Raw genomic sequence first — 56,360 nt, forward strand, 5'->3', positions numbered from 1 at the left:
CGACGAGATCCGCCCCGCCGACACCTCCGGCGACCTGCTGGAGCGGCTCGCGCACTCCGGCGCCGGGCTGCTGGTGGCGGTGCTCGACGCGATCGGCGCCGGCACCGCCCGCGCCGTGCCGCAGCCCGCCGACGGCGTCTCGCTCGCCCCGAAGCTGACGGTGGAGGACGCCCGGGTCCGCTGGGGCGACCCCGCGTTCGCGGTGGACCGGCGCATCCGCGCCTGCACGCCCGCGCCCGGCCCCTGGACCACGTTCCGCGACGACCGGGTCAAGCTCGGCCCGGTCACCCCCGTGGCCGACGGCCCGGAGCTGAAGCCCGGGGAGCTGCACGTGGCGAAGTCCGGTGTGCTCGTCGGCACCGCCACCACGCCGGTGCGCCTCGGCGAGGTGCGCGCCGCCGGCAAGAAGGCCATGCCCGCCGGAGACTGGGCGCGCGGCGCCCGGGTCACCGCCGGCGAGGTGTTCGCGTGACGGGGCCGTCGCGCCCGGACCGGCCCGCCGAGGGGGACCGTCCCCGCGGGTACGCGCGTGAGCGCGGCGACCGGCCCGGGGCGGACCGGCGTGGCGGTGACCGGTTCGGCGGCGACCGGCGGGGTCCGCGCCGTCCGGCCCGTCCGGCCGTGGACCTGCCCCGGCAGGTCGCGTACGAGGCGATCGCGGCGGTGCACCGCGACGACGCGTACGCCAACCTGGTGCTCCCGGCGATGCTGCGCGAGGCCGGGCTGAGCGGCCGGGACGCCGCGTTCGCCACCGAGCTGACATACGGCACGCTGCGGCACACCGGCACGCTCGACGCGATCGTCACCGACGCGGCCGGGCGGGACGTGCAGCGCATCGACCCGCCGGTGCGTGACGCGCTGCGGCTCGGGGCGTACCAGATCCTGCACACCCGGGTGCCCGCGCACGCCGCGGTGTCGTCCACTGTCGACCTGGTCCGGTCCGTCGGGCCGGGCGCCACCGGGTTCGCCAACGCGGTGCTGCGGGAGATCACCAGCCGGGACGCGGACGCCTGGGTGGCAAAGCTCGCCCCGGCCGAGGAGACCGACCCGGTCGGGCACCTTTCGCTGGCGTACAGCCATCCGCAGTGGATCGTGCGGTCGTTCGCCGAGGCGCTCGGCGGCGACATGGGGGAGACGGCCCGGCTGCTCATCGAGGACAACGAGCGCCCGCCGGTGCACCTGTGCGCCCGGCCGGGCCTGGTCGATCCGGTGGCGCTGGCCGACGAGGTGGGCGGCGCGCCCGGCGCGTTCTCGCCGTACGCGGTCTACCTGCCCGGCGGCGCGCCGGGTGACCTGCGGGCGGTGGCCGACGGCCGCGCGCACGTGCAGGACGAGGGGTCCCAGCTCGTGGCGGACGCGCTGGCGGCGGCCCCGCTGGACGGCCCGGACGGCCGCTGGCTGGATCTGTGCGCCGGTCCGGGCGGCAAGTCCGGCCTGCTCGGCGCGCTGGCCGCGACCCGGGGCGCGCGGCTCACAGCGGTCGAGGTGGCCGAGCACCGGGCGCGGCTGGTGGAGCAGGCCACCCGCGGGCTGCCGGTGACGGTGCTGCACACCGACGGGCGCGACGTGGGCAGCGACCCGAAGCTGCCGGAGGGGCACTTCGACCGGGTCCTGGTCGACGCGCCGTGCACCGGGCTGGGCGCGCTGCGCCGCCGGCCGGAGGCGCGCTGGCGCCGCCAGCCGTCGGACCTGCCGCCGCTGACCCGGTTGCAGCGTGAGCTGCTCACCGCCGCGTTGCGGGCGGCCCGGCCCGGCGGCCTGGTTGCGTACGTGACGTGCTCGCCGCACGTGGTGGAGACCCACGTGACGGTGACCGAGGCGGCCCGGCGCTGCGGCTTCGCCGTCGACTTCGTCGACGCGCGGCCGATGCTGCCGGCCGGCATGCCGGGTCTGGGCGACGGCCCCACGGTGCAGCTCTGGCCGCACCGCCACGGCACCGACGCCATGTTCCTGGCGCTCCTGCGCAGGAACTGACCCGCCGCCGAGGCAAGGGGAGGGGCGCGGGCGGCATCCCTGTGGGGGGAGGGGGTCGGTGGGATGTGACAGCCCGTTGACTGTGCGATCGATACATGTAACTGTTCCGATCACCGGTCCCGGCACCCCGCCCGCCGAACCCCCACGAGGAGTCTCCATGAGACGCAGAACGCCGACCACGAGCCTCGCGCTCGCCCTCGTCGCCACCCTGACGACGGCGAGCCTGGCCGGCACCGCCTCCGCCGCTCCCGCGCCGGCCGCCGCCCCCGCCCCGGCCGTCGCCGCGCTCGCCGCCCCCGACGTCTCCCTGAGCAACATCCAGGCCCACCTCACCCAGTTCAACTCCATCGCCACCAGCAACGGCGGCAACCGGCGCGCCGGCTCGGCCGGCTACACCGCGTCGGTCAACTACGTGAAGGGCAAGCTCCAGGCGGCCGGCTACACGGTCACCGAGCAGAACTGCTCCACCTGCACCTACCCGGGCAACAACCTGATCGCCGAGTGGCCGCAGGGCCCGTCGGACCAGGTCGTCATGTTCGGCGCGCACCTGGACGGCGTGGCCGCCGGGCCGGGCATCAACGACAACGCCTCCGGCTCGTCGGCGCTGCTGGAGAACGCGCTGGTGCTGGCCGCGCAGAACCCGACCATGACCAAGCGGGTCCGGTTCGCCTGGTGGAACGGCGAGGAGCAGGGCCTGCAGGGCTCCAAGCACTACGTCAACCAGCTCAGCTCCACCCAGCGGGGCTACATCAAGGGCTACTACAACTTCGACATGGTCGGCTCGCTCAACGGCGGCTACTTCATCAACCGGATCACCTCGGCCACCGCCGCGCCGCTGAAGGCGTACTGGGACTCGTTCGGCATCTCGCCGGAGGAGAACACCGAGGGCCAGGGCCGCTCCGACGACTACTCGTTCGCCAACGCCGGCATCCAGACCTCCGGCTACGCGGCGGGCGCCAGCTACACCAAGACCTCGGCGCAGGCCAGCAAGTGGGGCGGCACCGCGGGCGCGGCGTACGACGGCTGCTACCACCGTTCCTGCGACAACACCAGCAACATCAACACGACAATCCTCAACCGGGCCGCGGACGGCGTGGCGTACACGATCTGGGCGCTCGCGGTCGGCGGCGGCACCCCGGCCAACGACTTCTCCGTCTCGGTGAGCCCCACCTCCGGCAGCGTCGCCCGGGGCGGCTCCACCACCGCCACCGTCAGCACCGCCACCACCTCCGGGAGCGCGCAGACCGTGGCGCTGTCCGCCAGCGGCACCCCGAGCGGCGTCTCGGTGAGCTTCAGCCCGTCCTCGGTCACCTCGGGCGGCTCGTCCACGATGACCGTCACCGCCTCGTCGTCGGCCACCACCGGCACGTTCACGCTCACCGTGACCGGCACCGGCTCGGCCACCCGCACCGCCACCTACACGATCACCGTGAGCGGCGGGAGCGGCGGCTGCACCGGCGGGCAGCTCATCGGCAACAGCAGCTTCGAGTCCGGCACCACGCCGTGGACGGCCAGCTCCGGCGTGATCACCAACAGCTCCAGCCAGGCGGCCCGCACCGGGTCGTACAAGGCGTGGATGAACGGGTACGGCTCCTCGCGTACCGACACGCTGTCGCAGTCGGTCACGCTGCCGGCCGGGTGCAGCAGCTACACGTTCTCGTTCTGGCTGCACATCGACACGGCCGAGACGACCAGCTCGACCGCGTACGACAAGCTGACCGTGCAGGTCGGCTCGACCACGCTTGCCACGTACTCCAACCTGAACAAGGCCACCGGCTACACCCAGCGCACCTTCAACCTGGCCGCGTACGCCGGGCAGACTGTCACGCTGAAGTGGACCGGGGTCGAGGACTCCTCGCTGCAGACCAGCTTCGTCGTGGACGACGTGACGCTGCAGGTCGGCTGAGCGGACACGGGCGGGGTGGGCGAACGCCGCCCCGCCCGTGGCTCAGGTGATCGGCAGCGCCTTGGCGCCCGCGCCCTTCACCGAGCGGGTCAGCGCCCGCTCGGAGACCCAGAGAAAGCACTGCACGCCCCGGTCACCGTCGCGCCACTGCTCCTCGTACGGGTGGTAGATGATGGTGCCGGCCCGGTACTGCATGTTGCCGTCGTTGGGCAGCTTCGCGTACTTGGCGATGAGCCCGCGGCACGCCTTGTGCGTGCGCAGCGGCGTGCGCTCGAACTCGGCGTAGCTGATGTCCGGCGCCTGGTAGACGCCGACGAACTCGGCGTGGTGCTTCGCGGTGCAGGACACCGGCCGCATCGCCTGCACGTCGTTCTTGCTCATCTTCGGGTTGAAGCAGCCCAGCGTCAGCTTCGAGCCGGGCTTCAGGGCGCCCCGCAGGCTGCCGGTGCGCTCGGCCACGTCGCCCTGGTCCAGGTCGGTCACTTCGGCGACGTCGCAGCGGTACCAGCGGGCCCCGCCGGACCAGGCCAGCGCGGAGGGGAAGACCACGGACAGCCGCAGCCGTCCGGAGCGCCAGTCCCCGCCGAGGGCCCGGGTGACCTGCCGGGCGCAGTCGCCGTGCGCGACGCGCATCCCGGCCGAACCGGCCCGCGGCGGAGCGGAACGTTCCGCCTCCGGGCCGCTCATCGTGCCGACGTGCAGCGTCTCGGCGCGGTGCGTGGCGGCACAGTCGACCGGCTGGTAGCCGCTGAGGTAGCCGACATCGGCGACGGTGGGGTGACAGGCGCCGCTCTGCGGTACGAAGCCGACCGGCGCGGCGATCGCGGGCCAGTCGTCGGTCAGGTCGCGGTCCACCCCGGCCGGCGCGGCGCAGCCGCCGAGCGCCAGCGCCGCCACCGTTCCCACGGTGACCGCCACCCACCAACGCCGCATCGCGACCGACCTCCCCCGCGCGTCCGGAGCCGACCGGTACGCCTCGGCGGTGCAGCATACGGCAGTCGATCAGGTCACCGGGAGTCCCTCGGGACCGGCGCCGCGTACCGAGCGGTTGAGCTTGCGGTCGTCGCTCCACAGGAAACAGCGCACTCCCCGGTCGCCCTCCTCCCACTCCCGTTGCGAGGGCGGGTAGAAGATGGACCCGGCCCGGTACGGAAGCTCCGCGTTGTCCGGCACGTCGGCGAACGCGGCGATCAGCGTCATGCAGCGCCGGTGCGTGGCGGGCGCGCCCCGGGTGAACTCCGTCCAGCTCATGTCGCGTTCCTCGTACACGCCGACGAACTCCGCGCGGTGCTGTTCGGTGCAGAGCACCGGGGCCATGTAGTTGAGGTTCTGGCCGATCAGCTTCGGGTCGAAGCACCTGTGCACGAGCGGGTTGTCGCCGACCAGCGCGCCGCGCAGGCTGCCCACCCGGTTGACCGGGCGGGTGTTGTCGATGCTGTCGGTCTCGGCCAGGTCGCAGCGGAACCAGCGCGCGCCGGCGCCCCAGGCGGCGACGGTCGGCAGCGCGATGTTCAGCGTGAGCCGGGCGGCGTGCCAGTCCCCGCCGATCATCTCGCGGGCCCGCTGGTCGCACTCGGCGCGCGCGGTCCGCAGCGCCGGGGTGCCCGGCTCCGGGCGGGCGCCGAGCGCGGCCGGCCCGGTGAACGTGCCGACGTGCACCGTCTCGGCCAGGTGGCTGCCCGCGCAGTCGACCGTCTCGTACGTGGCGGCGGCCACCACTGTGGTGAGGCGGGGCAGGCACGCGTCGGTGGCCGGGACGAACAGTCGTGGCGCCGGCAGCGCCGCCCAGTCGTCGATCAGATCCCCGTCGGCCCGGTGCGCCTGCACACAGCCGGCGAGCACCGCCGTCGCGGCGCCGGCCAGCGCGAGCACGTGGAGCCACCGTCGCATCGTCCGCCCCTTCCGGGAGAGATGACAGCTGGTCGCCACAGGCCCGACCGGCGTCCCCCGCGCCCGGGCGTGCAGCATACGTGACCGTCCCTGTAGGAGTTTCGTCATCTTTCAATCGATCGGCCAGTCACCGACGACTATTCGTGCCGAATTTTGCTCCGGACGGCCGGATGATGCACCGGGGGTGACGGAAGGATCACCACTTGTCGTTCCGGGAGCCGTGCCGCGACCTCCGGATCACCGCGTTCGTACACTGGCCCGGTGACCGTACCGCCGCCGATCGTCGCGCCGAGCATCCTGGCCGCCGATTTCGCCCGCCTCGCCGACGAGGTCCGTGCCGTGGAGTCCGCCGCCGACTGGCTGCACGTCGACGTCATGGACAACCACTTCGTGCCCAACCTGACCATCGGGCTGCCGGTGGTGCAGAGCCTGCGCGCCGTGACCGAGATCCCGTTCGACGTGCACCTCATGATCACCGATCCGCGCCGCTGGGCGCCCGGGTACGCCGACGCCGGGGCGTACAACGTCACGTTCCACGCCGAGGCGTGCGACGACCCGGTGGCGCTCGCGAAGGATCTGCGCTCGGCCGGGGCGAAGGCGGGCCTGGCGATCGACCGGGACACCCCGATCGAGCCGTACCTGGAGCTGCTGCCGAGCTTCGACACGCTGCTGATCATGACGATCAAGGCCGGTTTCGGCGGCCAGCGTTTCCTGCCGCAGTTGCTCGACAAGGTGCGCGCCGCCCGCCGGCACGTCGACAGCGGCCACCTGGAGCTGCGTATCGAGGTCGACGGCGGCATCGCCGCGGACACCATCGAGCAGGCCGCCGCGGCCGGCGCCGACGCGTTCGTCGCCGGCACCGCCGTGTACGGCGCCGACGATCCCGCGGAGGCGGTACGCCGCCTGCGGGGCCTGGCGGAACGTGCGATGACCGGGGCCTGAGGTGGACGCGGCCGACGAGCGACCCGACGTCATCCTGGTCGTCGACGACGACGAGGACATCGCCCGCTTCGTCGAGTTCAACCTGCGCCTGCACGGTTTCGAGGTGCTGCACGCCAGCGACGGCCAGGAGGCGCTGGAGATCATCGAGCGGCAGCGGCCCGACCTCGCGGTGGTGGACCTGATGATGCCGCGCGTCGACGGCCTGGAGCTGACCCGGCGGCTGCGCGCCGACCCGATGACCTCCGCGCTGCCGGTGATCATGCTGACCGCCAAGGGGATGACCCAGGACAAGGTCAACGGACTGAGCGTCGGCGCCGACGACTACCTGGTCAAGCCGTTCGACACGCTGGAGCTGGTGGCCCGGGTCAACTCCACGCTGCGGCGCAACAAGGAGTTCCGGGAGGTCTCGCCGCTGACCGGCCTGCCCGGCAACAGCCGCATCCGGCGGGAGATCAGCGACCGGGTCCGCAACGGCGTCGACTACGCCGTCGGCTACATCGACATCGACCGGTTCAAGAGCGTCAACGACAGGTACGGCTTCGTGCGCGGCGACGAGTTCATCTCGGCGCTGGCCCGCAGCCTGCACCGGGCGGTGGTGTCGATCGGGCTGCCACCGGCCTTCCTGGGGCACGTCGGCGGCGACGACTTCGTCATCGTCTGCACCCCCAGCCAGGTGCGGCCCCTGACCAGCCGGGCCGTCGTCGACTTCGAGAAGGCCGCGGACGCCCTCTACGACGCCACCGACCGGGAACGCGGCTTCGTCGAGCTGAAGGACCGGCGCGGCAACATCCGCCGCGCCGCGCTGGTGACGCTCTCCATCGGCGTGTCGCTGTCCGATTCCGGCAAGCGCTTCACCGACCCGCTGGAGGCCATCGCGGTGGCCTCGGAGATGAAGACGGTGGCCAAGAGCCAGCCCGGGTCGTACGTGGCGGTGGACCGCCGCCGCGGCGTCACCTGAGCGCGCCTGTGAGGTAGCTCGCCTCTGTGGCGCGCACCCGGGCGGAACGTGTAAGACTTCCCGTGTACCCACCACGCGCTGGCGGGGCTCGGTGAAATTCCGAACCGGCGGTGATCCACGGTCCGACCGTGGTAAGCCCGCGACCCGGACGGCTTCGGCCGGACGGTGGACCTGGTGAGAATCCGGGGCCGACGGTTGGGGTGCGGCTCGTCCGCCCCCAGACAGTCCGGATGGGAGACAGCGCGCGGAACGGGGGAGGCCCCTGCCGGCCGCTGAGCACCCTCAGCCGCCGCGTGGGCTCCCCGGGGTCGGCGTCGCCGTCCCCGGGTTCTCCGCCGCCGCGTGTCCGCGGCTTTCGTGGCCGTTCCTCCCTGACCCGCCCGCGCGCGACCGGCGAGCGGGAGGACAGGCGGCCATGGCGAGCGTCTCCGTCGACGAGGCGATGCGTCGTGCCATCGAACTGGCCGTGCGCGGCCTCGGCGCCACGAGCCCCAACCCGGTCGTCGGCTGCGTGCTGCTCGACGCCGACGGCGAGGTCGTCGGCGAGGGTTTTCACGCGTACGCCGGCGGCCCGCACGCCGAGATCGTCGCGCTGGCCCAGGCCGGCACCCGCGCCCGCGGTGGCACCGCTGTCGTCACGCTCGAACCCTGCGACCACACCGGCCGCACCGGCCCCTGCAGCCACGCGCTCATCGCCGCCGGGGTGGCCCGCGTCGTGGTCGCCGTGCCCGACCCCAACCCGGTCGCCTCCGGCGGCGCGGCCACGCTGCGCGCCGCCGGGGTCCAGGTGACCCTCGGGGTACGCGCCCGGGAGGCCGAGGCCGGCAACGTCGCCTGGCTCACCTCGATGCGCCGCGGCTGGCCGTACCTGATCTGGAAGTACGCGGCCACGCTCGACGGGCGCTCCGCCGCCGCCGACGGGACCAGCATGTGGATCACCTCCGAGGCGGCCCGGATGGACGTGCACGCGCTGCGCGGCACCGTCGACGCGGTGCTCGCCGGGGTGGGCACCGTGCTCGCCGACGATCCCCGTCTCACCGCCCGCAACCTGCGCGACGGCACCATGGCCATCCGGCAGCCGCTGCGGGTCGTGGTGGACAGCTCGGGGCGTACCCCGGCCGACGCCCGGGTCCGCGACGGCGCCGCCCGCACGTGGGTGGCCACGGCCGCGGAGGTCGGCGCCGGGCCGGACGGCCGGGTCGATCTGGCGGCGCTGCTCGCGGAGCTGCACCACCGGGGCGTGCGGGCCGCGCTGCTGGAGGGCGGCCCCACGCTGGCCGGCGCGTTCCTCGCCGCCGGCCTGGTCGACCGGATCGTCGGGTACGTCGCGCCGAAGCTGCTCGGCGCCGGCCCGACCGCGCTGCGCGACGCCGGCGTGAGCACCATCGCCGACGCCATCGACCTGGAGATCACCGACGTTACGCGGGTCGGTCCCGACCTGCGGATCACCGCGCTGCCCCGGAAGAGGGAGGCCTGACATGTTCACCGGCATCGTCGAGGAGCTGGGCGAGATCGTCCGGAGCACCGAGACCGGCGACGACTCCGCCCTGGTCGCGATCCGCGGCCCGCTCGTCACCTCGGACGCCCGGCACGGCGACTCCATCGCGGTGAACGGCGTCTGCCTCACAGTGGTCGACGTCGACGGCGGTGTGTTCACCGCCGACGTGATGGGCGAGACGCTGCGCCGCACCGCGCTCGGGGCGCTGCGCCCCGGCGACCCGGTCAACCTGGAACGCGCCGCCGCGCTCAACAGCCGGCTCGGCGGGCACCTGGTGCAGGGCCACGTCGACGGCGTCGGCGAGGTCGTCGCCCGGGAGCCGGCCGCGCAGTGGGAGACCGTCCGGTTCCGCCTGCCCGCCGGCCTGGCCCGGTACGTGGTGGAGAAGGGCTCGATCACCGTCGACGGCGTGTCGCTGACCGTGGCGGAGGCCGGCGACGACTGGTTCTCCGTCGGGCTGATCCCCACCACGCTGAAGCTCACCGTGCTCGGCACGAAGCAGGTCGGCGACCCGGTCAACCTGGAGGTCGACGTGCTGGCCAAGTACGTCGAACGGCTGCTCGGCGACCGCGGCGCGGGGAGCGTGCGGTGATGGGCCCGCTCGGCTGGCTGCTCGACACCCAGGTGCACGTGGCCGGTTCGCCGGTGCTGGTCCGGGAGATCGTCGGCAACGGCTTCGGGCTCGCCTCGGCGCTGCTCGGGCTGCGCCGGGTGGTCTGGGCCTGGCCGGTCGGCATGATCGGCAACGCGCTGCTGCTCACCGTTTTCCTCGGCGGCGTCTTCGTCACCCCGCAGGCGCACGACCTCTACGGCCAGGCCGGCCGGCAGGTCTTCTTCTTCACCATCAGCGTGTACGGCTGGTGGCGCTGGTCACGCAACCGGCGCGCCGGTGACGGGGACGAGCCGGCCGTGGTGCCGCGCTGGGCCACCTGGCCGGAACGGCTCGGCCTGCTCGTCGCCGCCGTCGTCGGCACCGCCGCCGCGTACCCGGTGCTGGCCGCGCTGGGCTCGTGGGGCCCGCTGCCGGACGCCTGGATCCTGGTCGGCAGCCTGCTCGCCACCTACGGCATGGCCCGCGGGTGGGTCGAGTTCTGGCTGATCTGGATCGCCGTCGACGCGGTCGGCGTGCCGCTGCTGCTGCGTGGCGGCTTCTACCCGTCGGCCGCCATGTACCTGGTCTACGGCGCGTTCTGCGCCGCCGGCCTGTACAGCTGGTGGCGCACCTCCCGGGCCGTCGCGACCGCGCCCGCCCCGATCCCGGCGACGTACTCGGAGGCAGTGGCATGACCACTTTCGGTTCGATCGAGCAGGCGGTGGCGGACATCGCCGCCGGGCGTCCCGTGGTCGTGGTCGACGACGAGGACCGCGAGAACGAGGGCGACCTGATCTTCGCGGCCGAGCTGGCCACGCCGGAGCTGGTCGCGTTCATGGTCCGCTACACCTCCGGCTACATCTGCGTGCCGCTGACCGAGGACGAGTGCGACCGGCTGGACCTGCCGCCGATGCACCACACCAACCAGGACCGGCGCGGCACCGCGTACACGGTGACGGTGGACGCCCGGGAGGGCGTCAGCACCGGCATCTCCGCCGCCGACCGGTCGCACACCATCCGGCTGCTCGCCGATGCCGCCACCGGCCCGACCGACCTGGCCCGGCCCGGTCACGTGGTGCCGCTGCGCGCCCGCGCCGGCGGGGTGCTGCGCCGCCCCGGGCACACCGAGGCCGCGGTGGACCTGACCCGGCTGGCCGGGCTGCGCCCGGCCGGGGTGCTCTGCGAGCTGGTGAACGACGACGGCACCATGATGCGCCTGCCGGACCTGGAGAAGTTCTGCGCCGAGCACGGCCTGACGCTGGTCACCATCGCGGACCTGATCGCCTACCGGCGGCGCACCGAGAAGCAGGTCGAGCTGGCCGCCGAGGCCCGGATGCCCACCCCGTACGGCGTGTTCCGGGCGCTCGGCTACCGCGCCGAGCACGACCCGGCCGAGCACGTCGCGCTGGTCATGGGCGACCTCGGCGACGGGCGGGACGTGCTGGTGCGGGTGCACTCGGAGTGCCTCACCGGCGACGTGTTCGGCTCGCTGCGCTGCGACTGCGGTCCGCAGTTGCAGGCCGCGCTGGCCCGGGTCGCGCAGGAGGGCCGCGGCGTGGTCCTCTACGTGCGCGGTCACGAGGGCCGCGGCATCGGCCTGCTGCACAAGCTGCAGGCGTACCAGCTCCAGGACCAGGGCCGCGACACCGTGGACGCGAACCTCGACCTCGGGCTGCCGGCCGACGCCCGCGACTACGGCACCGGCGCGCAGATCCTCTACGACCTCGGTGTCCGCTCGATGCGGCTGCTGACCAACAACCCGGCCAAGCGGGCCGGGCTCGAGGGGTACGGCCTCACCGTGACCGGCCGGGAAGGGCTGCCCGTGCGGTCCAACCCGGAGAACGTGCGCTACCTGCGCACCAAGCGGGACCGGATGGGTCACCTGCTGGACGGACTGGACGAGGTGACCGAGGCGCCGATGGGCCGCCCGGTCGCCGGTGACGAGATCGGAGCGTAGGGCGATGGCGGGTTTCGGTGAGCCGGGCGTGACCGCGGTGGACGCCGCCGGGATGACTGTCGGCGTGGTGGCCGCCCGGTGGCACGGCGACCTGACCGACCACATGACCGAGCGGGCGGTGGCCGCCGCGCAGGCGTGCGGGGCGCGGGCCGTGGTGGCCCGGGTGGCCGGTTCGGTGGAGCTGCCGGTGGTGGCCCAGGCGATGGCGCGCCGCTTCGACGTGGTCGTCGCGCTCGGCGTGGTGGTACGCGGCGCGACAGCGCACTTCGACTACGTCTGCCAGTCGGTCACCGAGGGGCTGACCCGGGTGGCGCTGGACGAGGGCAAGCCGGTGGCGCACGGGGTGCTCACTGTCGACACCATCGAGCAGGCCCGGGACCGGGCCGGGCTGCCCGGCTCGGCCGAGGACAAGGGCTGGTCGGCGACCGTTGCGGCGCTGGACGCCGCGCTGGCCGTCCGCGCCCTGGACGCCCAGTCCGCCCACCGGGTCGGCTTCGCCTGACCCACCCGGCCCGTCACCGGCGGCGGCTGGAAGAATTGCCTTCCGTGAAGACGTTCGAGGAGTTGTTCGCCGAGCTGCAGGCCAAGGCCGCCGCCGGCACCCCGGGCTCGGGCACCGTCGAGGCGCTCGCCAAGGGCGTGCACTTCATCGGCAAGAAGGTCGTCGAGGAGGCGGCCGAGTCGTGGATGGCCGCCGAGCACGAGGGCCCGGAGCGGGCCGCTGAGGAGATCTCCCAGCTGCTCTACCAGGCGCAGGTGCTGATGCTCGCCACCGGTCTGGAACTGAAGGACGTCTACCGACATCTGTGAGTGCCCGTCCGCTGATCATCCGATCGAACGAAGGAGCACTCCCATGCTGCGTGTCGCAGTACCCAACAAGGGCGCCCTGGCCGAGTCGGCCGCCGGGATGCTGCGCGAGGCGGGTTACCGCCAGCGCACCGACCCGAAGGACCTGGTCTGCCGGGACGAGCAGAACGACATCGAGTTCTTCTACCTGCGCCCCAAGGACATCGCCACCTACGTCGGCTCCGGTGACCTGGACGTCGGCATCACCGGCCGCGACCTGCTGATCGACTCCGGCGCGCCGGCCGAGGAGATCGTGGACCTCAACTTCGGGCGGGCAACGTTCCGGTTCGCCGCCCGGCCCGACGACGTCGCCTCGGTCCAGCAGCTCGGCGGGCACCGCATCGCCACCGCGTACCCCGGTCTGGTCGAGCGGCACCTGGCCGAGCTGGGCGTCAAGGCCGACGTGATCCGCCTCGACGGCGCGGTGGAGAACGCCATCCGCCTCGGCGTGGCAGACGTGGTCGCCGACGTGGTGGAGACCGGCGCGACGCTGCGCCAGGCCGGCCTGGTGGTCTTCGGCGAGCCGCTGCTGCGCTCCTCGGCGGTGCTGGTGCGCCGCGCCGGCGCGCCCGCCGGCGCCCAGCAGGAGCAGCTGCAGCGCCGGCTGCACGGCGTCCTGGTGGCCCGGCGCTACGTGATGCTCGCCTACGACGTGCCGGCCGGCCTGCTCGACCGCGCCAGCTCGCTGACCCCCGGCATCGAGTCGCCCACCGTCTCGCCGCTGCACCGGGAGGGCTGGGTCGCGGTGCAGGCGATGGTGCTCCGCGACGACGTGCACCGGATCATGGACGAGCTGTACGAGCTGGGCGCCCGCGCGATCCTGGTCACAAACATCCACGCCTGCCGGCTGTGAGGCCGCTGCCGCTCCCGGCCGCGCTGGGCGTTGTCGTCCTGGGTGGCGTGGCCTCGGCCGCCCAGGGCGCCGTCAACGCCGAGCTGGGGGAGCGGACCGGCGATCCGGTTCTCGGCGCGGTGGTCAACAACCTCGGCGGCTGCCTGCTGGTGCTGGCCGGGACCGTGGCGCTGCCGTCGATGCGCGCCGGGCTGGCCGCGTTGCGCCGCTCCGGGCTGCCCTGGTGGACCTACCTGGGCGGGGTGGGCGGCGCGGTGATCGTGCTGGTCGCGCCGGTGGTGGTGCCGGTGCTCGGGGTGGCGGTGTTCACTATCGCCCAGGTGGCCGGCGGCAGCGTCGGCGGCCTCGCGGTGGACCGGGCCGGGCTGGCCGCCACCGGCCGGATGCCGCTCACTCTGCCCCGGGTCGGCGGGGCGGTGCTCGGCGTCGGCGCGGTGGCCCTCGCCCAGCTCGGCCGCCCGGTCGGTGACCTGGCGGTCGGGCTGGTGCTGCTCTGCGTCCTGGGCGGGCTGGCGGTGGCGACGCAGTCCGCGCTCAACGGCCGGGTCGCCGCCTCGGTCGGCCCGGCCGCCGGCCTCGCCGTCAACTTCGCGGTCAGCACCGTGGTGATCGGCGCGGTCGCGGCGCTGACCGGCGCGCTCGCCGCCGCGCCCGACTGGCCGGCGCAGTGGTGGCTCTACGTCGGCGGCCTGCTCGGCGTCGGCATCGTGCTCTCGCTGCTGGTCGGGGTACGTGCCGCCGGGGTGCTGCGCACCGGCCTGGCGCTGGTGGCCGGGCAGCTCGGCGGCGCGCTGCTGCTGGACCTGGTCCTGCCCGGCGGCCCCGGCGTCCGGCTGCCGGTGCTGGCCGGCGCCCTGCTCACGCTGCTCGCCGTGGTGGTCACCGGGCTGCGCCGGCGCGGCCCGGACCGTGTGGCGGCCGAAGGCGCGCGCGAACCGGATGGCAGACTGGTCGGGTGAGCGATTCCGTGGTGACCGTGCGACCCCGCCGCGTCCGGGTCGTCTGCTGGGTGTCGGCCGTCACGTTGTTCGTCGTGTTCAGCCTCGTCGCGACGTCGCTGACCGGCGCCACCGGCAACGGCTACGGCACGTTCCAGCGCGGCGACCAGTTCGCCATGATCGGCCTGGGCGTCTTCGGCGCGCTCGGCTTCCTGCTGTTCACCCGCCCCCGCGTGATCGCCGACGCCAAGGGCGTCCGGGTCCGCAACGTGATCAGCTCGTACGACCTGCCCTGGGAGGTGATCCGCGGGGTCCGGTTCGACAGGGGCGCCCCGTGGGCCAGCCTGGAGCTGCACGACGACGACCTGCTGCCGATGGTCGCGTTGCAGGCCGCCGACAAGGAGAGCGCGGTCGAGGCGGTCCGCGCGCTGCGCCGCCTGCACCAGGCGCACCTGGCGGCGCTGTCCGCCGGCCAGTCGGCACCCCGCTGACCAGCGAGCCCGGTTTGGGCGGGCCTGGGCCGAGGGTGTAGTGTTGCGGAGTCGACCAGACTGCCCCCGTCCCTGACGCGCGGGCGGTCTTGAAGCGGAGCGCCCGCTCCCACCCGAGTCGCCGCCACGGTGGCCGGGTCCGGTCCCCGGTTTCGGGCACGTCCCGACGCCGGATGCGCGATCCTGTGATCGTGCCGACCGGTCGAGTGGGCCCTGGCATGCGCCGGGGCCTTCTGCTTTCCGGGTCGGCTCCCGCCCGGGAGCCTGCGGAGTCGGCACGGAGAAGACTCGACTCGAGGAGGCCCCATCAGCGTCGAACCACGCGTGAACGAGCAGATCCGGGCACGTGAGGTCCGACTGGTCGGTCCTGAGGGTGAGCAGGTGGGCATCGTCCCGCTGGAGCGCGCCCTGCAGCTGGCCGCGGACGTCGACCTGGACCTGGTCGAGGTTGCGCCGATGGCGCGCCCGCCGGTGTGCAAGCTCATGGACTTCGGCAAGTTCAAGTACGAGAGCGCACTCAAGGCGCGCGAAGCGCGGCGTAACCAGCAGCAGACCGTCATCAAGGAGATGAAGCTTCGGCCGAAGATCGACCCGCACGACTACGAGACCAAGAAGGGTCACGTGGTGCGGTTCCTCAAGGCGGGCGACAAGGTCAAGGTGACGATCATGTTCCGCGGTCGGGAGCAGAGCCGCCCGGAGCTGGGTTACCGGCTCCTGCGCCGGCTCGAGTCCGAGATCACGGAACTGGGATACGTCGAGGCCGCGCCGAAGCAGGACGGCCGAAACATGATCATGGTTCTCGCTCCGCACCGGGCCGTGAAGGCCTCCGCGGTCGCCGCCACGGCGTCCCGCGTTGGACCGCGCGACCGGGCTGCGGAGGAATCGGGCGCTCCGGCGACCGGCGAGACCCCGGCGGGCGAGACCGCAGCAGCCGGCGAGACCGGCACGACCGCTGAGACCAGCGGCCAGTAACAGGGGAGAAGACGTTCCAATGCCGAAGATGAAGAGCCACACGGGTATGGGCAAGCGGGTCAAGGTGACCGGCAAGGGCAAGATCGTTGCCCAGCAGGCCGGCCTTCGCCACAACCTGGAGAAGAAGCCCAGCACCCAGACCCGTCGGCTGACCGGCACCGTCGAGCTGGCCAAGGCCGACATCAAGCGCATCAAGAAGCTGCTCGGCCGCTGACGCGAGCCACCTGAACCGAAGAAGGAGTTGAGATGGCACGCGTCAAGCGGGCTGTGAATGCCCAGAAGAAGCGTCGTACCCTGCTGGAGACCGCGAGCGGTTACCGCGGTCAGCGCTCCCGGCTCTACCGCAAGGCCAAGGAGCAGGTGCTGCACTCGATGCAGTACTCCTACCGGGACCGTCGCGACCGCAAGGGCGACTTCCGGCAGCTCTGGATCCAGCGGATCAACGCCGGCGCCCGGGCCAACGGCCTGACCTACAACCGGCTGATCCAGGGCCTGCGCCTGGCCGGCATCGAGGTCGACCGGAAGATCCTGGCCGACATGGCCGTCAACGACGCCGCCTCGTTCGCGGCGATCGTCGAGCTGGCCCGCGCCGCCGTGGCGGCCGAGGGCACCGGTGGCGCCGCGGCCCAGGCCGCCTGACCCACCCCGTACGGCAGATCGAGGCGTCTCCCATGCAGTCACAGTCGCAGGGGAGGCGCCTCGACGCCGTTCCCGGCCCGTTCACCACGCGTACCCCCAGGGTCGCGGCGGCCCGCCGGCTGCACCGCCGGCGCGACCGCGAGCAGGCCGGCCGGTTCCTCGCCGAAGGGCCGCAGGCGGTCCGGGAGGCGCTCGCCCGCGACGGCACCGTGGTCGAGCTGTTCGGCACCCCGGCGGCGCTCGACCGGTACGCCGACCTCGCCGCCACCGCCGCCCGGGCCGACGTGCCGGTCTCCGAGGTGACCGACGACGCGCTGGCGGCGCTCACCGAGACCGTCGCGCCGCAGGGCCTGGTAGCCCTCTGCCGGCACCTCGACGTGCCCCTGGAGCAGGCCGTGGCGCGCGGGCCGCGCCTGGTCGCTGTGCTCGCCGGGATCCGCGACCCGGGCAACGCCGGCACCGTGCTGCGCACCGCCGACGCGGCGGGCGCGGGCGCGGTGATCTTCGCGGGCGAGGCGGTCGACCCGTACAACGGCAAGTGCGTGCGGGCCTCCGCCGGCAGCCTCTTCCACGTCGACGTGGTGCGCGCCGCCGACCCGCTCGCCGCCGTCGAGGCGCTGCGGGCCGCCGGCCTGGAGATCTTCGCCACCACCGGGTACGGCGACAGCGACCTGGACGACCTCGCCGACGCCGGACGGCTGTCCGCCCCGACCGCCTGGCTGTTCGGCTCCGAGGCGCACGGCCTGCCCGACGAGCTGACGGCCGCCGCCGACGCCCGCGTCCGGGTGCCGCTGCACGGGCGCGCGGAGAGCCTGAACCTGGCTGCGGCGGCGGCCGTGTGCCTGTATTCTTCCGCCAGAGCACTGCGTGTCCCCCGGGGCACGCGAGACACAGCAGGGGAGTCCGCCTCGTCATGAACGCGCCACGGCGTTCGTTTAGCCAGCCCGCCGGTGTCGGCGGGCGGCGGGCCTGACCCTTCCCCCTGCGCGACTCCCACCGGCGGGCTGCGGCGAAGCCGCGCGTCCGTAGACTCGCCTAGCCACCCGTGAGGGTCGGCGCCGCCGTGAGGGAGTGCCCGTTCACCATGAGCTACCGCAACGATCCGTACGACCCGAAGCAGGTCGCCCTGCTCGACCCGGACGCCCTGGCCGGGGCCGTGGCCGACGCCGAGAAGGCGTTCGCCGAGGCCGCCGACCCGGACGCGCTGACCGCGCTGCGCCCCGCGCACCTCGGTGACCGGTCCCCGGTGTCGCTGGCCCGCCGGGAGATCGGCGCGCTGCCGCCGGCCGCGAAGGCCGACGCCGGCAAGCGGGTCAACGAGGCCCGCCGGGCGATCGAGTCCGCGTACGCCGCCCGGCAGGAGATCCTGGACCGGGAACGGGCCGCGCGGGTGCTGGTCGAGGAACGCGTCGACGTGACACTGCCCTACGACCGCCGGCCGCGCGGCGCCCGCCACCCGCTGAGCGTGCTGATGGAGCAGATCAGCGACCTGTTCATCGGCATGGGCTACGAGGTGGCCGAGGGCCCCGAGGTCGAGCTGGAGTGGACCAACTTCGACGCGCTCAACATCCCGGCCGACCACCCGGCGCGCGGCCTGATGGACACGTTCCACATCGCACCCGAGGGCAGTGGCCTGGTGCTGCGCACCCACACGTCGCCGGTGCAGGCGCGCACCATGCTCAGCCGCAAGCCGCCGATCTACGTGGTGGTGCCCGGCCGGGTCTACCGCACCGACGAACTGGACGCCACCCACGCGCCGGTGTTCCACCAGGTCGAGGGCCTGGTGGTGGACAAGGGCATCACCATGGCGCACCTGCGCGGCACGCTCGACCACTTCGCCCGGGCCATGTTCGGCGAGGGCGCGAAGACGCGCTGGCGGCCGCACTACTTCCCGTTCACCGAGCCGTCGGCCGAGTTCGACGTCTGGTTCCCGGAGCACCGGGACGGTCCGCAGTGGGTCGAGTGGGGCGGCTGCGGCATGGTCAACCCGCGGGTGCTGCGCGCCTGCGGCATCGACCCGGAGGTCTACTCCGGATTCGCGTTCGGCATGGGCATCGACCGGACCGTGATGGTCCGGCACGGCGTCAGCGACATGCGGGACATGGCCGAGGGCGACGTGCGGTTCACCCGCGCGTTCGGCGCCTGAGCTACGGGAACGGTGGTTTAACAGTCATGCGAGTTTCTGTCAGTTGGCTGCGGGAGTACGTGGACCTGCCGGCCGACCTGCCCACCGGCGACCTGGAGCAGGCGCTGGTCGACCTCGGCATCGAGGTCGAGTCCGTGGTGGACCTGCGCGAGTCGGTGAGCGGCCCGCTGGTAGTGGGTGAGGTCCTGGAGATCGAGGAGCTGACCGGCTTCAAGAAGCCGATCCGCTTCTGCCGGGTCGACGTCGGCGCCGCGAACGGCACCGGCGAGCCGCAGGAGATCGTCTGCGGGGCGCGCAACTTCGCGGTGGGCGACAAGGTCGTGGTGATCCTCCCCGGCGGGGTGCTGCCGGGCGGGTTCGCCATCGGCGCGCGCAAGACGTACGGGCGCAACTCCCACGGCATGATCTGCTCGGCGCAGGAGCTGGGGCTCGGCGACGACCACTCCGGCATCGTCGTGCTGCCCGAGGACGTCAAGGCCCAGCCCGGCGACGACGCCCGGCCCGTCGTCGGCCTGGACGACGTCGTGGTCGAGATGGAGATCACCCCGGACCGCGGGTACGCGCTGAGCGTGCGCGGCATCGCCCGGGAGCTGTCGCACGCGCTCGGCGTGCCGTTCCGCGACCCGGCCGACGCGCCCGCGCCCGGCGCGACCGCCGAGCCGGCGTACCCGGTGGAGGTCCGTGACCCGGTCGGCTGCGACCGGTTCGCGGCGCGGATGGTGCGCGGCGTCGACCCGACCGTCGCCACGCCGGGCTGGATGCGGCAGCGGCTCACCGCGGCCGGGGTGCGCAGCATCTCGCTCGCAGTCGACATCACCAACTACCTGATGCTCGAACTCGGCCAGCCGATGCACGCCTTCGACGCCGACCGGATCGCCGGGCCGCTCGTGGTGCGCCGCGCCGAGGCGGGGGAGAAGCTGACCACGCTGGACGGGGTGAGCCGTACCCTGTCCGCCGAGGACCTGGTCATCTGCGACGACACGGGTCCGATCTCGCTGGCGGCGGTGATGGGCGGCGAGACCAGCGAGGTGCTCGCCTCCACCACGAACGTGCTGTTCGAGGCGGCGCACTGGGACCCGGCCACGGTCGGGCGTACCGCGCGGCGGCACAAGCTGTTCAGCGAGGCAGCGAAGCGGTGGGAGCGGGGTGTGGACCCGGCGCTGCCGCTGGTCGCGCTGGACAAGGCGGTCCGGCTGCTCACCGGCCTGGCCGGTGGCACGGCCGGCGCGGAGGTGCTCGACATCGACCACGTCGCGCCGCGTACGCCTGTGACGCTGCCGGTGGACCTGCCCTCGCGGCGCGTCGGTGTGGCCTACCCGCCGGACCGGGTGGTCGAGCTGCTGGAGCAGGTCGGCTGCACCGTGACCCGTGGCGCGGACCGGCTCGCCGAGGACCCGGGCACCGTCGGCACGGCCGCCGGAGGCGGTGCGGTGCTGACCGTGACGCCGCCGAGCTGGCGGCCCGACCTGACCGACCCGGCCGACCTGGTGGAGGAGGTGGTACGCCTCGACGGCTACGACCGCGTGCCGTCGGTGCTGCCCACCGCGCCACCCGGCCGGGGCCTGACCTGGCAGCAGCAGCGCCGCCGGACCGTCGCCCGCTCCCTCGCGGAGCGCGGCTACGTCGAGGTGCTGGCGCAACCATTCGTCGCGCCGGAGCTGGTCGACCAGCTCGGCCTGCCCGCCGACGACCCCCGCCGCCCGGCGGTACGCCTGGCGAACCCGCTGTCGGAGGAGGAGCCGCTGCTGCGCACCACGCTGCTCGGCCCGCTGCTCGGCATCGTCAAGCGCAACGTCGGCCGCGGTCAGCGGGACGTGGCGATCTACGAGATCGGCACCGTCTTCCACCCGCGTCCCGGCGCGGGCGCGCCGCCCGCCATGGGCGTGGACCGGCGGCCCACCGACGAGGAGTTCGCCGCCGCCGACGCGGTGGTGCCCGCCCAGCCGCGGCACGTCGCGGTCGCGCTCACCGGCGAGATCGAGCCGGCCGGCTGGTGGGGCGCGGGCCGCACGGCCGGCTGGGCGGACGCGATCGAGGCGGGCCGGGCCGTGCTCGACGCCGCCGGCATCCCCGCCGACCGGGTGACGGTACGGGCCGGCGAGCGGGCGCCCTGGCATCCGGGCCGCTGCGCCGAGCTGGTGGTGGACGACGTGGTCGTCGGCCACGCCGGTGAGCTGCACCCGGCCGTGCTGGCCGCGCTGGAGCTGCCCCGGCGGACCAGCGCCATGGAGCTGGACCTGGACGCGCTGCCCGCCGCGCCGCTGGCCGCCGGGCCGACCATCTCCACGTTCCCGCCGGCCCTGATCGACGTGGCGCTGGTGGTGGACGACCCGGTGCCGGCCGCCGAGGTGCGGGCGGCGCTGGTCGAGGGCGCGGGCCCGCTGCTGGAGGACGTCCGGCTGTTCGACGTCTACACCTCCCAGCAGCTCGGCGAGGGGCGTAAGTCGCTGGCGTACAAGCTGACGTTCCGGGCCCCGGACCGGACCCTCGCGGGCGAGGAGGCGGTGGCCGCGCGGGACGCGGCGGTAGCTGTCGCCGCCGAGCGTTTCGGCGCCACCCTGCGCGGGGCCTGACCGGCCGCCGCCCGGAGGTAGCGGGCAACCGGCTCCCGGAGCTGGTTGCCCGCCGGCGCGGTCAGATCCAGCCGCGCAGAGCCGCTTCCACACCGGCCTGGAAGCGGCTCTCGGCGTCGAGGCGCTTCATGATGTCGGCGACCGTACGGCGCACGGTGCGCTCGGACAGGCCGAGCTGACGGCCGATCGCCTCGTCGGTACGCCCGCAGCGCAGCAGTCGCAGGATGGCGCTCGCCTGCTTGGTCAGCCCGTCGATGCTGCTGCCGGCCCACCGGGAGAACGGGACGCCCTTCTCCCACAACAGGTCGAACAACAGGCAGAGCGCGGAAACCAGGCGCACGCTGCGGATTTCCACCGCACCCCGGCCGGCGTGCGATTCGATCGGCAGGAGAGCGATTCTGCGATCCACGAGCGTCATCCGCACCGGGGACCCCGGCAGGACCCGGCTATCCTCCCCGCATTTGGCCATCTCCTCGGCATAGGCGCAGGAGGCCGGGTCCTGAAGAACGGTCTCCTGGTAGATGTGCCGGATGGTGATGCCGCGAGCCAGTGCCATCCGGCTCAGCGCCCCGCCACTTTCCCTGATCTGCGGCGGAATTGCCGGGCCACCGGTCAGCATCATGACGCTCTCGGTGGCGGTGCGGGCGTGCTCGGACAGCCGGTCCCGCAGCTCGTCGACCCCCTTCAGGCGGACGATCTCCTCCCGTTCGTTGTCGTCCCGGCTGGTCGCGCGGGCCAGCACCGAAGCGCGGGTCGCCTGGATCCTGGCCTGCTCGGCGACCGTCCGCCGCTCCGCCTGGTCGAGCAGGACGAGCAGGCCGAGCTGCGGGCTCACCGCGCGCAGGCTGCCCGGCCGGTTCGACGAGGGCAGGATCATCGCGTGGTCGGCAAGCGCGGCGAGGGCGTCGTGGACCGCGGTCTCCGGCATGTCCAGGCCGGTGACGAGGTCCTCGACATCCCATGTCGGATTGTCAACCATCGCCCAGTAGACGGCCTCGTCGGTGGCCGACAGCCCCAATCTCTCGATCACGTTCCCTCCCCCCGGATTCGATGGTCACACTAATGGAGGCCGAGCCTCGGGATAGATAACAGATTGATGTACGTGGCATTAACGCCAGTGACGGTCGCCATTAGACACGGGCATCTGCAGGCCGGACAGAAAATGCCGGATTTATGCGGCTGACTGCGCGGCGGAACCGGCCACGGCCGGTTCCGCCGGTGCGCGGGGACGTGACGCTCCGGTTGCCAGCTACCACTCTCGATGCAACACCCGCCGGCCGGCGGGGCGATGCGGAAGGGGCGGCGATGCGGACATGCCGACGATGGGCGACGTCGAGGCGCGAACCCGGGCGGTCCGGCTCACCGGAGGCTTGCCGTGCTGCTCACCCGGCTCGCGCTGCGGCCGCCGGATGACGACCGCGGCCTCTCCGCCGGCGAGCTGACGGACCTGTTGTGGCTCAACGCCACAGTGGCCGACGGCATCCGCCACATCCACGCCCGTGAGATCGCCGGACGGCTCGCCGTAGCGGTCTTCACCGTCGCCTCCGAACAGGCGATCTCCGACTACATCGTGCAGCGCGTCTGTGAGCGCGCGATCCGGAGCGTACCCGCGCTACGCGGGTGGACGGTCACCTGATCGGTGCTCCTCGGATGAACCCGAAGGGAGGATCACGGTGGAAGCGCAAGTGGCGAGTCCGCCCCGGTGTGATCCGGAGCCGGTGGCGTCCACGCCGGCCGTCGCCTTCCGCGTCCTCGGCCCGCTGACCCTGACCACGGACGCCGACGCTCTGGTGCTGCCGCCGTCGAAGGTGGCCTGTCTGCTGGCGGCGCTGCTGTTGCACCCCGACGAGGTGGTGTCCGTGGCCATGCTGCAGCAGGCGATCTGGGGCGACGACCCGCCGGTCTCGGCCCGGGCCGCGTTGCAGACCTGCGCGTTGCGGTTGCGTCAACTGTTCCAGCGGCACGGGCTGACGGCGAATGCGATAAGGACGGTGCCCGGCGGCTACCGGATCACCGCCGGCCCGCAGAGCGTCGACCTGATGCGGTTCCGTGAGCTGGTCGGCCGGACCCGCGCCGAGACGGACCCGGAGACGGAACTGGCGACGCTGGAGGAGGCGCTCGCCCTGTGGAGCGAGCCGATGCTGGCGAACGTGCCGTCGGAGGCGCTGCACCGCGACGTCGTACCCCGGCTGAACGAGGAACGCGTCCGGGTCATCGAACGACTCTGCGACCTCAAGATCGGGTTGGGTCGTGACCGGTCGGTGCTGGTGGACCTGTGGACCGCGACCCGCCTCTATCCGGCGAACGAGCGCTTCGCCGCGAGGCTCGTCGAGGTGCTGTACCGCACCGGCCGGCAGGCCGACGCGCTCACCGAGGTGCGCCGGATCAAGGAGCACCTCGACCACGAACTGGGCGTCGGCCCCGGCGTGGGGCTGCGGCGGCTGGAGCTGACCATCCTGCGCGGAGAGGCGCCGGCGCCGGTGGTCACGGTGACGCCCCGGCCCGTGCCGGCGGTATCCGTCCGTCCGCCCACCTCCGTCGCGGGTTTCGTCGGCCGGGCGGCGCTGTGCGGCACCCTCACCGACCGGCTGCGCGGGGGAACCCGCATCGTGGTGCTCAGCGGGCTGCCGGGCGTCGGCAAGACCGCCCTCGCCCAGCACGTCGCCGGCCTCGTCGCCGAGGACTTCCCCGGCGGCGTGCGGCAGGTGGAGCCGAACGACCCGGAAGCCGCCGCTCCCGCTGTCTCCTCCACCGGCCGCCGGCTCCTGCTGGCCGACGACGTCGCCGACGCGACGCTGGCCCGGCGGTTGCCGGAGGTGCTGGGGCCGGACGACGTGCTGCTGATGACCAGCCGGCCCAGCCTGTCCGCCCTGGTCGCCCGGCTCGGCGGCTGGCTGCACCGGGTCGAGCCGCTCGACCGGCAGGAGGCACTGGACCTGCTCGGGGTCGTGCTGGGAGCGGAACGGGTGCAGGCCGAGTCGTCGGCCGCGGCCGAGCTCGCCGCGCTCTGTGAACACCTGCCGCTGGCGCTGCGGATCGCCGCCACCCGCGTCCTGCTGCGTGCCCGGATGAGCCTCGACGAGGCCGTCGGGTGGCTGGGCGCTGATCCGATCGGACGGCTGAGCCTGCCCGGCGACCCGGAGATGTCCCTGGCCGGCCGCCTCGACGAGGCGCTGACCCGGGCCGGCGACGTGCTCGCCGACGTCTTCCTCCGGCTGGCCGAAGCGCCGGGGACGATCACCGTCCCCGCCGCCGCCGGGCTGCTCGACGTCGACCAGGTCCGCGCCGGTGAGCTGCTCGACGACCTCGTCGACCAGAGCCTGATGGAAGAGGCCGCGGACCAGTACCGGATCCGTGGCCTGCTGCGGCGGCACGCGCACGGCGTGGCCGGCCGGAGAACGACCCCCGATCGAGTGAAGAAGGGAACCCACGGATGAGCACTGCCTACGAGACGGTGGCTCAGACCCGGCCGCGGATGCGACACGACGTGCTGTTCACCCGCACCGAGGACGGAGTGCTGTTCCACAACGCCAGCAGCGGCTTCCGGCTGTCCTCCGGCACCGCCTACCGGTTGGCGGCGCTGCTCGTGCCGCACCTGAACGGGCGCAACCGGGTCGCCGACATCTGCCGACCGCTGCCGCCCGCGCAACGCGACATGATCGGCGAGCTGGTCGACGCGCTCTACGGGCGTGGCTTCGCCCGGGACGTACCGGTCGAGGAGGACCCGGAGACGGTGCTCGACCCGGCCGTGGCGGGGGCGTTCGCCGCCCAGGTCGCCTACGTCGACCACTACGTCGACCGGCCGGCGCACCGCTTCGCCGCCTTCCGCGACACCCGGGTGGCGGTGCTCGGCGACGGTCCCGTCGCCCGGTCCTGCGCCACCGCCCTGCTGCGCAACGGCTCCGCCGGGGTGACCGTGCGGGCCACTGTCGCGCCCGGCCTCGCCGACGAGCTGGCCGCGCTGACCGAGGCGGGATGTCCGGCCACCGTCGACGAACTGCCCGACGGCGACGTCGGCTGGGCCGACCTCGACGCCGACCTCGTGGTGGTGGCGGCCGGTGACGGCGCGCCCCGCGACACGCTGCGGCTGCTCGCGACGGGGATCCCGGCCGGCCGGCTGCTCCTGCCGGCCTGGGTCTGCGGGGAACGGATGTTCGTCGGCCCGGTGCAGGGCGCAGGACACCCGGGGTGCTGGTGCTGCGCGATGAACCGGCTCACCGACAACGACGACACCGGCGCGGCAGCTGCGGTGTGGCGGGCCGCCGCCCTGCCCGCCGGGTCCGCGCCGGTCGCCGCCGGACCGGACGGGCCGCTGGCCGCGATGGTCGGCAACCTGCTCGCGTACGAGGTCTTCCGGCTCACCACCGGCGCGCTGCCCGGGGAGACCGACGGCGCGGTGATCGTGCAGCACCTGGCCTCGCTCGACGTGCTGACCGAGCCGCTGCTCACCCACCCGCGGTGCGCCTTCTGCCGGCCGGAGTCGCCGGAGCCGTCCACTGTGGATCTAGCGCTGGACGAGCCGGCCGCCGACGCCGCCGACGAGTCGGCGCGGGCCGAGGCGGCCGTGGCGCGGCTCACCGCCCACCAGCCGCTGCTCCAGCCGCACGTGGGCGTGTTCCGTCGCTACGACGACGAACGCTGGGACCAGACCCCGATCAAGATCGGCGCGGTCGACCTCACCGATCCGGGCGGTCGTCGCCGTACCGTCCACGCGTTCGACGTGCACCACGTCGCCGCGGCCCGGCTGCGGGCGCTGCGGGCCGCCGCGGTGACTGTCACCGGTCAGGCGGCCGTCCTCCGGCCGCCCGCCGCCGACGCGCCGCGCCTGGACGCCGCCCGGCTCGGCCTCGACTCCGGCTGGGCCGAGCCGGACGGGGGCGGCTGGGCGGCGGCCCGGTCACTGCTGACCGGCGCGGCGGCGGCGGTGCCGGCCGCGGTGCTGGAGCCGTTCGGCGCGGCCAACCGTGCCCGCGGCGCGGAGCCGACCCGTGCCGGCGGCGGCGCCGGCGGTGACCTCGCCGAGGCGGTGCGGTGCGGTCTGGCCTCGGCACTGGCGTACCGCGCGTTGCGTGCGGTCGTCGAGGGCCGGTCCGCCGCGCGGCAGGTACGCCTGGACACCCGCGGAGCCGATCCGGAACTGGTCTTCCTGAGCAAGTCGGCGGCGAACCTGGGGATCGCCGTGGAACTGCTCGACCTCTCCGGCGCGGCGGAGGGCGGGCTGAGCGTGCTCCTGGCCCGCTACCCCGACCAGACCGACGGCCGTTGGCGGTACGCCCTGGCGGGTGACCCGGTCCACGCGGTCGCGGCCGGAGCGGCGCTGCGGGACGTGCTGGGCCAGGCGGCACTGCGCGCACAGGATCCGGCGATCACCCCGGACACCGGGGACCCGCTGCTGGACGAGTTCGACGCGGGCACCCTCGCGATGGGGGACCCGACGCCGGCGGACGGCGCCGCGCTGAGCTGGTCACAGGTGCGCCAGGGGTTGCGCGAGCGGGGACACGACCTGCTGGTGGCGTCGGTGGGCGGCGCGGACCTGGCCGCCGGCGGGCTGGTCGCGGTCAAGGTGCTGCTGACCGCCCAGGAGGGCCGGTGAGCCACATTGCCGAGACCGACGAGCTGGTCTGCGCCGGGCTGGCGCGGCTGCTGGCCGAGCGCGGCTGCCCCGCCGAGGTGGTCGCCCTGGGCGTACGCGACGAGCTGGCCGCGCCGGCAGGCCCGGCCGGTGGGCCCCGCCTGCTGGTCTACGGGCATGTGGTCCTGCTCGGCCCGGCGGCGTCCTCGGGTGCCTGCGCGACCTGCCTGGCGCGGCGCTGGCAGGCGGTGCGGCACAGTGACCTGCGGGACGCTGTCGAGTTGGGCGGTGACACCCGGGCGGCCGGCCCGTGGCCGTACGCGATCGCGCTCGTCGCGGACCTCCTGGCCGCCCTGGTCGCGGCCCGTCACGCCGACGCCCCGGCGGCGGGCGGCCCGGCCGTGGTGCTCCACGTCGACCTGCAGACCCTGCGGGTGCGCCGGGTTCCGTTGGTCGCGGACCCGGAGTGCCCGGCCTGCGGCGGCGCCGTCCCGGACACCCGCGATCTCGCCCCGATCGAGCTGGCGTCCACCGCCAAGAGCGACCCGGCCGGTTTCCGGGGCCGGAACCTCGACGACTACGCGCTGAACGTGGAGGCCTTCGCCAACCCGGTGTGCGGGGCGCTCGGCTCGACGCTGTGGCAGGACCTGACCTCGCTGTCCACCGCGCCAGCGATCGGCTCGTTCACCCTGCGCAGCGGCCGGTACCTGCGTGAGACGCTCTACGGTGGACACACCGACGGCTTCCGTCGCAGCGCCCGCGTCGCGGTGCTGGAGGGACTGGAACGCGCCGCCGGGCTGCGCCCGCGACGTAAGCGCACGGTGGTCACCGCGACCCTGCGGGAGCTGGGCGACGACGCCCTCGACCCGCGCGAGTGCGGCGTCTACACCGACGACTTCTACCGGGCCAACCCGTATGTGCACCGCTTCGACCCGGACCGGCCGATCAGCTGGGTCTGGGGTTGGTCGCTGCGCGACCAGCGGGCCGTGCTGGTGCCCGAGGTCCTGGTCTACTACCACGCCGCCAGCGTCGAGGAACGCTTCGTCCAGGAGACCTCGAACGGGTGCGCGTCGGGCGGCTCTCTGGTGGAGGCCGTCTACCACGGCCTGATGGAGGCGATCGAACGCGACGCGTTCCTGCTGGCCTGGTACGGCGGGCGGGCCCTGCCGGAGATCGACGCGGCCACCATCGACCGGCGGCAGACCCGGCTGATGATCGACCGGCTGGCCATGTACGGCTACCGGGCCCGGTTCTTCGACGCCCGGATGACCTTCGACATCCCGGTGGTGACAGCGGTCGCCGTGCGGGAGGACCGCGGCCTCGGCGCCCTCGCCTTCGGCGGCGGCGCGAGCCTCGACCCGCAGGCCGCCGTCACCGCGGCGCTGTGCGAGATCGCCACCGACTCGGTGATGGTGCGGCTGCGCGCGGGCGCCGACGAACCGCGGCTGCGGACCATGGTGAACGACTTCTCCCAGGTGCGCGGCCTGCACGACCATCCGCTGCTGTACGGGCTGCCGGAGATGCGACAGCACGCCGGGTTCCTGCTGGACAACGGCCGCCCGCCGGTCGCGATGAACGAACTGTACGGGCCGGACCGTCCCGCCCCGCCGGTCTCCGCCGACCTGCGGGACGACCTGGAGTACTGCCTCGAGGCGGTCACCGGGCACGGGTTCGACGTGATCGCCGTCGACCAGAGCACACCCGAGCAGCACGACCTGGGGCTGGCCACGGCGAGCGTGCTGGTGCCGGGCCTGCTGCCCATCGACTTCGGCTGGATGCGCCAGCGCGCGCCCCACGCGCCCCGGCTGCGTACCGCCTTCCGCGCCGCCGGACTCCTCGACCGCGACCTGCGCGACGACGAGATCCACTCCGTTCCCCACCCGTTCCCGTGAGGTGCGCCATGACGTCCGAACCCGCCGGCTACGCCCACGCGTACGCGACGGCGATCCTGCGCCGCGGCCGGGAGCCGATGCCCCCGGCCGACTTCATCCCCGACTGGGCGGACGCGCCCCGCCGTGGCAAGTACTACCCGGACGCGGCAGCCTTTCCGCTGCCGGAACCGGCGTCGGCGGACGCCCCGCTCGACGCGGCGCTACGGCCGGACGGCGCCGCCGACGAGCCGTTCACCACGCGCCTGCTCGCCGGCATGCTGCGCGACTCCTACGGGCTGCTCGGCCGGCGGCTGGGCGTGCAGGCCAACACCGACCTGGCCGGACTTCCCTCGTACGCGCACGCCAACTGGCACCGGGGCACCGCCTCGGGCGGCGGTCTCTACCCGTGCAGTGTCTACTGGATCGCCGGGCCGGGGGCGGGTGTCGTCCCCGGCGTCTACTACTACGCGCACGCCCGGCAGGCCATGCAACGGCTGCTGGCCGGGGACGTCACCGACCGGCTCAACGCCGCGATCGGCCGGCCGGAGCCGGCCACCCAGTTCCTGGTGATCGGTGTCAAGTTCTGGCAGAACGCGTTCAAGTACAACAACTTCTCGTACCACGCCGTGTCGATGGACGTGGGCACCCTGTTGCAGACCTGGCGGTTGTGGGCCGGGGGCCAGGGCCGGCGGATCCGGCCGGTCCTCTGGTTCGACCAGGCCGCCGTCGCCGACCTGCTCGGCCTGGACCCCGACGCCGAGGCGCTCTTCGCCGTCGTGCCGCTCACCTGGGCGGATCACGACCGTGCCGACCGGGTCGAGGAGGCGCCACCGGGCCCGGTCCGGGTCCGGCACACCGACCGGGAACGCTCGCGTACCCGGCTCGACTTCGACATCCTGCAACGGGTCAACCGCAGCACCGCCGCCGCGGCGGTGCGGCGACCGCCGGCCGGCGCGCTCGCCGACGCCGGCGCGCTTCCGGCGCCCACCCGCGCCGGACATCTCGCGCTGCCGCCCGCGGCGCCGATGGACATGCCGGTCGGCGCGGCCCTGGCCCGTCGGCGCAGCAGCTTCGGCCGGTTCCTGGCCGGCCGGCGAATCTCCGCCGGTCAGCTCGCCGCGCTTCTGAGCGCGACCGCCGCCACCACGGTGCCCAGTGAGATCGACGGCCCGGCGGACCGGCCGCTGGCGAAGCTCTACGCGTTCGTCAACCACGTCGACGGCGTGCCCGCCGGTGGCTACGAGTACGACCCGGGCAGCCACGCCCTGCTCCCGGTCTCCGACGGGCCACCCGGCCGGTTCCTGCAGCGCAACTACTTCCTGGCCAACTACAACCTGGAGCAGGCCGCTGTCGTCCTGGTGCCCACCGTCCGCACCCACGCGGTGCTGGACGCCACCGGCGACCGTGGCTACAACCTCGTAAACGCCACCGTCGGGGCGATCTCGCAGACCTTCTACACGACGGCCGCCGCGCTGCGCCTCGGCGCCGGGGTGGCGCTGGGCTTCGACAGCGTCTCCTACGTGGAGGAACTGGCGCTCGAGGACACCGGTGAGTTCCCGCTGCTGGTCATGCTGGCCGGGCACGACCGGCCAGGGCTCGGCGACTACCGCTACGAGCTGTCGTGACGGCGACCGTGCCCGCGCCGAGCGCGCGGACGTCCGCCGCGACCAGTGACTGGCGCACCGGCGACTGGTTCATCGCCCGGATAGCCGGGTTGCCGCTGTCCACAGTCGACGGCCTGCGGTGCCCCCGCGCGGCCGACTGGGCCGAGGAGGTCCTCGCGCTGCGGGACCGGCTGGCCGCCGACGGCGCCCGGGTCGGCGACCTGCTGCACGACCTGATCAAGGGCAACGACGACGAGGAGGCCCGCCGCCGGCTGCTGGGCCTGCGCCGGCAGGTGCACAACAACGTGCTGCCCGCCGACCCCGGGCCGGCTCTCGCCGTGGTCGAGCGCATCCGCCCCGGGTCCGCGTCGGACCTGCGGAGGTGGCTGGCCGGCCGGCAGCGGCTGGCCCAGCTGGAACACGACGGCACTGCCGTGTTCGCCGCCGACGTAGCCCGGTCCCGCCGGCGACTGTGGGAGCTGACCGACGAGCCCCGGCTGCGCGGCGGGCTCCAGCTCGCCTCTCCCACCCTGGACCAGCAGCTCGCCACCGGGGTCCCGGATCCGGCCCGCCCGGCGAACAAGCGTGCCCGCCGCGTCGAGCGCTCACTGCTGTCCTACCTCTATCGCACCGCCTGCAAGACCAGCCCGTTCAGCACCTTCACCGCTGTCGCGCTCGGCCGGTTCGACGACGACGCCGAGGGTCTCGGGCTGACGGTGGGGGAGCGGTGGCAGCGGCACGTGCGGCTCAACGTCGTGCTGGTCGGCCGGATCGCCGACCTGATCAGCGCCGACCCGGTGCGGCGCGGCGACCTGCCGGTGGCGCTGAGCCCGGGCTGGCGGCGTGACGCCGAGCGGATCCGCTACGTGCGGCACTGGGTGACCGCCGGCGACGACAGCGTCGCGGTCAGCTTCGACTCGGTCCGGGACGGGTTGTTCTTCCTGCGGCGCAGCGGGGTCCTCGACGAGCTGACCGCGCTGTTGCAGCGGCGGGGCACGATCCGCGGGGGCGAACTGGTCGACCGGCTGTGCGAGCTGACCGGCGCGGACCGGGCCGACGGGCAGGCGTACCTGTCCACCCTGCTGCGCCTGGGCATGCTGCGCCTGGTCGGCCTGGACGTCGACGTGCACCGCGCCGACCCGGTCCGGGCGCTGGCCGGCGTGCTGTCCGGCCTGGACCGTCCGTGGGCGGCCCGGACCGCCGCCCGTCTCACCGCGATCGGCGAGTTCGTGGACGCCTACCGGGACGGGGACCTGGCCCGGCGGCGGCAGGTGACGCACGAGCTGCGGGCGGCGGTGCGGGCGACCATGGTGGACCTCGGCGAACCGGACCCGCAGCTGCCGCAGACCCTGCTCTACGAGGACAGCCGGATCGGCGGCGCGCCGTTGCCGGTGAGCACGTCCGCCTGGCGGCGGCTGGCCGGCGACGGGCTGGCCGCGGTGGAGCGGGTGCTGCCCGCCTTCGACCAGAACCTGCCGCACCGGATCATGTTCCACGGCTTCTTCCTGGCCCGGTTCGGCGTCGGCGGCCGGTGCGACGACCTGCTGCGTCTGGTGGAGGACTTCCACGACGACCTCTACGACCAGTACGCCTCCTACGTCTCCGGCCGCCGGTCGTTCGCCGAGGACGGCAGCTACACGCCGGAGGAGAACTGGCTGGGCCGGCCCGAGATGACCGCGCTGGACGAGGCCCGGCAGGCGTTCGCCGACCGGCTGCGCCGGCTGGTCGCGGAGGATCCGGGACGGACCGAGCTGCCGCTGCCGGACGCGCTCCTCGACGAGGTGGGCGAACTGCTCGGTGGTGCCGCCGGCGGGTTCCGCCCGCAGGGGCACTTCGTGCAGGTGGCGGCGCGCGGATCGGAGCCGCTGCTGGTGCTCAACCAGTCCTTCGGCGGGCTGTCCTTCCCGTTCAGCCGGTTCACCCACTGTTTCGCCGGGGACGCGCCGAGTCTCGCCGAGCGGCTGCGCGCGCAGGCCCGGTCCGTCGCACCGCCGGGCGCGGTCTTCGCCGAGCTGACCGGCGGGGCGGCCACCACCAACCTCAACCTGCACGACCGGCTCACCGACCACGTCATCATCTGCCCGGGGGAGACCAGCGACGTCGAGCCGGATCGGCAGCTCACCCTCGACGACCTGCACCTGGTGCACGACCCCGACACGGACCGGGTGGTGCTGCGCTCCACCCGCCTCGACCGCGAGGTGATCCCGGTCTATCTCGGCTATCTGGTGCCGATGGCGCTGCCGCAGATCCCGCGTACCCTGCTGCTGCTCTCGCCGGCGTCGATGGTGCGGCTGGACCCGTGGCGGGGCGTGCCCGCCGGACCCGCCCGCGACGGCGTGACGACCCGGCCCCGGCTGCGCGCCGGCAACGTGGTGCTCAGCCGCCGCAGCTGGTCGGCGCGCGCCGGCGACCTGCCGCAGACCGACGACCCGGGCGCCGACGCCGAGGCGTTCCTGCGCTGGCGGCGGTGGCGGGCCGAGCACGACGTGCCGGCCCGGGTCTTCGCCACCGTCCACCCGGCCCGCGCGGCCCGCGCCGGGACCAACCCGAAACCGCAGTACGTGGACTTCGACAGCCCGCTGTCGCTGCAGGCGCTGCGGGCCTCGCTCGACGCCCCCGACGACCGGGTGGTGCTGCGCGAGATGCTGCCGGCCGCCGACGAGTTGACGGCCCGCGGCGAGCACGGCGGCCACGTCTGTGAGCTGGCCGTGGAGACCTTCCGCACCGACCCTGGGAGGATCCGATGACCGTGTCGGCCGCCGCGCCCACCGACCCCCGCGGGGACTGGCTGGCGCTGCACGTGTTCTACGCCGCCAACCCGCAGCCGCTGCTCGTCGAGTGTGTGGTGCCACTGATCCGCGAGCTCACCGACCGGAACCTGCTCGCCGGGCACTTCTTCATCAACTACTGGCTGGAGGGGCCGCACGTGCGGCTGCGCCTGCGGCCCCGTACCCCGTCGGACGAGCCGGCGGTGCGGGCGTTGGCCGAGGCGGCGATCCAGCGGTTCCTCACCACCCGCCCCGCCCTGTACGCCATGGGCACCGGCTATCTGCGCGAGCTCTACGACATCCTGTTCGCCCTGGAGTTCCCGGGCGGACGGCCGGCGGAACTGGTCGACGACAACGGCCAGATGCTGCTGCAACCCAACAACTCGTTCAGCTACCGGCCCTACGAGCCGGAGTACGGAAAGTACGGCGGGCCGGACGGCATCGAGGTCGCCGAGTGGCACTTCCGGCACTCCAGCGACGTCGTGCTGCGAGCCCTCGCGACGATGAACCTGCACCTGCGACCGGTGCTGCTGGGCACTGCCGCCCAGTTGATGACGGTGCTGGCCGGGACGTTCCTGCCGGACCGGGCGGAACTGGTCGACTTCCTCGACCGCTACCACCACTTCTGGCACCGGGCCTTCGCCGGCACCGAGCTGATCGGGGCCGAGGAGTATCGCCGGATGTACGACGGGGTCGCGCCGGAGCTGGGACCGCGGGTCGAACGCATCCTCGACCTCGTGGCACGGGGGGATGTCGCGCACCTGCCCGGCTTCCTGCGCGGTTGGGCCGAGCACGCCGGGGAGCTTCGGGAGCGGGTGCTCGGGCTGGCCGCGTCAGGACGGCTGACGCTCCGGTCGTGGGACGGCAGCGGGGAGCGGGTGGTCACCGACCCGGCCGAGGCGCTGGCCGCGCTGCTCTCGCCGTACCTGCACATGACGAACAACCGGCTGCACGCCACCATCCGCGACGAGGCGTACCTGTCGTACCTGCTCGCCCGGGTGCTGCGGGAGCCGGCGGTGGCGGCGTGACCAGCCCGGCGCTGCTCGGCAAGCGTCCCCGCCTCCGCGACGACCTGCTCTTCTCCCGCCCCTTGAACCGGGGCACGGCCACCGTCCATCTGGTCAAGGACCGTCGCAGCGGCCGGGCGTTCGAGCTGTCGGACAAGGAACGGTTCCTGGTGCGCCGGCTGGACGGGGTCCGTTCCCTGGCTGAGGTGGGCGACGAGTACGCGGCCGCGTACGGCCGCCGGCTCGGCGACGACCACTGGGTGCGGCTGTTGTGGCTGCTGCACCAGCGGGGCCTGCTCGTCGGCAGACCCGGTGAGCCGGAGGCGGCGCCGGTGGCGCGTCACGACCGGCTCGACAGGTGGGCCCGCCTGCTGGGCCGGCTGCTGAGCCCCGCGTCGGTCGCCGGGTGGGGCCTGCTGGTGGCGGCGCTGCTGGTGGCCGTCGCCTGGCACGCCGGACCGCTGTGGCAGGCGGCCCGACCGGCGTTCACGGACCCGCTCAGCCTGCTCCTGCTCGGGCTGCTCGCCTGGGCGGGCGCGGCCGTCCACGAGTTCGCGCACGCGCTGACCGCGGTCCGTCTCGGCGCCACCGTCAAGCGGATCAACCTGGTCACGCTCACCTGCCAGATCGAGGACTACGCCTTCCTGCCGAGGCGGCGGGACCAGGCGGTGATCGCCGCCGCCGGCGGGGTGGCGAACGGGATGGTGCTGCTGCTCGCCGGCGCGCTCCTCGCCGCCCTGCCGGGCGCTTTCGCCGACCGGCTGTTCAGCGCGTACGTGCTGGTCGCCGCCGTGCAGACCATCGTCAACTTCGTTCCGCTCCCACCGTTGGACGGCTACAAGATGGCCAGCCACCTCCTGGACACGCTGGACCTGGCGCCGGAGAGCCGCCGCTACCTGTACACCGCACTGGGCCGGTTGCCCCGCCGCGGCCGTGTCCGCTATCCGAGGCGGGCCGCCGTACGCCTCGGTCTGTACGGCCTGTGGTGGCTGTTCGCCGCCGCGTCGGTGGCCGCCTGTGTGATCTCCTTCGCCGGCGCGCTCCTGGAGTCCACACTGGGCGTGTTCGGACATGTCCTGCCCGCCGCGGTCGTCGCGCTGACGCTCGCCGGCTGGCTGGCCCGGCCCCGGCGTGCCGGCTCCGCGGGTCGCTCTCATCCGTCACACCAGCAGAACATCGAAGCCCACAAGCGAAAGGCGTGACCATGCCAGCCACCGACGATCCGGCCATCGTGCTGGACTCCGTGAGCAAGTCGTACGGCGAGGTGAGAGCGGTGGACGACGTCACCGTCTCGATCGGCCGCGGCGAGTTCTTCGGCATGCTCGGGCCCAACGGCGCGGGCAAGACGACTCTCATCGAGATGATCGAAGGTCTGCGGACCCCGGACCGCGGCACCGTGCGGGTGCTCGGCATGTCGCCGACGCCGCGCAACCTCGACCTGCTGCCGAAGATCGGCGTGCAGACCCAGCGGTCGGCGTTCTTCACCCGGCTGACCGCCCGGGAACATCTGGTGACCGTCGCCGCGCTCTACGGCCTGCCCGCCTCCGTCGCGGACCGGGCGCTGAAGCTGGTCGGGCTGACCGACTCGGCCGACATCCGGGTCACGAACGTCTCCGGTGGACAGCGCCAGCGCCTCGCCATCGCCTCGGCGATCGTGCACGACCCCCAGGTGATCTTCCTGGACGAGCCGACCGCCGCCCTGGACCCGCAGGCCCGTCGTGATCTCGGGCAGTTGCTGCGGGAGCTGAAGGCGGGCGGCAAGACCATCGTCTACACCACCCATCACCTGGACGAGGCGCAGGCGCTGTGCGACCGGGTCGCCATCCTCGCCGCCGGGCGAGTCCTGGCCCTGGACAGCCCACGGGAGCTGATCGCGCGATCCGGCGTCGGCACCCGTCTCGTCGTACCCGCCGGCCGGCTCAGCGCGGAGCAGGCCGGCCAGATCGACGGCGTCGACGGGATCGACTTCGAGGACGGCGCGGTCGTCCTGCGTACCACCCAGACGGCCCGGGTGCTGGCCGCCCTCGGCGCCGAGGGCGGCCTCGACGAGGTGGAGACCCGCCCGGCCACCCTGGAAGACGTCTACCTGCAACTGATGGGAGCGCCGCAGGCATGAGCGCATACACCGCACTGGCCCGGGCCAGCTACAAGGCGAGCGTCCGGGACGGCACGACGCTGTTCTTCACGTTCGCGTTCCCGCTGGTCTTCCTGGTCATCTTCGGACTGATCTTCCGCAACCAGGAGGTCGCCGAGACCGGCCACGGATACATCGACTTCATCGCGCCGGGCGTGCTGTCGTGGGGCCTGGCCAGCGCCGCGCTGTTCGGCGTGTCGTTCACCCTGATGCAGTGGCGCAACGACGACCTGCTGCGCATCATCCGGCTGTCGCCGACGAGCATCTGGTCCGTGGTCGGCTCCCGCTACGCGGTCGCGCTCGCCATCGGCGTCGCGCAGAGCCTGCTCTTCGTCGGCGTGGCCATGCTGCCCTTCCTGGGCATGCGTCCGGACGGGAAGTGGCCGCTGTCCCTGCCGATGATGCTGCTGGCGGTGACCACGTTCCTGGCGCTGGGCCTGATCGTCGGCTCGCGTGCGGACACCGCGGAGGCGGTGGCCGCGATCGCCAACTGCATCGTGGTGCCGATGGCCTTCCTGTCGGGGTCGTTCTATCCCCTGGAGCTGATGCCCGGGTGGTTGCAGGGCATCTCCCGGGCGCTGCCGCTGCGCTACGTCAACGACGGTATGGCGTACGCCTTCACCGGGTTCGGCTCCATGACCGACTATCTGGTGGCGTGCGGCGCGCTGGTCGGCTTCGCTGTCGTGTTCGCGGTCATCGGCGTGCGTACCTTCCGGTGGAGCCACAGCTCGTGACCGCACCCGCGGCGTCGGCGCCCTCGGTCCCGCTGTCCGCCGCCGCGGCCCGGCTCGACGCGCACCTGCGCCGGCGCTGGTCGGCGCGGCCGGTGGGCCCGGCGCCCCGGGTGGTCACGCTGGGCGCCGGCGACGCGCTGGCCGGGGCGGCGCCGCACCGGCGGCACGCCACTGTGCACCTGAGCGCGGACGCGGTGCTGGTCGGCCCGGTCGCCGGTGCCCCGCCGGGGGCCGCCTGCGGACACTGCCTGGCCATCCGATGGCAGCGGCTGCGCGGCCGCAGCGAACGCGACGCGCTGGAGACCGGTGGCGTTCCGACAGCTGTCGGGCCGTGGCCCAGGCTCACCGCCTACCAGCTCGACGCGGTGTGGGACCTGTACCGGGCGGTGCACGCCACGCCGGCCCGGCCCGCGCCGCCGACGTGGGACGACCCGGACCGGCGGCTGGCCCGGGTCAGCCGGCTGGAGCTGAACACGCTGCGGGTACGCACCCATCCGGTGCTGGCGGAGCCGCGGTGCCCGACGTGCTCGACGGCGCGTCCCGACTCGCCGGCCGAGGTGCCGGAGCTCGACCGGCCGGCGCCGAAACCGGCCGCCGACGCCTACCGGCTGCGCGCCCCGGGGGACTACCCGCTGCCCCGCGCCGCCCTGGTCAACCCGGTCTGCGGGGCGCTCGGCGCGGGCACCCAGCTCACCATCACCTCACCCACCACCGCCCCGGTCACCGGCAGCGTCTTCATCCGGGGCTACGGCGGGCTGCTCGACGTCTCCTTCAGCGGCCAGTCCACCGGCTACGACGCCAGCCACGCGCTGGCGTACCTGGAAGGGCTGGAGCGGCACGCGGGCACCCACCGGCGGCGCAACCTCGTCCCCGTCGTCGCCGCGTACGCGGACGTCGCCGAGCACGCCCTGCACCCGGACGAGTGCGGCAGCTATCCGGACGAGGTGTACGACCACGACCCGATCCTGCGCCGCTTCGACCCGGACCGGCCGATCCCCTGGGTGTGGGGCCGGGACCTGCGCACCGGCCGGCCGGTGCTGGTGCCCCGGCGGCTCTGCTTCTACAGCTCCCCGGCGGCCGGGGACACGTTCGTGCTCTCGTCCTCCAGTGGCTGCGCCACCGGCAGCTGCCTGGCCGAGGCGGCCCTGTTCGGGTTGCTGGAGCTGATCGAGCGGGACGCCTTCCTGCTCGGCTGGTACGGCAACCTGACGCTGCCGAGGATCGACCTGGCGAGCTGTTCGCCGGCGGTACGGGCGATGGCCGACCGTGCCGAGTTGCAGGGCTACGCGCTGCACGCCTTCGACAACCGGATCGACCTGGACGTGCCGGTGGTGACCAGCCTGGCGGTCCGCCACGACGGTGGGCCCGGACTGCTCTCCTTCGCGGCAGCCGCACACGTCGACCCGGAGCAGGCGGTGGCCGGCGCGGTCACCGAGGCGCTCACCTACATTCCGCACCAGCCGGCCACGGTGCGCCGGCGACGGGGCGAGCTGGAGCGGATGGCCGACGACTACGGCCTGGTCCGCCGGCTGCCGGACCACTCTGCCCTGTTCGGCCTGCCCCGGATGGCCCGGCACGCCGCGACGTACCTGCGCGACGCGGTGGCGCGGGACGTCGCGAGCGTCTTCGCCGGTCACCGGGAGGCCGGCGCCCGGGACCTCCTCGACGACCTGGGCCGGGTCCTGGACACCCTGCACCGGCGCGGCCACCGGGCGATCCTGGTCGACCAGACGAGCCCGGAGCAGGAGGCGGTCGGGCTGCGGTCGGTATGCGTGGTGGTGCCCGGCCTGCTGCCGATCGACTTCGGCTGGTTGCGTCAGCGGGCGCTGCACCTGCCGCGCCTGCGCACCGCTCCGTACGCGGCAGGGCTGGCCGGGGCGGTGCTCACCGACGACGACCTGCGCCGCGTTCCCCACCCGTTCCCCTGAGCCGACCGCCGCGCCGGCGGCCGGACACGCGCACGTAGGGCCGCCCCGCTACCGGGGCGGCCCTACGTCGTGACCGATCCGCTCAGGCGCTGCAGCTGGTGGTCGAGGTGGTGCTGCTGCAGGTCGAGGTGGTGCCCGACGAGGAGCAGGAGGCCAGGATCGCCTCGGAGGCGTCGGCGTAGTCGGAGATCGCGAAGGTCTCGGACTCCAGCTCGAGGATTTCCTCGGCGAGGGCGTTGAGGTCGGTTTCGGGCGCCATGATGACTCCAAGGGGTCGGCTCCGGCCGGTTCCTCCGGCCTGGGACAAGCAGACCGCACGGCGCTCACCGATCGCCGTCGTCCGGACCCCGGATCGCTGTCACCGGCGGTGAGCGGTGTGACAGCGGCTTGCGGTTGGCTCAGCGGCATGGTGTCACCCGGCCCGCTCGCGACCGCCCGCGCTCCGGGCCCGGCCCTCGACGCGGGCGTCCTGGCCCGGGCCGGCTCGCTCTACCGCGACCTGCACGCCCACCCGGAGCTGTCGGGGAGGGAGGAGCGCACCGCGGCCCGGTTCGCGGCCGCGCTGCGCGAGGCCGGCTGCGCGGTCACCACCGGCATCGGCGGGCACGGCGTCGTCGGTGTCCTGGCCAACGGCGTCGGTCCGGCGGTGATGCTCCGCGCCGAACTCGACGCGCTGCCGGTCGCGGAGCGGACCGGGTTGCCGTACGCGAGCACGGCCGGCGCCCTCGACGGCGAGGGGCGCCGGGTGCCGGTGATGCACGCCTGCGGGCACGATCTGCACCTGGCCGCGGCGGTGGGCGCCGCGGCTCACCTGGACCGCGTCCGGGACCGCTGGCGGGGGACGCTGCTCGTGCTCGGGCAGCCGGCCGAGGAGACGCTGACCGGCGCGGCGGCGCTGATCGAGGACGGGCTGTACGAGCGGTTCGGCCGGCCGGACCTCCTGCTGGCACAGCACGCGGCGCCGCTGCCCGCAGGCATGGTCGCGCACGGGTCCGGTCCGATGACGGCGGGCTGCGTCACCCTGGAGGTGACACTGACCGGCCGCGGTGGGCACGCCGCCACCCCGCACCTGTGTGTCGACCCGGTGGTGCTCGCCGCCACCGTCGTCGTCCAGTTGCAGACCATCGTGGCCCGGCAGGTGGGGCCGGCCGAGCAGGTGACCCTGACGGTGGGTTCGCTGCGGGCGGGCCACCATCCGGGGGTGATCCCGGAGGAGGCCACGCTGGGCGTCACGATCCGGGCGCTGTCCGACCGGGCGCTGGACGACGTGCGGGACCGGGTGGTCCGGACGGTGCGGGGTTGTTGCGAGGCCGCGGGGAGCCCGGTGGAGCCGGTGCTGCAGGTGGTGTCGCGGACCCCGGCCTACCGGGGCGATCCGGAGGTGGCCGCGCGGTTGCGCGCGGCCCACGAGCGGACGTTCGGCGCCGACCGGGTGGCCTGGTGGCCGTCGTCGCTGGCGGCCGAGGACTTCCCGCTGCTGGCCGACGGGATCCCCAGCGGATACTGGATGCTCGGTGTCGTCGGCCCGCGCCAGTGGCGGGCGGCGCCCGGTGGCAGCGCCGCCGAGAAGCTCGCCGCCCTGCCGGCCAACCACAGCCCGTCCTTCGCGCCGTACGCGGGGCTGGCGCTGCCGGCCGGGGTCGAGGCGCTCGCGTCCGGCGCGCTCACCGCACTGGCGCCGGAGTGACCGGCCGAAGCATCATGCAACGGACCGTATGAACTTGCATCCGGTCCGCGCTCGCTGGTAACCTCTCCGCATATTAATGCGGAGGTTTGTATGGGCATTCGAACAGCTGTGGCCGGGGCGAGCGGGTACGCCGGAGGCGAACTGCTGCGCCTGCTCGCCGGTCACCCCGAGTTCGAGCTGATCGCCGCCACCGCGCACAGCCAGGCCGGTCAGCCCGTGACTGCCGTACACCCGCAGCTCGCCGGCCTGGACATGGTGTTCGCCGCGACCGACCCGGCGACCCTCGCCGACGCGGACCTGGTCTTCCTGGCCCTGCCGCACGGGCAGTCCGCGGCGCTCGCCGCGGCGCTGCCCGAAACGGTCAAGGTGGTCGACCTGGGCGCGGACCACCGGCTGCGCGACGCCGCCGCCTGGTCCCGCTACTACGGTGGCGAGCACGCCGGCGCCTGGACCTACGGGCTGCCCGAGCTGCCCGGCCGGCGGGCCGGGATCGCCGCCGCGACGCGGGTGGCCAGCACCGGCTGCTACGCGGTGGCGACCACGCTGGCGCTGGCGCCGCTGATCGCGGCCGGCGCGGTACGCCCCGACGACGTGGTGGTGGTCGCCGCCTCCGGTACCTCCGGTGCGGGCCGGGCCGCCAAGACCCACCTGCTCGGCAGCGAGGTGATGGGCGACCTGTCGCCCTACAAGGTGGGCGCGCACCAGCACGTGCCGGAGATCAAGCAGGCCACCGGCGCGACGGGCCTCTCCTTCACGCCGGTGCTCGCGCCGATGCCCCGGGGCATCCTGGCCACCGTCACCGCCGTGCCGACCGGCGACGCCGACCCCCGCGCGGTGCTGGCCGCCGCGTACGCCGACGAGCCGTTCGTGCACGTGCTGCCCGAGGGGGCGTGGCCGCACACCGCAGCCACCGCCGGCTCGAACTCCTGTCACCTGCAGGCGACGGTGGACGTCGACTCGGGGCGGGTGATCGTGGTCAGCGCGATCGACAACCTGGGCAAGGGCGCGGCCGGCCAGGCCGTGCAGAACGCCAACCTGATGGTGGGTCTCCCCGAGACCACCGGTCTGTCCGTGTTTGGAGTGGCCCCATGAGCGTCACCGTCCCCCGTGGCTTCCGCGCCGCAGGCGTCGCCGCCGGACTGAAGTCCTCCGGCGCCGCCGATGTCGCCCTCGTGCTCAACGACGGCCCGGACGCCGGTGTCGCCGGTGTCTTCACCGCCAACCGGGTCAAGGCCGCGCCGGTGCTGTGGAGCCAGCAGGTCGTGCACGGCGGCGTCGTGCGCGCCGTGGTGCTCAACTCCGGCGGCGCGAACGCCTGCACCGGCCCGGCCGGTTTCCAGGACACCCACGCCACCGCCGAGCACACCGCCGCCGCGCTCACCGCGGCGAACGCCCGGCTCATCGTCGGCGCGGGCGAGGTCGCTGTCTGCTCGACCGGCCTGATCGGCGAGCGGCTGCCGATGGACAAGCTGCTTCCCGGCGTACGCGAGGCGGTGCGCGGCCTGTCCCGCGACGGCGGCCCGGCGGCCGCCGAGGCGATCATGACCACCGACACCCGGCCCAAGACGACTGTGGCGCCTGGTACGGGCTGGACCGTCGGCGGCATGGCCAAGGGCGCGGGCATGCTCGCCCCGGCCATGGCCACCATGCTCTGCGTGCTCACCACCGACGCGGTGGCCGGGCCGGACGCCCTGGACGCCGCGCTGCGCGCCGCGACCCGGGTCACGTTCGACCGGATCGACTCCGACGGCTGCATGTCCACGAACGACACCGTGCTGCTGCTGGCCAGCGGCGCGTCCGGCATCGAGCCGACCGCCGAGGAGCTGACCGCCGCGGTCACCGCCGCCTGCCACGACCTGGCCCAGCAGCTCCTGGCCGACGCGGAGGGCGCGACCAAGGAGGTCGCGATCGAGGTGGTCGGCGCGGCCAGCGAGGACGACGCGGTCGAGGTGGGCCGCGTGGTGGCCCGCAACAACCTGGTCAAGACCGCGCTGTTCGGCAACGACCCGAACTGGGGTCGCATCCTCGCCGCCGTGGGCACCACCGCCGCCGTGTTCGAGCCGGACGGCGTCGACGTCGCGGTGAACGGCATCTGGGTGTGCCGGGGCGGGGCCGCCGCCGAGGACCGCGCCAAGGTGGACCTCACCGGCCGCGGCGTCACCGTCCGGATCGACCTGCACGCAGGCGCCGACGCCGCGACCATCTGGACCAACGACCTGTCCCACGCGTACGTCCACGAGAACTCGGCCTACTCCACATGAATCTTTCTGCTGACCTCACCCGGGCCCAGACCAAGGCCGCCACGCTGATCGAGGCGCTGCCCTGGCTGGCCCGTTTTTCCGGCGCCACGGTCGTGGTCAAGTACGGCGGCAACGCGATGGTCGACCCGGAACTGCAGCGGGCGTTCGCCGCCGACATGGTGTTCCTGCGCTACGCCGGCCTGAAGCCGGTAGTGGTGCACGGCGGCGGCCCGCAGATCTCGGCGATGCTCGGCCGGCTCGGCATCGCCAGCGAGTTCCGGGGCGGCCTGCGGGTCACCACGCCGGAGGCGATGGACGTGGTCCGGATGGTCCTGGTCGGCCAGGTCGGCCGGGAGCTGGTCGGGCTGATCAACGCGCACGGCCCGTGCGCGGTCGGGCTCTCCGGCGAGGACGCCGGGCTGTTCACAGCGGTGCGCCGCTCCGCGTACGTCGACGGGGAAGCGGTCGACGTGGGGCAGGTCGGCGACGTGGAGTCGGTGAACGTCTCGGCGGTCACCGACCTGATCGCGGCGGGCCGGATCCCGGTCATCTCGACAGTCGCGCCGGACGCCGACGGGGTGCTGCACAACCTCAACGCGGACACCGCCGCCGCCGCGCTCGCCGTGGCGCTGGACGCCCGCAAGCTGGTCGTGCTGACCGACGTGCCGGGCCTGTACGCCGACTGGCCGGACACGTCCAGCCTGGTCAGCGAGATCACCGCGGACGACCTGGCGAAGCTGCTGCCGTCCCTGGAGTCGGGCATGGTCCCGAAGATGGAGGCCTGCCTGCGGGCGGTGCGCGGGGGAGTACCGGCCGCGCACGTCGTCGACGGCCGGGTCGCCCACTCCACGCTGCTGGAAGTGTTCACGTCGGAGGGCTTCGGAACCATGGTGATCGACTCATGAGCACGCTGGTGCAGCGGTGGAACGCCACCATGATGGACAACTACGGCACGCCGCCGCTGGCGCTCGTCTCCGGCTCCGGCGCCGTCGTGCTCGACGAGACCGGCCGGGAGTACGTCGACCTGCTCGGCGGCATCGCCGTCAACGCGCTCGGCCACGCCCACCCGGCAGTGGTGGCCGCCGTCAGCAAGCAGGTCGCGACGCTCGGGCACGTGTCCAACCTGTTCGTCGCCGAGCCGCCGGTGGCGCTGGCCGAGCTGCTGCTGGCGCTGGCCGGCCGGCCCGGCCGGGTGTTCTTCGCCAACTCCGGCGCGGAGGCCAACGAGGCCGCGTTCAAGCTGTCCCGGCTCACCGGCCGCCGGCACGTGGTCGCCACCCACGGCGGCTTCCACGGCCGGACCATGGGCGCGCTGGCGCTGACCGGGCAACCCGCGAAGGCAGACCCGTTCCGCCCGCTGCCCGGCGACGTGACCCACGTGCCGTTCGGCGACGCGGAGGCGCTGGCCGAGGCGGTCACCGACGACACCGCCATGCTGATCATCGAGCCGATCCAGGGTGAGAACGGCGTGGTCGTCCCGCCGCCCGGCTACCTGGCCGCGGCCCGGCGGATCACCGCCGCGCACGGCGCGCTGCTGGTGCTGGACGAGGTGCAGACCGGCGTCGGACGCACCGGGCACTGGTTCGCCCACCAGGCCGAGGGCGTCGAGCCGGACGTGATCACGCTCGCCAAGGGCCTCGGCGGCGGGCTGCCGCTGGGCGCCTGCCTGGCCTTCGGCCGGGCCGCCGACCTGCTCACCCCCGGCTCGCACGGCACCACGTTCGGCGGCAACCCGATCAGCTGCGCCGCCGCGCTCGCCGTCGTCTCCACGATCGCGCACGAGGGCCTGCTCGACCACGTCAAGCGGGTCGGCGAGCGGCTGCGGCGCGGCGTCGAAGCGCTCGGACACCCGTTGGTACGCGAGGTGCGCGGCGCCGGCCTGCTGCTCGGCATCGTGCTCGACCAGCCGGTCTCCGCCCCGGTCACGGCCGCGCTGCGCGAGGCGGGTTTCCTGGTGAACCCGGTGCAGCCGGACGTGGTCCGGCTCGCCCCGCCGCTGATCCTCACCGTGGCGCAGGCCGACGCCTTCGTCGCCGCCCTGCCCGCCGCGCTGTCCGCCGCCGCGCCCGCCACCACCCCGACGGAGGCTCCCGCATGATCCGCCACTTCCTGCGTGACGACGACCTGACGCCCGCCGAGCAGGCCGCCGTGCTCGACCTCGCCGCCCGGATGAAGACCGACCGGTACGGCCACCAGCCGCTGGCCGGGCCGAAGTCGGTGGCGGTGCTGTTCGACAAGCAGAGCCTGCGGACCCGGATCTCGTTCGACGTCGGCATCGCCGAGCTGGGCGGGCACCCGCTCGTGGTGGACACCCAGGTCACCCACTTCGGGCGGGGCGAGACGCTCGCCGACGCCGGGCGGGTGCTGTCCCGCTACGTCGCCGCGATCGTGCTGCGTACCCACGGCGACGACCGGATCGCCGAGGTCGCCGCGCACGCCACGGTGCCGGTCGTAAACGCGCTCACCGACACGTACCACCCCTGCCAGCTGCTGGCCGACCTGCTCACCGTCCGCGAGCGCTTTGGCGGCACCGCCGGGCGGACCCTCGCGTACGTGGGCGACGCGGCGAACAACATGGCCCACTCGTACCTGCTGGCCGGCACGACCGCCGGGATGCACGTGCGGACCGCCGGCCCGGCCGAGTTCCAGCCGGACCCGGAGATCGTGGCACGCGCGGAGAAGATCGCCACCACCACCGGCGGCTCGGTGAGGGTGCTCACCGACCCGGCCGAGGCGGTACGCGGCGCGCACGTCATCGCCACCGACACCTGGACGTCGATGGGGCAGGAGTCCGACGGGCTGGACCGGATCACGCCGTTCCTGCCGTACCAGGTCAACGCCGCGCTGCTCGGCCACGCCGACACCGACGTGATCGTGCTGCACTGCCTGCCCGCCCACCGGGGCGAGGAGATCACCGACGAGGCGCTCGACGGCCCGCACAGCGCGGTGTTCGACCAGGCGGAGAATCGGCTGCACGCCCAGAAGGCGCTGCTGACGTTTCTCCTGGAGGAATCCGCATGACCGCTCCGCTGACCCGCGCCGCGCGGCACGCCCGCATCGTCGAGCTGATCCGCGACACCCCGATCCACTCGCAGACCGAGCTGGCCGACCTGCTCTCCGGGGACGGCATCCAGGTCACCCAGGCCACGCTGTCGCGGGACCTGAAGGAACTGGGGGCGGTGACCGCGCGCGGCGGTGACGGGCGGGGCGTCTACCTGATCCCGGAGGACGGGCACCGGCCGCTGCGCGACGCCGAGGGCGCGCCGGCCCGGCTGGTCCGGCTGCTGCGCGAGCTGCTCAACGGCGTCGACTCCAGCGGCAACATCGCGGTGCTGCGCACCCCGCCGGGCGCGGCCCAGTACCTCGCCAGCGCGCTGGACCGGGCCGGACTGACCGAGATCGTCGGCACCATCGCCGGCGACGACACCATCCTCGTCGTGGCCCGCGAGGCCGACGGCGGGGCGGCGCTGGGTGAGCGGCTCGCCGCCTGGGCCCGCCGGGACGACAACGCAGAAGGGAGCACCACGTGACCGAGCGGGTCGTGCTGGCGTACTCCGGGGGCCTGGACACCTCGGTCGCCATTCCGTACCTGGCCGAGCAGACCGGCGCGGAGGTGATCGCTGTGGCTGTCGACGTCGGCCAGGGCGGCGAGGACATGGCCGTGATCCGGCAGCGCGCGCTCGACTGCGGCGCCGTCGAGTCCGAGGTGGTCGACGCGCGCGACGAGTTCGCCGCCGACTACTGCCTGCCGGCCATCCGGGCCAACGCCCTCTACATGGACCGATACCCGCTGGTCTCCGCGCTGTCCCGGCCGCTGATCGTCAAGCACCTGGTGGCCGCGGCCCGCGCCCACGGCGGCACGATCGTGTCGCACGGCTGCACCGGCAAGGGCAACGACCAGGTCCGCTTCGAGGTCGGCCTGGGCGCGCTCGCGCCCGACCTGAAGGTGATCGCCCCGGCCCGGGACTTCGCCTGGACCCGGGACAAGGCGATCGCCTTCGCCGAGGAGAAAGGGCTGCCGATCGACGTGTCGGCGAAGTCGCCGTACTCGATCGACCAGAACCTGTGGGGCCGCGCGGTGGAGACCGGGTTCCTGGAGGACATCTGGAACGCCCCGGTCGAGGACCTCTACGCGTACACCGTCGACCCGGCGTCGGAGCGCGACCCGGACGACGTGGTGATCACGTTCGACGCCGGCGTCCCGGTCGCGATCGACGGCGAGACGGTCACCCCGTACGAGGCGATCCGGGAACTGAACCGGCGCGCCGGGGCGCACGGCGTGGGCCGGCTCGACATGGTCGAGGACCGGCTGGTCGGCATCAAGAGCCGCGAGGTGTACGAGGCGCCCGGCGCGGTCGCCCTGATCGCCGCCCACCAGGAGCTGGAGGCGGTGACAGTCGAGCGGGACCTGGCCCGGTTCAAGCGCGGCGTCGACCAGCGCTGGGGTGAGCTGGTCTACGACGGGCTCTGGTTCTCGCCGCTGAAGCGGTCGCTGGACGCGTTCATCGACGACGCCCAGCGCCACGTCTGCGGCGAGGTGCGGCTGCGGCTGCACGGTGGCCGGGCGGTGGTGACCGGCCGGCGCTCGGAGGCGAGCCTCTACGACTTCGGCCTCGCCACGTACGACACCGGTGACACGTTCGACCAGTCACTGGCGAAGGGTTTCGTGCAGTTGTGGGGCCTGCCCAGCCGGATGGCCGCGGCGCGGGACGCCCGGATGGGAGGAGCCTGATGGGAGGCACCACAATGGGTGGGGTGGACGACAAGAGCCTGACCGAGAACAGCGCCCCCGCCAACCGGACGAGCCTCTGGGGCGGCCGGTTCGCCGGCGGCCCTTCAGAGGCGCTCGCGCGGCTGTCGGTGAGTGTCCAGTTCGACTGGCGTCTCGCCCCGTACGACATCGCCGGTTCCCGCGCGCACGCCCGGGTCCTCGCCGGCGCCGGCCTGCTCGACCCGGACGAACTGGGCCGGATGCTGGCCGCGCTGGACGACCTGGAGGCCGCGTGCGCCTCCGGCGCGTTCCGCCCGACGGTGGACGACGAGGACGTGCACACCGCGCTGGAGCGCGGCCTGCTGGAGCGGCTGGGCACCCTCGGCGGCAAGCTGCGCGCCGGCCGGTCCCGCAACGACCAGGTCGCCACCGACCTGCGGCTCTACCTGCGCGACCACGCCCGCGGCGTGGCGGCCCGGCTGGTCGAGCTGGCCGAGGCGCTGGTGGAGCAGGCGGAACGGCATGTGGACACCGCCGCGCCGGGCATGACGCACCTGCAGCACGCCCAGCCGGTGACGTTCGGGCACTGGCTGCTGGCTCACGTGCAGCCGCTGCTGCGCGACCTGGAGCGGATGCGCGACTGGGACGAGCGGACCGCGATCAGCCCGCTCGGCGCGGGCGCGCTGGCCGGCTCGGGGCTGCCGCTGGACCCGGTGGCGGTCGCCAAGGAGCTGGGTTTCCGCACCTCGTTCGCCAACTCGATGGACGCGGTCGCGGACCGCGACTTCGTCGCCGAGTTCCTGTTCGTCACCGCCATGATCGGCGTGCACCTGTCCCGCCTCGGCGAGGAGGTGGTGCTCTGGACGTCGCAGGAGTTCGGCTGGGTCGAGCTGGACGACGCCTTCGCCACCGGCTCGTCGATCATGCCGCAAAAGAAGAACGCGGACATCGCCGAGCTGGCCCGGGGCAAGTCCGGCCGCCTGGTCGGCGGCCTGATGAGCGTGCTCACCATGCTCAAGGGCCTGCCTATGACGTACGACCGGGACATGCAGGAGGACAAGGAGCCGGCGTTCGACGCGGTCGACACGCTGGAGCTGCTCCTGCCCGCGCTGGCCGGGATGATCTCCACGATGACGGTCCGGGTGGACCGCCTGGTCGCGAGTGCCCCGTCGGGCTTCTCGCTCGCCACCGAGGTCGCCGACTGGTTGGTCCGGCGCAACGTGCCGTTCCGCGACGCGCACGAGATCACCGGCAAGCTGGTGGCGCTCTGCGCGGTCCGTGACTGCGCGCTGGACGAGGTGTCCGACGCCGACCTGGCCGCGGTGAGCGAGCACCTGGACCCGTCGGTGCGCGACGTGCTGTCGGTGCGCTCGGCGCTGGCCGCGCGCATCACTCCCGGCTCCACCGGCCCCGGCCCGGTCGCCGACCAGCTCGCCGCCGCGGCGGACAAGCTGACCGGCTGGCGGGAGTGGGCCGCCGAGCGGGTCGTCCCCCGCTGACCTGCGGCTGATCCGGGGCAGGCGCTCGCCCGCCCCGGACCAGCCCAGCGCCCCTCCGCTGTCCCTCCGGCACCTGCGCCCGCCGCTCCGGCCCCGCCCCGCGCCCCGCGCCCCGCGCCGAGATCTTGGTACGAAATGGCCCCATAGGGGCGCTAAGCCTCCAAGATCTACAAGAGTCCTGCTTTGTGGAACGCGGATCCCGCTTGCCGGACGTTGGGCTGCGGTCTCGGACTTCGGGCTCCGTCGCTCGGGGCGGCTCCCGCCATTGCTCGGATTTGCCGCACAAGCGGCGGCGCCAGTCGGTCTGAGCGAGTTCGTTCGGTCAGCCTGTGGGGCGTTCGCGTTTCGGCAGCTTGGCCACCACCGCGTCGTACGACCCGTCGACCGCCTCGATCAGCTCGTCGTCGGGGATGCCGCCCGCGAGCCGCAGCGTGTTCCAGCCGGACCGGCCGATGTAGGGGGAGGGGCGCGCGTCGGCCGGGAACCGGTGCAGCCACTCGTCGGCCACCTCCCGGGACGCCCCGCACTTCACCCCGAGCCGCGCCTCACCCTCGGGCGAGCCGAGGAACGCGAAGATGCGGCTGCCCACCTTCACCACCTCGTCGCCCTCCCACGGCCGGTCCAGCCAGGCTCCCGGCTTGGCCAGGCAGTAGGCGAGCATCTCCTCGCGCGTCATCGCGTCCTCCCGTGCCGTCGTCCGGCACAGTCTGGCCCGCCGCTGTGACAATCCGCGGGCCCGGCGCCGGCGCGCCGGTCAGTCGCCGGTGCCGGTGCGGACGGTGAGCCGCTCGTAGCGCTGCCGGGCCGCCTGGGCGCTGCCCAGCCCCAGCCCGAAGGCGATCGCCTGCCAGGTCATGCCCCGCCCGCGGGCCACCTGCAGCAGCCCGGCCTCCAGCGCGTCCACCTCGGCCCGCACGTGCGGGATGAGCGTCAGTGCCGCCATCAGGTCGGCCTGGTCGACAGGCTCCTCGCCGTCGTCCAGCTCGGCGCCTCCGGCGAGCGCCATCACCAGCGTGGCCGCCTCGTAGGCGTCGGGCACGTCGGGGTGGGCGTAGCGCCGGCGGCGGGAGTTCGTGCCGGCGTGCCGCTCGGCGATCCGCAGCAGCGCCGCGTAGTTGCGGTGCGCCCGGGCCTGGGCAGCATCCGGAGCGGTGAACGGGTCGTTGTTCACGGTGACCATGACGTCCATCCCACACCCAAGAATGGCTTGTTGTCAACACTGTGTTGAAAGTCATTCGTGCAAGACGTCGTGCCGTCAGGACGTGGTGAGAGGACGGCGCGTCATGCACCACAGACGCGCCGTAGGGTGTTCCGGGTTGCCCGGAACGGTCGATTCAGGCCGGTGAGTTCCGCACCGAGGCGGCCGGAGCGGGCCGGCGGCGCGGGGTGTGTCGCCGGTACACGCTCACGCTCGGCTCGTCCGCCAGCCAGAACCGCCACGGCAGGTCGTGCGCGGCGGCGACCCCGACACGCGGCCCGGCGACGATCCGCGTGCGGTCGACCGGGCTCGCCGGTGGCGTCAGCAGCAGCGGACCGCTGCCGTCGACCGCCGAGGAGCCGTTGGCCTCCCGCCCGAGCCCGAGCGCGGTGACCAGCCGGGCCGGCCCGCGCGCCAGATCCCGGTCGGCGGCGCGTGGCCGCCGCTCGCGGGCGGTCTCGATGCCGTCGATCACCTCGCCCGCGCGCAGCAGCACCGCCGCCGCCTCGCCGTCACGCCCGCAGACGATGTTCGCGCACCAGTGCATGCCGAACACGAAGTACACGTACACGTGCCCGGCGGGCCCGAACATGACCTGGTTGCGCGGCGTGGGCCCGCGGTGGGCGTGCGACGCCGGATCCTCGCCGGTGCCCGCGTACGCTTCGACCTCGGTGAGGCGGACGGCGACGCCGCCGGCCGACACGGTCCAGCCGAGCAGCGTCCGTGCGGTGTCCGCGACCTGCGCGGCGGGCGCCTGGAGCCAGGGGTACGTCATCGCGGCAAGGGTAGTCGGTGGGTGGCGCGTGATCCGGGCCACGCCAGAGCGGGCGACCACCGGAATAGTTGACTCGTCAAATATGTTGTGAGGAGCGATCCCGGGCCGACCGGTCCGGACCCCACGCGAGGAGCTGGTCATGCAGTTCGGAGTCTTCACCGTCGGTGACGTCACCCTCGACCCGACAAACGGGCGACTGCCGTCCGAGCGTGAGCGGATCAAGGCCATGACCGCCATCGCGCTCAAGGCCGAGGAGGTCGGCCTGGACGTCTTCGCCACCGGCGAGCACCACAACCCGCCGTTCGTGCCGTCGTCGCCGACCACCATGCTCGGCTGGATCGCCGCGCGCACCGAACGGCTGCTGCTGTCGACCTCGACCACGCTGATCACCACCAACGACCCGGTGAAGATCGCCGAGGACTACGCGATGCTCCAGCACCTCGCCGACGGCCGGGTGGACCTGATGATGGGGCGCGGCAACACCGGGCCCGTCTACCCGTGGTTCGGCCAGGACATCCGCAACGGCATCCCGCTGGCCATCGAGAACTACGACCTGCTGCGCCGGCTCTGGCGCGAGGACGTCGTGGACTGGAAGGGCCGCTTCCGTACGCCGTTGCAGGCGTTCACGTCGACCCCGCGCCCGCTCGACGGCGTGCCGCCGTTCGTCTGGCACGGCTCGATCCGCAGCCCGGAGATCGCCGAACAGGCCGCGTACTACGGCGACGGCTTCTTCGCCAACCACATCTTCTGGCCCAAGGAGCACACCCAGCGGATGGTCGGCCTCTACCGGGAGCGTTTCGCGCACTACGGCCACGGCTCGCCCGACCAGGCCATCGTCGGCCTCGGCGGGCAGGTCTTCATGCGCCGCAACTCCCAGGACGCGGTACGCGAGTTCCGCCCCTACTTCGACAACGCCCCGGTCTACGGGCACGGCCCGTCGATGGAGGAGTTCACCCGCGAGACGCCGCTGACGGTGGGCAGCCCGCAGCAGGTCATCGACCGCACGCTGGGCTTCCGCGAGTACGTCGGCGACTACCAGCGGCAGCTCTTCCTGATCGACCACGCCGGCCTGCCGCTGAAGACGGTGCTGGAGCAGCTCGACCTGCTGGGCGAGGAGGTGGTCCCGGTGCTGCGCAAGGAGTTCGACTCGATGCGTCCCGCGCACGTGCCCGAGGCGCCCACCCACGCCAGCCTGCTGGCCGCCCGCGACGCCACGCCGGCCGACGGGGAGCAGCGATGACCAGCCGTACCGTGGCGGTCGTCTCGGCCGGGCTCGCCCAGCCGTCGTCCACCCGCCTGCTCGCCGACCAGCTCGCCGCGGCCGCCCGCGACGAGCTGGCCGGCCGCGGCGCGGCAGTCGAGCTGCGCGCCGTGGAGCTGCGCGAGCACGCCCACGACGTGGTGAACCACCTGCTCACCGGCTTTGCGCCGGCCGCGCTGCGGCAGACGCTCGACGCCGTGGCGGCCGCCGACGCGCTGATCGCGGTGACGCCGATCTTCAACGCGTCCTACAACGGGCTGTTCAAGTCGTTCTTCGACGTCATCGACCGGGACACCCTCGCGGGCAAGCCGGTGCTGATCGGGGCGACCGGCGGCACCGCCCGGCATTCCCTCGCGCTGGAGCACGCGGTCCGGCCGATGTTCACGTACCTGCGGGCGGCGACACTGCCCACGGCGGTGTTCGCCGCGCCCGAGGACTGGGCCGGCGACGACGGCGACAGCGCGCTGCGGTCCCGGATCCGCCGGGCCGCCGCCGAGCTGGCCGAGCAGGTGGACCGCCGGCCGCCCGCGACCGGCCCGGCCGACCCGTTCGCGCTCACCACCGACTTCGCCGACCTGCTCGCCGGCCGCGATCCGGCCTGACGCCGGGGCGGTTCGGCGCGGAGCCGACCGCTACCGGGCGTGACCGTCGCCGGCGAACCACGCCGGAAACCAGATATGACTGAGAGGCATAAATATGCCTCTCAGTCATATCGCTCGGAAGACATCCCTCGGGCCGGGCCGGCTCGGTGGACCGGAGCGGATCAGGCCACCCCGTGCGGCGCGTCAGTCGCCGGCCGGCTCCGGCCGGTGGGCGACGAGCACCGGGCAGTGGGAGTGCTGCACCATGGCCTGGCTGACCGAGCCGAGCAGCAGCCCGGCGAAGCCGCCCCGGCCCCGGGAGCCGACCACCACGAGTGACGCCTCGCCGCTGGCCTCCCGCAGTGCGGTCTCCGGCGAGGCGGCGGTGACGGACCGCTCCGTCACCCGCAGGCCCGGGTGCGCCGCCCGAACCCGGTCCGCGGCCTCGGCCAGCAGCCCTGCGGCCTCGGCCCGCTCGGCGGTGGACGCCTCCGCCGCGACCTCGGGCGCCACCGCGCCGCGTTCGGGCGACCGGACGTGCATCAGCACCAGCTCCGCGTCGCGCCGCTCGGCCTCGGCGGCGGCCAGCTCGATCGCGTACGCGGCCGAGTCGGAGCCGTCCACGCCGACCAGCACCGGCCCGTCCACCGGGATCGGCTGTTCCTCCGGGCGGACGATCAGCACCGGACAGTGCCCGTGCTGCGCGAGCTGCCCGCTGACCGAGCCGAGCAGCAGGCCGGCGAAGCCGCCCACGCCCCGGCTGCCCACCACCACCAGCTCGGCGCGGCGGGACTCCTCGACCATCGTCGCGCCCGGGCCGCCGGCCACCTGGCGCACCTGCACGCGCAGGCCCGGGTGCCGCTCGGCCAGGTCGGCGGCGACCGACTCCAGCATCTTCTCCGACTCCGCGGTGGGCGCCGGCACCCCCAGGTCGTACGGGTTGAGGGGCACGCCGTAGCCGAGCGGGTGCAGGTAGCCGTGCACCAGCACCAGCGGCCGGGAACGCGCCACGGCGGTCGCGGCGGCCAGGTCGGCGGCGGCCAGGCTGGACGGCGATCCGTCCACTCCCACCACGACGGGTCGGTTCATCAGGTCTGTTCCCTCCGGTCGGCTCAGGCCATTGTGGCGGTCCCGGCCGCGCCGGGACCGCCGAACCGGCTCAGCGGTCCCGGCCCCCGCGGTGCCGGACGATGGCCAGCGGGCTGTGGCAGTGGTGCAGCACGGCGTGGCTGACCGAGCCGAGCAGCAGCGAGCCGAGGCTACCCCGCCCGTGCGCGCCGACCACCGTCAGCTGCGCCCCGACGGACTCCTCGACCAGCACCCGGGCAGGCGTGGCGGCGGCGACCAGCTTCGGCCGCACCGTGACCTCCGGGTAGCGCTCGGTCCAGCCGGCGACCGCCTCGGCCAGCACCCGCTGCTCGTCGGCGCGCAACTGCTCCGGCTCGTACGCCAGCGGCAGGACGTCGCCGAACGCCTCGCGGTAGCTCACCGGCTGGGGGTAGAGCCAGGTGTGCACCACCACCAGTTCGGCGCCGCGCGCCGCGGCCTCGGCGAACGCGAAGCCGACCGCCTCGTCCGACAGCGCCGAGCCGTCAACGCCGACCACCACCGGGCCGTCGGCGCGGGCCTCGCCCCGGGCGACGAGCACCGGGCAGTCCGCGCGGGCGGAGAGCTGCACCGCCGCCGAGCCGACCAGAAGTTCGGCGAAGCCACCCAGGCCACGGTGGCCCAGCACGAGCAGCGCGGCGTCGCGGCTCTCCCGCAGCAGCACCGCCACCGGCCCGCCGTCGACCACCGCGCCGGTCACCGCCAGCTCCGCGCCGACCTTGCGGGCCTCGTCCACCGCCTCCTCGACCAGCTTCTCGGCCTCCTGGCGCAGCTCGATGTCGGGCAGCACCGGGGCGACCATGCCCAGCGGCGTGCCGACCAGCGGCCACAGGAAGGCGTTCACCACCCGCAGCGGCCGGTGCCGCAGCACCGCCTCGCGTGCGGCCAGCCGTACCGCGTCCAGCGCGGACGGGGAACCGTCCACGCCCACCACGACGGGGGCACCGGTCCTGTCGGTCATCGCGTCCTCCTCGGGTTCCCCCTCAGCCTGCGCCGACGGCTCCCACCTGGGCAGAGGCGATCCGCCCGCCCTGACCGGGACCATCGGCCCCTACCGGCCGGGCCGATCGCGAGGTGGAATGGAACGACTGCTCCCTCCTGCCGATCCTGGAGGCGCGATGACCCCGCTGGAGATGCTCCGCGTCCATCCGTTCCTGGCCGGGCTGCCCGACGAGTGGCTGCCCCGGCTCACCGGCTACGCGCGCCCGGTGGTCTGGCACCCCGGGCACCGGCTGTTCCGCGCCGGCCAGCCGGCCGACCGCTTCTGGCTGGTCCGCGGCGGCCAGGTGGCGCTGGACTTCCCGGTGCCCGGCCGCGGTGACGTGGGCATCGAGACGATCGGCCCGGGCGGGGTGCTCGGCTGGTCCTGGCTGTTCCCGCCGTACCGCTGGCAGTTCGGCGCGGTCGCCACCCAGCGCAGCACCGCCGTGGAACTCGACGCGGACGGGGTACGCCGGCTGATGGAGTCCGACGACACGCTCGGCCGCCAGCTCACCACCCGGTTCATGAGCGTGGTGGTGGACCGCCTCCAGGCGTCCCGGGTCCGGCTGCTCGACCTGTACGGCTATCCGACGGCGGCGGCGAGCTAGCGGTCGCGGACGACCAGCTCGTCCACCTCCAGCCGGCCGATGCGCAGCTCGCGGATCACCGCGCGGCGCACCGCCAGCCGGCCGATCACGAGTGAGCCCACCGCCACCGCGCCGAGCGCGAACGCGCCGAAGGCGATCGCGCCGACGGCCGTGGCGCCCAGCGCCCGCGCGCCGGTCGCGCCCGCGCCGGTGGCCTGCGCGCCGACGGCCCGCGCTCCGGTCGCCTGTGCGCCGGTCGCGACCAGGGCGCGGATACGTGCGGTCGGAAGCAGATTCGGCATGCCCCGATCGTAGTGTTCCGCGGGGGCGCCGGTCAGGTGACGGTGAGGCCGCGCGCGGTGAACTGGCCGCGTACCCGGGCCAGCAGGTCGGCGTCCGGCGGCTCGGTGTCAGCCAGCGGGAAGGTCAGCCCCAGCTCGGCGTACTTGTGCGCGCCGAGCCGGTGGAACGGCAGCACCTCCACGCGCTGCACGGTGGCCAGCCCGGCCGCGATGTCGGCCACCCGCTCCACCTCGTCGACCGCGTCGGTCAGCCCGGGCACCAGCACGTACCGGATCCACATCGGCGTACCCCGGTCGGCCAGCCGCTGCGCGAACCGCAGCGTCGGCGCGAGCCGGCCGGTGCCGGTGACCCGGCGGTACGTCTGCGGGTTGCCCGCCTTGACGTCGAGCAGTACCAGGTCGGTGGCGTCCAGCAGCGCGTCGTCGGCGCGTACGCCGAGGAAGCCGGAGGTGTCCAGCGCGGTGTGCAGGCCGAGGTCGTGGCAGCGGCGCAGCAGCTCGCCGGTGAACGCCGGTTGCAGCAGCGGCTCCCCGCCGCTCACAGTGACGCCGCCGCCCGCGACCTGGATGAACCGGCGGTACCGGGTGGCGAGCGTGACCATCTCGTCCACAGTGCGGCGCCGGCCGCTACGCCCGTA

Annotated in this window: 54 protein-coding genes and 1 riboswitch (2 of these 55 running past the window's edge); of the genes, 43 read left to right on the forward strand and 11 right to left on the reverse strand. The window is 73.9% G+C overall.

Annotated features, from left to right (window positions below):
- The 3 genes from fmt to FHU28_RS15025 form a co-directional block, all read left to right on the forward strand.
- A protein-coding gene (fmt, locus tag FHU28_RS15015) for a methionyl-tRNA formyltransferase (RefSeq protein WP_073827697.1) crosses the window boundary here: on the forward strand, positions 1-472 show its 3' portion. The gene continues 455 nt to the left of window position 1, outside the view; 472 of the gene's 927 nt are visible here — the last part of the coding sequence; its start codon lies beyond the left edge, outside the window; its stop codon occupies positions 470-472.
- Positions 469-1,974, forward strand: coding sequence for an RsmB/NOP family class I SAM-dependent RNA methyltransferase (locus tag FHU28_RS15020; RefSeq protein ID WP_184684654.1), 1,506 nt, complete (start codon positions 469-471; stop codon positions 1,972-1,974). Before fmt ends, FHU28_RS15020 begins: the two co-directional genes overlap by 4 nt.
- Positions 1,975-2,131: 157 nt before the next feature.
- Positions 2,132-3,880: a M28 family metallopeptidase gene (locus FHU28_RS15025; RefSeq protein ID WP_184684656.1), complete on the forward strand. Its 1,749-nt coding sequence runs from the start codon at positions 2,132-2,134 to the stop codon at positions 3,878-3,880.
- 42 nt (positions 3,881-3,922) lie between these two features.
- On the opposite strand, the gene FHU28_RS15030 is transcribed toward FHU28_RS15025, so the two are convergent.
- Together FHU28_RS15030 and FHU28_RS15035 are read right to left on the reverse strand one after the other, a co-directional pair.
- Positions 3,923-4,813, reverse strand: a complete 891-nt coding sequence (locus tag FHU28_RS15030) for a septum formation family protein (protein ID WP_184684658.1) — start codon at positions 4,811-4,813, stop codon at positions 3,923-3,925.
- Positions 4,814-4,882: 69 nt separating this feature from the next.
- Positions 4,883-5,770, reverse strand: coding sequence for a septum formation family protein (locus tag FHU28_RS15035; RefSeq protein ID WP_184684660.1), 888 nt, complete (start codon positions 5,768-5,770; stop codon positions 4,883-4,885).
- 261 nt (positions 5,771-6,031) lie between these two features.
- Between FHU28_RS15035 and rpe the strand changes: the two genes are divergently transcribed.
- The 17 genes from rpe (at position 6,032) to pheT (ending at position 21,175) form a co-directional block, all read left to right on the forward strand.
- Positions 6,032-6,712, forward strand: coding sequence for a ribulose-phosphate 3-epimerase (gene rpe / locus FHU28_RS15040; protein ID WP_184684662.1), 681 nt, complete (start codon positions 6,032-6,034; stop codon positions 6,710-6,712).
- Position 6,713: 1 nt separating this feature from the next.
- On the forward strand, positions 6,714-7,670 hold the full coding sequence (locus FHU28_RS15045; protein WP_073827702.1) for a response regulator: 957 nt from the start codon (positions 6,714-6,716) through the stop codon (positions 7,668-7,670).
- Positions 7,671-7,743: 73 nt separating this feature from the next.
- Positions 7,744-7,916, forward strand: a riboswitch (FMN riboswitch).
- Between the two features lie 169 nt (positions 7,917-8,085).
- A complete protein-coding gene (ribD, locus tag FHU28_RS15050; RefSeq protein ID WP_184684664.1) occupies positions 8,086-9,147 on the forward strand; it encodes a bifunctional diaminohydroxyphosphoribosylaminopyrimidine deaminase/5-amino-6-(5-phosphoribosylamino)uracil reductase RibD in 1,062 nt (353 codons plus the stop codon).
- Between the two features lies 1 nt (position 9,148).
- Positions 9,149-9,760: a riboflavin synthase gene (locus FHU28_RS15055; protein WP_073827704.1), complete on the forward strand. Its 612-nt coding sequence runs from the start codon at positions 9,149-9,151 to the stop codon at positions 9,758-9,760.
- Positions 9,760-10,455, forward strand: a complete 696-nt coding sequence (gene pnuC / locus FHU28_RS15060) for a nicotinamide riboside transporter PnuC (protein WP_184689549.1) — start codon at positions 9,760-9,762, stop codon at positions 10,453-10,455. The genes FHU28_RS15055 and pnuC overlap by 1 nt, the downstream gene beginning before the upstream one ends.
- Positions 10,452-11,717: a bifunctional 3,4-dihydroxy-2-butanone-4-phosphate synthase/GTP cyclohydrolase II gene (locus tag FHU28_RS15065; protein WP_184684666.1), complete on the forward strand. Its 1,266-nt coding sequence runs from the start codon at positions 10,452-10,454 to the stop codon at positions 11,715-11,717. The genes pnuC and FHU28_RS15065 overlap by 4 nt, the downstream gene beginning before the upstream one ends.
- Positions 11,718-11,721: 4 nt before the next feature.
- Positions 11,722-12,219, forward strand: coding sequence for a 6,7-dimethyl-8-ribityllumazine synthase (ribH, locus tag FHU28_RS15070; protein ID WP_091424378.1), 498 nt, complete (start codon positions 11,722-11,724; stop codon positions 12,217-12,219).
- Positions 12,220-12,263: 44 nt separating this feature from the next.
- Positions 12,264-12,527 (forward strand): phosphoribosyl-ATP diphosphatase, encoded by a 264-nt coding sequence (locus FHU28_RS15075; RefSeq protein WP_013285536.1) that lies wholly within the window; start codon positions 12,264-12,266, stop codon positions 12,525-12,527.
- Positions 12,528-12,570: 43 nt separating this feature from the next.
- Positions 12,571-13,416, forward strand: coding sequence for an ATP phosphoribosyltransferase (hisG, locus tag FHU28_RS15080; protein ID WP_073827708.1), 846 nt, complete (start codon positions 12,571-12,573; stop codon positions 13,414-13,416).
- A complete protein-coding gene (locus FHU28_RS15085; protein WP_184684668.1) occupies positions 13,413-14,375 on the forward strand; it encodes a DMT family transporter in 963 nt (320 codons plus the stop codon). Before hisG ends, FHU28_RS15085 begins: the two co-directional genes overlap by 4 nt.
- Positions 14,372-14,845 (forward strand): PH domain-containing protein, encoded by a 474-nt coding sequence (locus FHU28_RS15090; RefSeq protein WP_184684670.1) that lies wholly within the window; start codon positions 14,372-14,374, stop codon positions 14,843-14,845. Before FHU28_RS15085 ends, FHU28_RS15090 begins: the two co-directional genes overlap by 4 nt.
- 324 nt (positions 14,846-15,169) lie before the next feature.
- The gene (gene infC, locus FHU28_RS15095; RefSeq protein WP_184684672.1) at positions 15,170-15,817 is read left to right on the forward strand and encodes a translation initiation factor IF-3; all 648 of its coding nucleotides are present in this window, start codon (positions 15,170-15,172) and stop codon (positions 15,815-15,817) included.
- A gap of 19 nt (positions 15,818-15,836) precedes the next feature.
- Positions 15,837-16,031 carry a 50S ribosomal protein L35 gene (gene rpmI / locus FHU28_RS15100; protein WP_184684674.1) on the forward strand — a complete coding sequence of 65 codons (195 nt, stop codon included), beginning with the start codon at positions 15,837-15,839 and terminating at the stop codon, positions 16,029-16,031.
- Positions 16,032-16,063: 32 nt separating this feature from the next.
- Complete coding sequence (gene rplT, locus FHU28_RS15105) at positions 16,064-16,456, forward strand: 50S ribosomal protein L20 (protein WP_043324928.1); 393 nt, start codon at positions 16,064-16,066, stop codon at positions 16,454-16,456.
- A gap of 32 nt (positions 16,457-16,488) precedes the next feature.
- Positions 16,489-17,373: a TrmH family RNA methyltransferase gene (locus tag FHU28_RS15110; protein WP_184684676.1), complete on the forward strand. Its 885-nt coding sequence runs from the start codon at positions 16,489-16,491 to the stop codon at positions 17,371-17,373.
- 167 nt (positions 17,374-17,540) lie between these two features.
- Positions 17,541-18,602, forward strand: a complete 1,062-nt coding sequence (gene pheS, locus FHU28_RS15115; protein WP_013474913.1) for a phenylalanine--tRNA ligase subunit alpha — start codon at positions 17,541-17,543, stop codon at positions 18,600-18,602.
- 26 nt (positions 18,603-18,628) lie between these two features.
- Complete coding sequence (pheT, locus tag FHU28_RS15120) at positions 18,629-21,175, forward strand: phenylalanine--tRNA ligase subunit beta (protein ID WP_184684678.1); 2,547 nt, start codon at positions 18,629-18,631, stop codon at positions 21,173-21,175.
- A 61-nt stretch (positions 21,176-21,236) separates the two neighbouring features.
- Here pheT and FHU28_RS15125 read toward each other — a convergent pair whose 3' ends face one another.
- Positions 21,237-22,154, reverse strand: a complete 918-nt coding sequence (locus FHU28_RS15125) for a helix-turn-helix domain-containing protein (RefSeq protein ID WP_184689552.1) — start codon at positions 22,152-22,154, stop codon at positions 21,237-21,239.
- Between the two features lie 396 nt (positions 22,155-22,550).
- Between FHU28_RS15125 and FHU28_RS15130 the strand changes: the two genes are divergently transcribed.
- The 11 genes from FHU28_RS15130 to FHU28_RS15180 are packed head-to-tail and all read left to right on the forward strand — an operon-like array spanning position 22,551 to position 38,793.
- A complete protein-coding gene (locus FHU28_RS15130; protein WP_073827715.1) occupies positions 22,551-22,811 on the forward strand; it encodes a hypothetical protein in 261 nt (86 codons plus the stop codon).
- 49 nt (positions 22,812-22,860) lie between these two features.
- Complete coding sequence (locus tag FHU28_RS15135) at positions 22,861-24,612, forward strand: AfsR/SARP family transcriptional regulator (protein WP_184689554.1); 1,752 nt, start codon at positions 22,861-22,863, stop codon at positions 24,610-24,612.
- Positions 24,609-26,768: a TOMM precursor leader peptide-binding protein gene (locus tag FHU28_RS15140; RefSeq protein WP_184684687.1), complete on the forward strand. Its 2,160-nt coding sequence runs from the start codon at positions 24,609-24,611 to the stop codon at positions 26,766-26,768. Before FHU28_RS15135 ends, FHU28_RS15140 begins: the two co-directional genes overlap by 4 nt.
- Entirely contained in the window at positions 26,765-28,639 is a 1,875-nt protein-coding gene (locus FHU28_RS15145) for a TOMM precursor leader peptide-binding protein (protein WP_184684689.1), read from the forward strand. Before FHU28_RS15140 ends, FHU28_RS15145 begins: the two co-directional genes overlap by 4 nt.
- Before the next feature lie 8 nt (positions 28,640-28,647).
- On the forward strand, positions 28,648-30,243 hold the full coding sequence (locus FHU28_RS15150) for a nitroreductase family protein (protein ID WP_184684691.1): 1,596 nt from the start codon (positions 28,648-28,650) through the stop codon (positions 30,241-30,243).
- Positions 30,244-30,251: 8 nt separating this feature from the next.
- Positions 30,252-32,969, forward strand: coding sequence for a lantibiotic dehydratase (locus FHU28_RS15155; RefSeq protein WP_184689556.1), 2,718 nt, complete (start codon positions 30,252-30,254; stop codon positions 32,967-32,969).
- Positions 32,966-34,018: a lantibiotic dehydratase C-terminal domain-containing protein gene (locus tag FHU28_RS15160; RefSeq protein ID WP_184684693.1), complete on the forward strand. Its 1,053-nt coding sequence runs from the start codon at positions 32,966-32,968 to the stop codon at positions 34,016-34,018. The genes FHU28_RS15155 and FHU28_RS15160 overlap by 4 nt, the downstream gene beginning before the upstream one ends.
- Positions 34,015-35,199, forward strand: a complete 1,185-nt coding sequence (locus tag FHU28_RS15165) for a peptidase M50 (RefSeq protein WP_184684695.1) — start codon at positions 34,015-34,017, stop codon at positions 35,197-35,199. The genes FHU28_RS15160 and FHU28_RS15165 overlap by 4 nt, the downstream gene beginning before the upstream one ends.
- A gap of 2 nt (positions 35,200-35,201) precedes the next feature.
- Positions 35,202-36,113 carry an ABC transporter ATP-binding protein gene (locus FHU28_RS15170; protein WP_184684697.1) on the forward strand — a complete coding sequence of 304 codons (912 nt, stop codon included), beginning with the start codon at positions 35,202-35,204 and terminating at the stop codon, positions 36,111-36,113.
- On the forward strand, positions 36,110-36,865 hold the full coding sequence (locus FHU28_RS15175) for an ABC transporter permease (RefSeq protein ID WP_184684699.1): 756 nt from the start codon (positions 36,110-36,112) through the stop codon (positions 36,863-36,865). Before FHU28_RS15170 ends, FHU28_RS15175 begins: the two co-directional genes overlap by 4 nt.
- The gene (locus tag FHU28_RS15180; protein WP_184684701.1) at positions 36,862-38,793 is read left to right on the forward strand and encodes a TOMM precursor leader peptide-binding protein; all 1,932 of its coding nucleotides are present in this window, start codon (positions 36,862-36,864) and stop codon (positions 38,791-38,793) included. Before FHU28_RS15175 ends, FHU28_RS15180 begins: the two co-directional genes overlap by 4 nt.
- Before the next feature lie 82 nt (positions 38,794-38,875).
- Here FHU28_RS15180 and FHU28_RS15185 read toward each other — a convergent pair whose 3' ends face one another.
- Positions 38,876-39,052 (reverse strand): thiazolylpeptide-type bacteriocin, encoded by a 177-nt coding sequence (locus FHU28_RS15185; RefSeq protein WP_073827725.1) that lies wholly within the window; start codon positions 39,050-39,052, stop codon positions 38,876-38,878.
- Positions 39,053-39,199: 147 nt separating this feature from the next.
- Here FHU28_RS15185 and FHU28_RS15190 point away from each other — a divergent pair, with 147 nt between their 5' ends.
- From FHU28_RS15190 to argH, 9 genes are all read left to right on the forward strand, one after another.
- Complete coding sequence (locus tag FHU28_RS15190) at positions 39,200-40,480, forward strand: amidohydrolase (RefSeq protein WP_184684703.1); 1,281 nt, start codon at positions 39,200-39,202, stop codon at positions 40,478-40,480.
- Positions 40,481-40,570: 90 nt separating this feature from the next.
- The gene (argC, locus tag FHU28_RS15195; RefSeq protein ID WP_184684705.1) at positions 40,571-41,572 is read left to right on the forward strand and encodes an N-acetyl-gamma-glutamyl-phosphate reductase; all 1,002 of its coding nucleotides are present in this window, start codon (positions 40,571-40,573) and stop codon (positions 41,570-41,572) included.
- Positions 41,569-42,741 carry a bifunctional glutamate N-acetyltransferase/amino-acid acetyltransferase ArgJ gene (gene argJ / locus FHU28_RS15200; RefSeq protein WP_184684707.1) on the forward strand — a complete coding sequence of 391 codons (1,173 nt, stop codon included), beginning with the start codon at positions 41,569-41,571 and terminating at the stop codon, positions 42,739-42,741. The genes argC and argJ overlap by 4 nt, the downstream gene beginning before the upstream one ends.
- Positions 42,738-43,625 (forward strand): acetylglutamate kinase, encoded by an 888-nt coding sequence (gene argB, locus FHU28_RS15205; protein WP_184684709.1) that lies wholly within the window; start codon positions 42,738-42,740, stop codon positions 43,623-43,625. Before argJ ends, argB begins: the two co-directional genes overlap by 4 nt.
- The gene (locus FHU28_RS15210; protein WP_184684711.1) at positions 43,622-44,818 is read left to right on the forward strand and encodes an acetylornithine transaminase; all 1,197 of its coding nucleotides are present in this window, start codon (positions 43,622-43,624) and stop codon (positions 44,816-44,818) included. The genes argB and FHU28_RS15210 overlap by 4 nt, the downstream gene beginning before the upstream one ends.
- Positions 44,815-45,741, forward strand: coding sequence for an ornithine carbamoyltransferase (gene argF, locus FHU28_RS15215; protein ID WP_184684713.1), 927 nt, complete (start codon positions 44,815-44,817; stop codon positions 45,739-45,741). The genes FHU28_RS15210 and argF overlap by 4 nt, the downstream gene beginning before the upstream one ends.
- Positions 45,738-46,250 (forward strand): arginine repressor, encoded by a 513-nt coding sequence (locus FHU28_RS15220; RefSeq protein ID WP_073827732.1) that lies wholly within the window; start codon positions 45,738-45,740, stop codon positions 46,248-46,250. Before argF ends, FHU28_RS15220 begins: the two co-directional genes overlap by 4 nt.
- On the forward strand, positions 46,247-47,452 hold the full coding sequence (locus tag FHU28_RS15225) for an argininosuccinate synthase (RefSeq protein WP_184684715.1): 1,206 nt from the start codon (positions 46,247-46,249) through the stop codon (positions 47,450-47,452). Before FHU28_RS15220 ends, FHU28_RS15225 begins: the two co-directional genes overlap by 4 nt.
- 14 nt (positions 47,453-47,466) lie before the next feature.
- On the forward strand, positions 47,467-48,930 hold the full coding sequence (gene argH / locus FHU28_RS15230; protein ID WP_184689558.1) for an argininosuccinate lyase: 1,464 nt from the start codon (positions 47,467-47,469) through the stop codon (positions 48,928-48,930).
- A 322-nt stretch (positions 48,931-49,252) separates the two neighbouring features.
- Here argH and FHU28_RS15235 read toward each other — a convergent pair whose 3' ends face one another.
- The 3 genes from FHU28_RS15235 to FHU28_RS15245 all read right to left on the reverse strand — a co-directional run bounded on the left by FHU28_RS15235 (position 49,253) and on the right by FHU28_RS15245 (position 50,903).
- On the reverse strand, positions 49,253-49,606 hold the full coding sequence (locus tag FHU28_RS15235; protein WP_184684717.1) for an MmcQ/YjbR family DNA-binding protein: 354 nt from the start codon (positions 49,604-49,606) through the stop codon (positions 49,253-49,255).
- A gap of 78 nt (positions 49,607-49,684) precedes the next feature.
- Complete coding sequence (locus FHU28_RS15240) at positions 49,685-50,119, reverse strand: DNA-binding protein (RefSeq protein ID WP_260412989.1); 435 nt, start codon at positions 50,117-50,119, stop codon at positions 49,685-49,687.
- A 145-nt stretch (positions 50,120-50,264) separates the two neighbouring features.
- Positions 50,265-50,903, reverse strand: coding sequence for a DNA-3-methyladenine glycosylase (locus FHU28_RS15245; RefSeq protein ID WP_184684719.1), 639 nt, complete (start codon positions 50,901-50,903; stop codon positions 50,265-50,267).
- Positions 50,904-51,042: 139 nt separating this feature from the next.
- Between FHU28_RS15245 and FHU28_RS15250 the strand changes: the two genes are divergently transcribed.
- On the forward strand, positions 51,043-52,143 hold the full coding sequence (locus tag FHU28_RS15250) for an LLM class flavin-dependent oxidoreductase (protein WP_184684721.1): 1,101 nt from the start codon (positions 51,043-51,045) through the stop codon (positions 52,141-52,143).
- Complete coding sequence (locus FHU28_RS15255) at positions 52,140-52,766, forward strand: CE1759 family FMN reductase (RefSeq protein WP_184684723.1); 627 nt, start codon at positions 52,140-52,142, stop codon at positions 52,764-52,766. Before FHU28_RS15250 ends, FHU28_RS15255 begins: the two co-directional genes overlap by 4 nt.
- A gap of 183 nt (positions 52,767-52,949) precedes the next feature.
- Here FHU28_RS15255 and FHU28_RS15260 read toward each other — a convergent pair whose 3' ends face one another.
- Entirely contained in the window at positions 52,950-53,834 is an 885-nt protein-coding gene (locus tag FHU28_RS15260; RefSeq protein ID WP_184684725.1) for a universal stress protein, read from the reverse strand.
- A 70-nt stretch (positions 53,835-53,904) separates the two neighbouring features.
- Positions 53,905-54,813: a universal stress protein gene (locus tag FHU28_RS15265; protein ID WP_184684727.1), complete on the reverse strand. Its 909-nt coding sequence runs from the start codon at positions 54,811-54,813 to the stop codon at positions 53,905-53,907.
- A 157-nt stretch (positions 54,814-54,970) separates the two neighbouring features.
- Between FHU28_RS15265 and FHU28_RS15270 the strand changes: the two genes are divergently transcribed.
- Positions 54,971-55,441, forward strand: a complete 471-nt coding sequence (locus FHU28_RS15270) for a cyclic nucleotide-binding domain-containing protein (RefSeq protein ID WP_013285560.1) — start codon at positions 54,971-54,973, stop codon at positions 55,439-55,441.
- Here the strand turns inward: FHU28_RS15270 and FHU28_RS15275 are convergent.
- Together FHU28_RS15275 and pflA are read right to left on the reverse strand one after the other, a co-directional pair.
- A complete protein-coding gene (locus FHU28_RS15275; RefSeq protein ID WP_091424444.1) occupies positions 55,438-55,722 on the reverse strand; it encodes a hypothetical protein in 285 nt (94 codons plus the stop codon). The two genes, FHU28_RS15270 and FHU28_RS15275, sit on opposite strands and share 4 nt — an antisense overlap.
- Before the next feature lie 32 nt (positions 55,723-55,754).
- Positions 55,755-56,360 carry the 3' portion of a pyruvate formate-lyase-activating protein gene (pflA, locus tag FHU28_RS15280; protein WP_184684729.1) on the reverse strand. The gene runs 177 nt beyond the window's last position, so only the last 606 of its 783 coding nucleotides appear in the window; the start codon falls outside the window, past its right edge; its stop codon occupies positions 55,755-55,757.

Source organism: Micromonospora echinospora, from assembly GCF_014203425.1.
GTDB lineage: Bacteria > Actinomycetota > Actinomycetes > Mycobacteriales > Micromonosporaceae > Micromonospora > Micromonospora echinospora_A.

Coding starts and splice junctions, on each gene's coding strand:
- FHU28_RS15035 (WP_184684660.1), bottom strand. CDS start 5,770: ATGCGACGGTGGCTCCACGTGCTCGCGCTGGCCGGCGCCGCGACGGCG.
- FHU28_RS15110 (WP_184684676.1), top strand. CDS start 16,489: ATGCAGTCACAGTCGCAGGGGAGGCGCCTCGACGCCGTTCCCGGCCCG.
- argC (WP_184684705.1), top strand. CDS start 40,571: ATGGGCATTCGAACAGCTGTGGCCGGGGCGAGCGGGTACGCCGGAGGC.
- rpmI (WP_184684674.1), top strand. CDS start 15,837: ATGCCGAAGATGAAGAGCCACACGGGTATGGGCAAGCGGGTCAAGGTG.
- pheS (WP_013474913.1), top strand. CDS start 17,541: ATGAGCTACCGCAACGATCCGTACGACCCGAAGCAGGTCGCCCTGCTC.
- pheT (WP_184684678.1), top strand. CDS start 18,629: ATGCGAGTTTCTGTCAGTTGGCTGCGGGAGTACGTGGACCTGCCGGCC.
- FHU28_RS15150 (WP_184684691.1), top strand. CDS start 28,648: ATGACGTCCGAACCCGCCGGCTACGCCCACGCGTACGCGACGGCGATC.
- FHU28_RS15055 (WP_073827704.1), top strand. CDS start 9,149: ATGTTCACCGGCATCGTCGAGGAGCTGGGCGAGATCGTCCGGAGCACC.
- argB (WP_184684709.1), top strand. CDS start 42,738: ATGAATCTTTCTGCTGACCTCACCCGGGCCCAGACCAAGGCCGCCACG.
- FHU28_RS15220 (WP_073827732.1), top strand. CDS start 45,738: ATGACCGCTCCGCTGACCCGCGCCGCGCGGCACGCCCGCATCGTCGAG.
- FHU28_RS15265 (WP_184684727.1), bottom strand. CDS start 54,813: ATGACCGACAGGACCGGTGCCCCCGTCGTGGTGGGCGTGGACGGTTCC.
- FHU28_RS15125 (WP_184689552.1), bottom strand. CDS start 22,154: ATGGTTGACAATCCGACATGGGATGTCGAGGACCTCGTCACCGGCCTG.
- FHU28_RS15160 (WP_184684693.1), top strand. CDS start 32,966: ATGACCGTGTCGGCCGCCGCGCCCACCGACCCCCGCGGGGACTGGCTG.
- FHU28_RS15190 (WP_184684703.1), top strand. CDS start 39,200: ATGGTGTCACCCGGCCCGCTCGCGACCGCCCGCGCTCCGGGCCCGGCC.
- FHU28_RS15025 (WP_184684656.1), top strand. CDS start 2,132: ATGAGACGCAGAACGCCGACCACGAGCCTCGCGCTCGCCCTCGTCGCC.
- argH (WP_184689558.1), top strand. CDS start 47,467: ATGGGTGGGGTGGACGACAAGAGCCTGACCGAGAACAGCGCCCCCGCC.
- ribH (WP_091424378.1), top strand. CDS start 11,722: ATGGCGGGTTTCGGTGAGCCGGGCGTGACCGCGGTGGACGCCGCCGGG.
- FHU28_RS15235 (WP_184684717.1), bottom strand. CDS start 49,606: ATGACGCGCGAGGAGATGCTCGCCTACTGCCTGGCCAAGCCGGGAGCC.
- FHU28_RS15260 (WP_184684725.1), bottom strand. CDS start 53,834: ATGAACCGACCCGTCGTGGTGGGAGTGGACGGATCGCCGTCCAGCCTG.
- FHU28_RS15210 (WP_184684711.1), top strand. CDS start 43,622: ATGAGCACGCTGGTGCAGCGGTGGAACGCCACCATGATGGACAACTAC.
- FHU28_RS15030 (WP_184684658.1), bottom strand. CDS start 4,813: ATGCGGCGTTGGTGGGTGGCGGTCACCGTGGGAACGGTGGCGGCGCTG.
- ribD (WP_184684664.1), top strand. CDS start 8,086: ATGGCGAGCGTCTCCGTCGACGAGGCGATGCGTCGTGCCATCGAACTG.
- FHU28_RS15275 (WP_091424444.1), bottom strand. CDS start 55,722: ATGCCGAATCTGCTTCCGACCGCACGTATCCGCGCCCTGGTCGCGACC.
- FHU28_RS15255 (WP_184684723.1), top strand. CDS start 52,140: ATGACCAGCCGTACCGTGGCGGTCGTCTCGGCCGGGCTCGCCCAGCCG.
- FHU28_RS15185 (WP_073827725.1), bottom strand. CDS start 39,052: ATGGCGCCCGAAACCGACCTCAACGCCCTCGCCGAGGAAATCCTCGAG.
- argF (WP_184684713.1), top strand. CDS start 44,815: ATGATCCGCCACTTCCTGCGTGACGACGACCTGACGCCCGCCGAGCAG.
- FHU28_RS15270 (WP_013285560.1), top strand. CDS start 54,971: ATGACCCCGCTGGAGATGCTCCGCGTCCATCCGTTCCTGGCCGGGCTG.
- rplT (WP_043324928.1), top strand. CDS start 16,064: ATGGCACGCGTCAAGCGGGCTGTGAATGCCCAGAAGAAGCGTCGTACC.
- FHU28_RS15170 (WP_184684697.1), top strand. CDS start 35,202: ATGCCAGCCACCGACGATCCGGCCATCGTGCTGGACTCCGTGAGCAAG.
- argJ (WP_184684707.1), top strand. CDS start 41,569: ATGAGCGTCACCGTCCCCCGTGGCTTCCGCGCCGCAGGCGTCGCCGCC.
- hisG (WP_073827708.1), top strand. CDS start 12,571: ATGCTGCGTGTCGCAGTACCCAACAAGGGCGCCCTGGCCGAGTCGGCC.
- FHU28_RS15250 (WP_184684721.1), top strand. CDS start 51,043: ATGCAGTTCGGAGTCTTCACCGTCGGTGACGTCACCCTCGACCCGACA.
- FHU28_RS15240 (WP_260412989.1), bottom strand. CDS start 50,119: ATGGACGTCATGGTCACCGTGAACAACGACCCGTTCACCGCTCCGGAT.
- pnuC (WP_184689549.1), top strand. CDS start 9,760: ATGGGCCCGCTCGGCTGGCTGCTCGACACCCAGGTGCACGTGGCCGGT.
- FHU28_RS15140 (WP_184684687.1), top strand. CDS start 24,609: ATGAGCACTGCCTACGAGACGGTGGCTCAGACCCGGCCGCGGATGCGA.
- FHU28_RS15175 (WP_184684699.1), top strand. CDS start 36,110: ATGAGCGCATACACCGCACTGGCCCGGGCCAGCTACAAGGCGAGCGTC.
- FHU28_RS15065 (WP_184684666.1), top strand. CDS start 10,452: ATGACCACTTTCGGTTCGATCGAGCAGGCGGTGGCGGACATCGCCGCC.
- FHU28_RS15245 (WP_184684719.1), bottom strand. CDS start 50,903: ATGACGTACCCCTGGCTCCAGGCGCCCGCCGCGCAGGTCGCGGACACC.